The sequence below is a fragment of the Pseudomonas sp. GL-B-26 genome, assembly GCF_019947405.1.
Taxonomy (GTDB): Bacteria; Pseudomonadota; Gammaproteobacteria; order Pseudomonadales; family Pseudomonadaceae; genus Aquipseudomonas.
On record NZ_JAGYGJ010000023.1, the window covers coordinates 1 to 56270 of the forward strand.

A 56270-nucleotide genomic window follows, 5' to 3' on the forward strand; every position below is an offset into this window, starting at 1 on the left:
AGGCCACATTGATGCTGACTGACACACCGCTTTCGCGAGCAAGCCCGCTCCCACAGGTCCGTATTCTCAGGCGAGTTCGGGGGTGGTGGCGTAGGCCAGTTCCAGCAACACGGTGAAGCGGTTGAACGCGTCGATAGCGCCTTTATCCAACTCGGCTTCTTCCTGTGCGCTGAGTTCCAACCCGTCGAGGGTTTTGACGAAGCTCTTCCAGCCTTCAGCGCGGCCACCGGCCGGTTCACCGAGATGACGAGCACCGAAGGTTTCGCTTAACCCCAGACCGACAGCTCGCTTGATCAGGAACGCCGCGCCAAGTTTCGAACCTTCCGACACGAACAGCCAACCCAGCGCCTCGGCTTTGGTTGGATTCTTCACGGCACCGGCGACGGGCGCTGGAACTTCAGTTTCCAGGTCCGCCAGATCTGCCTTGGACGCTTCAGCACGGCAGCGAGCTGGCAGGTCCGGGACGATGGCGGTCAATTCAGCATCGTTGTACAGCGATGCCAGTTCCGACTGAAACACATACTGAGCCACCACGAAACGCGCGAAGTTGGCCTGGGTTTCGAACGGTGCGTGGGCTTTGACCAAGGCATCCAGCTTGGTATGAGGCTCGTTTGTGATCTGGTTCATACGTTGCGAACGCAGAGCTGGGCGTTGAGCAGTGTCCTGAGCGGTCATGAGAAGTCCTTGAGAAAAAGAGGCGCTTGGTAACGAGACGAACAAGCAGGCGCCAGACAGTAAAAAAACCTCATTGCGCCACTTCTATAAAGCAGCGCAGTGAGGTGGCAGGGTCAGATATCCCAGACCAGATTGATCGCGAAGTTGCGACCCGGTTGGGTCAGGCGGTCGAGGTTGGCCGGTTGAGTGACCGAGGCTTCGCCGACGCTGTCGTAACCGCGCACGTCATCCCACTGCCAGTACTTCTTGTTGGTCAGGTTGTACAAACCGGCGTTGACGGTTACGTCGTCGGTCACCTTGTAGAAGCCGGCCAGGTCGAGCACGCCATAGCCCGGGGTCTTGAACTGGGTGCTGGTGCCGTCAGGGGTTTTGAAGCTGGTGCTGTCGACGCGAGTTTTGCGCTTGACCAGTGTCCAGCTCAACAGGGCGCCGTAGTTGTCCTGGCCGTAACCCAGGCCGAACACGCCTGTCAGCGGGTTGATGCTGTTAAGCGGCTGGCCGCTGTCATCGTTTCGTCCGTACAGGTAAGCCACCGAACCTTGGGTGTAGAGACCGGTCGGGGCGCCGAAGCTGTCGAGGTTCAGGCGACCCTTGAGCTCCAGGCCCTTGATGGTGGCATGCGCGATGTTGTTGCTTTGGAAAGTGGTCTCGGTGTAGCCGGGCGTGATGGCGTTCTCGTCGATGAAGTCGCGGTATTTGTTGTAGAACACCGCCACATCGAAAGTACCTGCCTCGAACTGGCCGCGCAGGCCGGTTTCATAGCTCTTGCTCTTTTCCGGTTCCAGATCAGGATTCGGTGCGACCTGATAGCCGCCGGCCAGGTTTTCAAAGCGACCGTACAGCGCCTTGGCGGTCGGCGTGCGGAAGCCTTCGGCGTACTGGCCATACCAGGTGTAGTGGTCGTTGAAGCTATAGGTGGTGCCGAATTTTGGCGACAGACGATGCCAGGTCTTGGTGTCCTCGCTCACCACACCGTTGCCGCTCTGGTCGGCGGTGACCAGGAACTCGTCGGTGATGTGCGGCTTGAGTTCGGTGTAGTCGTAGCGTGCTCCGGGCAGGAAGGTCCAGTTGCCCCAGCTGATCTGATCCTGGGCGAACAGGCTGTAGCTGTTGATGGTCGGATCCGGGAAGTCGCTGGCGGGTTTCAGGGTATCGGCGGCGCTGGCGGCACCGATGACCCGGCAAGCGCCGGCCACGGTCAGGCAGGTGCCGCTACCGGTGCGCAGGCCGGTGACTTTGTCCTGTTTGAGGGTGGTGCCGTAGGTGACACGGTGGTCGGTGTCGGCGATGGCAAACGACTTGTCAGCCTGGGCATCGAACACCCATTGGCGATCCTTGTAGGTGGTATCACGGTTGCGCAGCACCGTGCGCGACGGCGCGTAGATTTCTTCGGTGCTCTGGTCGGTCTTGGCGATCTGGTAATTCAGCGTCCACTTGATGTTGTCAGCCAGGACGCTGTCCAGGCCGAAGCTGTGTTCCAGGCCGAAGCGTTCGCGGGTGACGGTGTCGTTGCCGGTACGGGATTTATAGAAGCCGAAACCGCGTCCTGCGTTGAACGGGCCGCCCACTGCGCTCAGCTGGTTGGTGTCGCGGTCATCCTTGTAGTGCTCGTAAGTCAGGCCGAAGCGCGCATCGTCGGCGTAGTCCCAGCCCAGTTTGGCCAGCACGTTGGTGGTGCGCACATCCTCGGGGTTGGCCTCGGTGCGGTTCAGGCCGGTTCCGCCGGTTTCACCGTAGGACTCTGTTTCATGACCATTGCGCTGACTCAAGTGCAACAGGCCGTCGAAGTCGCCGGTGCGGCCGGCCACGGTGCCGGAGGTCAACCAGCTGTCGTCGGCCGAGCTGTAGCCGGTTTTCAGGCGTGCGCCGACATCCTTGCCCGGTTTGATGATGTCGTCCGGGTCCAGCGTGTAGTAGCTGACCGCGCCGCCGATGGCGTTGCTGCCGTAAAGCACGGATGCCGGGCCGCGCAGAATCTCGACGCGCTTGACGATCTCGGGGTCGACGTAGTTGCGGTTGGTCTGGGCGTATGGGCCGTTGAAGAAGCTGTCGGGCACTTGCACACCGTCGATCTGGGTCAGTACGCGGTCGCCGTCGATACCGCGGATGTTGTAGCCCGTGAGACCGGCGCGTTGACCGGCGCCGCCCACCGAAACACCGGGCTCGTAGCGCACCAGATCCTTGATGTTATTCACGTTGTTGCGGTCCAGCTCTTCGCGGGTGTAGACGGTGACGGTGCTCGGCACGCTGTTCACGTCCTGTTCCTGGCGGGTGGCGCTGATGGTCACCTGGTCCAGGTTGAGCGCGTTGCTGTTGCTGCGCTTCTCCAGCACGATGTTGTTGGTGCCCAGTTTGCGATAGCTCAGGTTGGTCCCCACCAACAGGCGATCGAGGGCTTTCTCTGGCGGCAGCGAACCCCGTACGCCCGGCGAGGCCACGCCTTCAGCCAGTTCTGCCGGCAAGCCGACTTGCCAACCCGTCACGGCGGTAAAGGCATTGAGCGCCGAGACCAGCGACTGCTGAGGGATGGTGAACGCGTAATCGCCCATGTTGCGGGTCGGTTGCTCTGCCGCGGTGGCGGCGCAGAGCTGCGCGCTGCCGGCCATCAGGATGGCGGCGGTCAGCAGCGACAGCACGCGAGAAGGTGAAGAAGGTTGGCGGGTAAGGCGAGAGGACATCGATAGCGCTCCGTGTCGCACGAATCTTTATAGGTGCTGATCCGAATCCGTAGATAAGAATCAATTGCATTGGCTATAACGAGACGTACGGGATTTGGCTATCGAGTAAAAATAATTCTCATTTAGTTCAAAATCACCAGCGCCGGGAATTCCCGGAGCCGCGCCGAAGTGATGTGGGCCAGCGAGCGGACCACGTCCAATGGCTGGTCGAGGCGGTAGTTGCCGGTGACGGCGATGTCGGCCAACTGCTCGTTGTTGTTGATGATCCAGCCTGGGTAGTAACGACGCAGCTCTGCCAGCACCTGGCTCAGCGGGCAGTTTTCGAACACCAGTCGACCCTGGACCCATGCCAGGTCAGTCGCTGCATCGAGTCTGGCGGGGCGATCGAAACCGTTGGGGCCAATGCGGATACTTTCTCCGGCGGACAATCGAATTCGCGCGTCATCGCGGGTTGCTCGCAAGTCGACATCCCCACGCTGCACCCGGACCTGTGCCACACCGTCCAGATAACGCACCGCAAACGCGGTGTCCCGAACGCTGGCCTTGACCGGCCCTGCGTCGATTTCCAGCGGCTGGCCACGATTGGCCGCGACCTCGAAAAACGCCTCGCCCTGATACAAACGGGCCACGCGCTGTTGATCGTTGATGGTGCTGGAGAAGGCCGAATTGGTATTGAGCAGGACCTTCGAGCCGTCCTCCAGTTGCAGCCGCTGACGTTCACCGACCACGGTCAGGTGATCAGCCTGCAGGCGAATCGGCAGATTACTGAAGCTGAACAAACCGAGGATCAACACGGCGGCGGTGGCCAAGGGTTTCCAGTGCGGGCGCAGGCGCGACAGGACGGTCACTTTCGGCGGCCGGGCGGCCAGGCTTTGCGCGCATTGCACGACCTGCGGGCCTTCCCAGATCGCCTGAGCCTTGGCGAACGCCTCGGCATGCAACGGATCGGCGGCCAGCCATTCGTGAAACTGTCGGGTCTGTTCCTCGCTCGGACTGTCCAGCACGATCAGCCAGTCCAGGGCCTGGTCCATCGCACTTGCGGGGTCCCGCGCCGGGGAGGGCGGAAGGGAGCGGTGGGTGTCCGTCACGGTGTTTCCTCGGCAGTGTCTTGGCACCGCTGTTTTTTTAGTGAAGCTTGAAAGTGGGGCAAGGGTAGCAAAGCCCGATAGTCAGTGCAGGTCATCCTCACACATGGAGAATTAACCTAAAGATTCAGTCGCCGTTTAACCGTTCGGCCACGCCGATGCAGATCGCCATGATCAATTTCAGCTCCTTTTGCACGGTGCTCAATGACACGCCAAGCTTCTCGGCGATCTCCAGATAGCTGTGCCCGTGCAGACGGCTGAGGATGAAAATCTGCTGCTGACGGGCGCTGAGTTCATTGAGGCTCACGTTCAAGCGCTCGAGCAATTGTTCGGCATGGGCGGCGTCCTCGGCACTGCTGGCAGGGGCGGCGACGCTTTCCACCACGTCCAGTGGCACGTCGTCGAGCATCGTGCGCGACTGAATGCGCCGCGCACGCAAATGGTCCAGCGCCAGGTTGCGGGCGGTCTGGAAAACGAACGGTTCAAGGTGATCGATGGCCCGCTCACTGAGCGCCCGGGTCACTCGCAGGTAGGTCTCCTGCAGGAGGTCTTCGGCGGTGCTGTGATTGTTGACCATCCGCTCCAATGTGCGCAGCAGAGAGACTCGCTGGGCGATGAAGACGTGATTGAAGCGAGATTGACTCACGGGAGGACCTGATCCATTTCGAGCGAATGATAATGCTTATCATCCGCTCGAGTGGTCAAGTATTGATTTGTGAAGCTGATTTTCGAAGGGCTAGGCGCGGCCCAGCAGATAGGTCGCGTAATCGGGGATCCGATGTTCGTGCGCCTGCTCCATCATCGGGCTGCTCAGCAGGTAGTCGGCGCTGCATTCGTTGCAGGCGACGGGAATGTTCCAGACCGCCGCGACTCGCAATAACGCCTTGATGTCCGGGTCGTGCGGCTGTGGTTCGAACGGGTCCCAGAAGAACACCAGCATGTCGACCCGCTGCTCGGCGATTCGCGCACCGAGTTGCTGGTCGCCGCCCAATGGGCCGCTGATCATGCTCTCCACAGGCAAATCCAGGCGCTGTTGCAACAACAACCCGGTGGTGCCGGTGGCGACCAGTTCATGCTGTGCGAGCCTGTCTTTCTGCCGCTCGGCCCAGTCCAGCAAAAACACTTTGCAGTGGTCATGGGCGACCAAGGCAATACGCTTGCGCGCTGCCATGGTCTTTTGCGTAAAGCTGATACCGATCATCGGTTGCTGCTCCTACTCGTAAGCTTCGCTTACTCTGCGTTGCACAGCGCCAGGCAGTTATCGAGCATGCGGTTGGAGAAGCCCCATTCGTTGTCGTACCAGGCCAGTACCTTGAGCAGCTTGCCGCTGGACTTGGTGTGGTTGGCGTCAAAGATCGACGACAGCGGGTTGTGGTTGAAGTCGCTGGAGACCAGCGGCAGGGTGTTGTAACCGAGAATCTTCGAGTGCTGGCTGGCTTCTTTCAGCAGCGCGTTCACTTCATCGGCCGACGCTTCGCGTTTGAGTTGCACGGTCAGGTCCACCAGCGACACGTTGATTACCGGCACGCGCACCGACATACCGGTCAGTTTGCCCGCCAGTTCCGGCAGCACCAGACCGACCGCTTCAGCCGCGCCGGTTTTGCTCGGGATCATGTTCTGGGTGGCCGAACGGGCACGATACGGATCGACATGATAGACGTCGGTCAGGTGCTGATCGTTGGTGTAGGCGTGAATAGTGGTCATCAGACCGCTTTCGATTCCCAGCTCGCGGTGCAACACCTGGGCCACCGGGGCCAGGCAGTTGGTGGTGCACGACGCGTTGGAAATGATCTGGTGCGATTGGCGCAGTATGTCGTGGTTAACGCCATACACCACCGTGGCGTCGGCGCCTTTGGCCGGGGCCGAGATGATCACTTTGCGTGCGCCGGCCGTAATATGCGCGGCGGCTTTGGCGCGGTCGGTGAACAAACCGGTGCATTCGAATACGACGTCGATCTGCTCGGCAGCCCACGGCAGCTCGGCCGGGTTGCGAATGGCGCTGACAGAAATACGGTCACCGTTGACGGTCAGGGTTTCCAGATCGTGCTGGACATCGGCATCGAACGTGCCATGAACAGTGTCGTACTTGAGCAGATGAGCGTTCATCGCGCTATCGCCCAGGTCATTGATGGCAACGATCTGCAGATCCTGGCGATACCCTTGGGTATACAGTGCGCGCAGGACGTTGCGGCCAATTCGGCCAAAACCATTGATTGCGATTCGAAGAGTCATTTAACAGGGCCGCCGTCGTTTTGTTGTTGGAATTACAAGATTATTCGCATAAAAATAGAAAACAAGCCTTTTTAATGGCAATATTTTGTTCAATCTACAACGAGTGACCTGAATCAACTGGTCCGACCGATCAAGAAAGCCGTCTGTCATCCCATCGACAACGGCTCTTGTTCAGCATAGACAATCAGGTCGCCCACATCCGTTAGCCTGGAGTTCTAAACATGCATCCCCGCGTCCTTGAGGTCACCGAACGGCTTATCGCCCGTAGCCGCGCCACGCGTGAGGCTTACCTTGCACTGATTCGTGGTGCTGCCAGCGACGGTCCCATGCGCGGCAAGCTGCAATGCGCCAACTTCGCCCACGGCGTGGCCGGTTGCGGCACCGACGACAAGAACAGTCTGCGGATGATGAACTCCGCGAACATTGCGATTGTTTCGTCCTATAACGACATGCTCTCGGCGCACCAGCCGTACGAAGTCTTTCCTGAACAGATCAAAAAAGCCCTGCGCGAAATCGGCTCCGTCGGTCAGTTCGCCGGCGGTACCCCGGCCATGTGCGATGGCGTGACTCAGGGCGAACCGGGCATGGAACTGAGCCTGCCGAGCCGCGAAGTGATTGCGCTGTCCACTGCCGTGGCGCTGTCTCACAACATGTTCGACGGCGCGCTGATGCTCGGCATCTGCGACAAAATCGTGCCGGGTCTGATGATGGGCGCGCTGCGCTTCGGTCACTTGCCGACGATCTTCGTGCCGGGCGGTCCGATGGTCTCGGGTATTTCCAACAAGCAGAAAGCCGACGTCCGCCAGCGCTACGCCGAAGGCAAGGCCAGCCGCGAAGAGCTGCTGGAATCGGAGATGAAGTCCTACCACAGCCCGGGTACCTGCACCTTTTACGGCACCGCCAACACCAACCAGTTGCTGATGGAAGTCATGGGCCTGCACTTGCCGGGCGCCTCTTTCGTCAATCCGAACACCCCGTTGCGTGATGCCCTGACCCGCGAAGCGGCGCATCAGGTCACGCGTCTGACCAAGCAGAGCGGCGACTTCATGCCGATCGGCGAAATCGTCGACGAGCGTTCGCTGGTCAACTCGATTGTCGCGTTGCACGCCACCGGCGGCTCGACCAACCACACCTTGCACATGCCGGCGATCGCCATGGCGGCGGGCATTCAATTGACCTGGCAGGACATGGCCGACCTCTCCGAGGTGGTGCCGACCCTGAGCCACGTCTACCCGAACGGCAAAGCCGACATCAACCACTTCCAGGCGGCGGGCGGCATGTCGTTCCTGATCCGCGAACTGCTGGAAGCCGGGTTGCTGCACGAAAACGTCAACACGGTGCTGGGCCACGGCCTGAGCCGCTACACCATGGAACCGTTCCTTGAAAACGGCGAACTGGTCTGGCGCGAAGGCCCGATCGAAAGCCTCGACGAAACCATCCTGCGTCCGGTCGCGCGCGCGTTCTCGCCAGAGGGCGGCTTGCGGGTCATGGAAGGCAACCTCGGTCGCGGTGTGATGAAAGTGTCCGCCGTTGCTTTGGAAAACCAGGTCGTCGAAGCACCGGCCATGGTGTTCCAGGATCAACAGGACTTGGCCGATGCGTTCAAGGCCGGTTTGCTCGAGAAGGATTTCGTCGCCGTGATGCGCTTCCAGGGCCCGCGCTCCAACGGCATGCCGGAGCTGCACAAGATGACGCCGTTCCTCGGCGTGCTGCAGGATCGCGGCTTCAAAGTCGCGCTGGTCACCGACGGGCGCATGTCCGGTGCGTCGGGGAAAATCCCGGCGGCGATTCATGTCAGCCCCGAAGCCTATGTGGGCGGCGCTTTGGCGCGGGTGCAAGAGGGCGATATCATCCGCGTCGATGGCGTCAAAGGCACTCTGGAGCTTAAGGTGGACGCCGACGAATTCGCAGCGCGCGAACCTGCCAAGGGCCTGTTGGGCAATAACATTGGCAGCGGTCGCGAACTGTTTGGTTTCATGCGCATGGCCTTCAGCTCGGCGGAGCAGGGCGCCAGCGCCTTTACTTCTGCCCTGGAGACGCTTAATTGAAACTGGCTTTGGTCGGTGACATCGGTGGGACCAACGCACGTTTCGCGTTGTGGAAAAACCAGCAACTGGAATCGGTCCAGGTGCTGGCGACGGCCGACCACGCCAGCCCGGAAGAGGCGATCAGCCTCTACCTGAGCGGGCTTGGCCTGGCGCCGGGTTCGATCGGTTCGGTGTGCCTGTCGGTGGCCGGCCCCGTCAGCGGCGATGAATTCAAGTTCACCAATAATCACTGGCGACTGAGCCGCAAGGGGTTCTGCCAGACCTTGCAGGTGGATCAACTGTTGCTGGTCAACGACTTCTCGGCCATGGCGCTGGGCATGACTCGTTTGCAGCCGGACGAGTTTCGGGTGGTCTGCGAAGGCACGCCGGAACCGTTGCGGCCGGCGGTGGTGATCGGTCCGGGGACTGGCCTCGGTGTTGGCACGTTGCTGGATCTGGGCGAAGGTCGTTTCGCCGCGTTGCCGGGGGAGGGCGGTCACGTCGATTTGCCGCTGAGCAGTCCGCGGGAAACCCAGTTGTGGCAGCACATCTTCAATGAGATCGGCCATGTCAGCGCTGAAACGGCGTTGAGCGGTAGCGGTTTGCCGCGGGTCTATCGGGCGATTTGTGCGGTGGACGGTCATGAGCCTGTGCTCGAAACACCGGAAGCGATCACGGCTGCCGGGTTGGCCGGCGATCCGATTGCCCTGGAAGTGCTCGAGCAGTTCTGCTGCTGGCTGGGGCGTGTGGCCGGCAACAACGTGCTGACCACCGGTGCGCGTGGCGGCGTGTACATCGTGGGCGGGGTGATTCCGCGGTTCGCCGATTTCTTCATCGAAAGCGGTTTCGCCCGGTGCTTCGCCGACAAGGGCTGCATGAGCGATTACTTCAAAGGCATCCCGGTGTGGTTGGTGACGGCGCCGTATTCCGGCCTGGTTGGCGCGGGTGTTGCGCTCGAGCAGGCCTGAAATGCGATCAAAAATGTGGGAGCGGCGGTGCGACGATTCGACTTGCTCGCGAAAGCGGACTGACATTCAACATTGATGTCGACTGATACACCGCTTTCGCGAGCAAGCCCGCTCCCACATGGGTTTTGTGGTGTTTGTAGATTCCGCGCTTAAGGCATAATCCGCCCAATTCAAACAACAAGGACGCCGCCCCGTGAACTCAGTCAACAAGTCGATTTTGTTGGTCGATGACGATCAAGAGATACGCGAGTTGCTGGACACCTACCTGACCCGCGCCGGTTTCCAGGTTCGTACCACGCCTGATGGTGCGGGCTTTCGTCAGGCGTTGAACGAGGCGCCGAGCGATCTGGTGATCCTCGACGTGATGCTGCCGGACGAAGACGGCTTCAGCCTCTGCCGCTGGATCCGTCAGCACCCGCGTCAGGCGCAGGTGCCAATCATCATGCTCACGGCCAGTTCCGACGAGGCCGACCGCGTCATCGGTCTGGAATTGGGCGCCGACGATTACCTCGGCAAACCCTTCAGCCCGCGTGAATTGCAGGCGCGCATCAAAGCCTTGTTGCGTCGCGCGCAGTTCGGCCAGGAGCGTTCCGGCAGTGAAGTGCTGGCCTTCGATGACTGGCGACTGGACATGGTCAGCCATCGGCTGTTCCACATTGATGGCGAAGAAGTGATTCTCTCCGGCGCCGATTTCGCGCTGCTGAAACTGTTCCTCGATCACCCTCAGGAAATTCTCGATCGCGACACCATCGGCAACGCCACCCGTGGTCGTGATTTGATGCCGCTGGATCGCATCGTCGACATGGCCGTCAGCCGTTTGCGCCAGCGCCTGCGCGACACCGAAAAACCACCGCGGCTGATCCGTACCGTGCGCGGCAGCGGCTACCAACTGGCCGCCAATGTGGTTGCCAGCAATGGCCACTGAGTTTTTCCGCAAGCTCGCCGCACGGATTCCCGTGCCGCGTTCGCTGCTCGGGCGGATGTTGCTGCTGACGCTGTTGGCGGTGTTGTTCGCCCAGACGCTGTCGAGCGTGATCTGGGTCTCGCAACTGCGCGCCACCCAACTTGAAGGCCTGGTCACCAGCGCCCGTAGCCTCGCTCATTCGATGACCGCCAGCGTCAGTTACTTCCGCTCTCTGCCGGTCGCGTTTCGGCCATTGGTACTCGACCAGCTGCGCAGCATGGGCGGCACCCGTTTTGTGGTGACGCTCAACGACAAACCCTTGGGCATGGAAGTGCTGCCGATCACCCCGCGCAAGCAAGCGGTGCTCAAAGCGGTGGACGAAGTGCTGCGCCAGTCCCTGGGTCAGGACACGGATATCTCGGTGACGTTCGTCAGCCCCGAAGACCTGCGGATCTTCAACGGCGGTCTGAAACTCGATGAATTGCCGCGCTCCTGGGCGCATTACGCGTTGACCCTGGAACCGGTGAACCCGCCGGTATTGGTCACCCAAATCCAGATGGCACCGGGCGAGTGGCTGTACATCGCCTCACTGTTGCCCGAGCCCTACACCAGTCTTGAAGAACAAGGCCTGCCGGCGCAGCAAGTCTGGTTCATCGTGCTCACCAGCGGCTTTTTGCTGTTGTTCATTGGCCTGCTGGTGCACTGGCAGAGCCGGCCGCTCAAGCGTTTGGCGCGGGCAGCACGGGACATGTCTTTGGGCGCGGAAGTCGAGCCGGTGGCGGAGGGCGGCGGCAGTGAAGTGGTCGAGGTCGGCCGCGCCTTCAATGCGATGCGCGAGCGCATCAGCCGTTACCTGACCGAGCGCAGCCAGTTGTTCAGCGCGATATCCCATGACCTGCGCACGCCGATTACCCGCTTGCGGTTACGCGTTGAATTGCTCGAAGACGAAACGCTGCAAGCCAAGTTCGGCCGTGATCTGGATGAGCTGGAGCTGCTGGTCAAAGGCGCGCTGCAATGCGTGAAAGACACCGACATCCACGAAAACATCGAGCCGGTGGACCTCAACCATGTGCTTGATTGTCTGGTGGAACCGTATCTGGCGCCCAACGGCAATGGTCGCGTCACCCAGCAAGGGCGTGCGCTGGCGGCGTATCCGGGGAAGCCGCTGGCGCTCAAGCGTTGCATCGGCAACCTGATCGACAATGCCTTGAAGTATGGGCAGAAAGCGCATTTGCACATTGATGACGACCAGAGTGCGTTCATCCTGCATGTGGACGATGAAGGGCCAGGCGTGCCGGAACAGCGGATGGAGCAGGTGTTCGAGCCGCACTTCCGACTGGCCGGGCAGCAGCAGGGTTATGGGTTGGGGTTGGGGATTGCGCGAAATATTGCGCATAGCCATGGGGGGGAGGTCAGCCTGCAGAATTTGCGCGAGGGTGGGTTAAGGGTGACGTTGCATTTGCCTCGATCGATCGATTGACGCGGATCCTGTGGCGAGGGAGCTTGCTCCCGCTGGGGCGCGAAGCGGCCCCAAAAGAAGGACTGCTGCGCAGTCCAGCGGGAGCAAGCTCCCTCGCCACAAATAATCACCCACCACAAAATCTGTATGTCACAACCTGGTGACATAACTCACCCCCTTCGTTACAAGCCCGCCATCGTCCGTTGTTTAGACTCCCCCCAGTCATAACAACAAAAAAGGCACCCCATGGACACCTTCCAACCCGCGTTCAGCAGTTGGCTGAACGCACCCGCCCATCAGCAATGGCTCGCCGCCGAAGGCCTGCGCCTGCTGGCGTTTGCCAAGGCTTCAAAGCTTCCCGAAGGCTTCGGCAATCTCGATGAAAAGGGCTGCCTCCCGGCCAACGCCCACGCCGAAACCATGAACACCGCGCGCATGACCCACAGCTTCGCCATGGCCCACATTCAGGGTCTGCCAGGTTTTGCGGAACTGGTGGATCACGGCGTCAAAGCCCTCAGCGGTCCATTGCGTGACGCCGAACACGGTGGCTGGTTCGCTGCCCCCGAGCATCGCGACGGCAACACCGATAAAGCCGCTTACCTGCACGCCTTCGTCGCGCTGGCCGCCAGTTCTGCGGTCGTCGCTCAGCGTCCCGGCGCACAGGCCTTGCTCGACGATGCCATCCACATCATCGACACGCATTTCTGGAGCGAGGAGGAGGGCGCGATGCGCGAATCCTTCAACCGCGACTGGAGCGTCGAGGAAGCCTATCGCGGTGCCAACAGCAACATGCACGCCACGGAAGCCTTTCTCGCATTGGCCGATGTCACCGACGACAACCGCTGGCTGTGCCGCGCCCAGCGCATCGTCGAGCGCGTGATCCATGGTCACGCCGCCGCCAACGATTACCTGGTGGTCGAGCATTTCGACCGCGACTGGCAGCCGCTTCGCGACTACAACCACGACAACCCGGCCGATGGTTTTCGCCCCTACGGCACCACGCCGGGTCACGGTTTCGAATGGGCCCGGCTGATGCTGCATCTCGAAGCGGCGCGGGTTAAGGCCGGGATGCTGACGCCGGGCTGGCTCGCCACCGACGCGCAAAAACTCTTCGACCACAACTGCCGACACGGCTGGGATGTCGACGGGGCGCCGGGGATTGTCTACACCCTCGACTGGGACAATCGCGCCGTGGTTCGCCATCGTCTGCACTGGACCCATTGCGAAGCCAGCGCCGCCGCCAGTGCGCTGCTTAAACGCACAGGCGATGCGCAATACGAAAGCTGGTACCGACTGTTTTGGGAATTCTGCGACAGCCATTTCATCGATCGTGAAAGCGGCGGCTGGCGCCACGAACTCGATCCGCAGAACCGTCCGAGCGCCGATATCTGGGCTGGTAAGCCTGATCTTTATCACGCCTGGCAATCCGTATTGATTCCGCGATTGCCCCTGGCGCCGAGTATGGCGACTGCCCTGGCACAGTTATCCCAGAGCGCTCCTGTGTAACCATGTGGTGACATTCGAACGTCCCTTCGTTACCTGCGAAGGGATCACTCCTGTTTAAAATCCTATGCAGCGCAAGCACCAGACTTGCATGCATAACAACAAGAAAGGTACTACTAGATGAATGCGATTTCTCGCCTCGCTACTGTCATTTCTCTCGCCTCACTGCTTCCCCTGTCTGCATTCCCGCTGAGTACGCTTGCTGCCGATTCCAAAGGTTCGGTGGAAGTCGTTCACTGGTGGACCTCTGGTGGTGAAAAGGCCGCGGTCGATGTCCTGAAGGCTCAAGTCGAAAAAGACGGCTTCACCTGGAAGGATGGCGCAGTCGCCGGTGGCGGCGGTTCCACTGCCATGACCGTACTCAAAAGCCGCGCCGTCGCCGGTAACCCGCCGGGCGTTGCACAGATCAAAGGTCCGGACATCCAGGAGTGGGGCAGCACTGGCCTGCTCAGCACCGATACCCTGAAAGACGTTTCCAAATCCGAAGGCTGGGATGGCCTGCTGTCGAAGAAAGTCTCCGACACCGTCAAATACGAAGGTGACTACGTCGCCGTGCCGGTGAACATTCACCGCGTCAACTGGCTGTGGATCAACCCGGAAGTCTTCAAGAAAGCCGGGATCGAAAAAGCCCCGACCACCCTCGCCGAATTCTATGCCGCTGGCGACAAGCTGAAAGCCGCAGGCTTCATCGCGCTTGCCCACGGTGGCCAGCCTTGGCAGGACAGCACCGTGTTTGAAGACGTGGTGCTCTCGGTCATGGGCGCGGACGGTTACAAGAAAGCCCTGGTAGACCTGGATCAGAAAACTCTCTCGGGTGCCGAGATGACCAAGTCGTTCACCGAGCTGAAAAAACTCACCGGCTACATGGACCCGAACCGCGCCGGTCGTGACTGGAACATCGCGGCGGCCGACGTCATCAGCGGCAAGGCCGGTATGCAGATGATGGGCGACTGGGCCAAGAGCGAATGGACCGCTGCCAAGAAAGTAGCGGGCAAGGACTACCAATGCGTGCCATTCCCGGGCACCGAAAAAGCCTTCACCTACAACATCGATTCCCTGGCCGTGTTCAAGCTCAAAGCGGATCGGAAGGGTGACATCGCCGCTCAGCAAGACTTGGCCAAGGTCGCATTGGGCACTGACTTCCAGAAAGTCTTCAGCATGAACAAAGGGTCGATCCCGGTGCGTAACGACATGCTGAATGAAATGGACAAGCTTGGCTTCGACGAGTGCGCCCAGAAGTCGGCCAAGGATTTCCTTGCAGACGAGAAGACTGGCGGCCTGCAACCGAGCATGGCGCACAACATGGCCACTTCCCTGGCCGTGCAGGGCGCGATCTTCGATGTGGTGACCAACTTCATGAACGACAAGGATGCTGACCCGGCCAAGGCCAGCGCCCAACTGGCATCGGCCGTCAAAGCCGCCCAGTAATCCCTGACACCGCGTGACTCCTGTGGGAGCGGGCTTGCTCGCGAATGCGGTCTGACATTCAACACGGATGTCGACTGATACACCGCCTTCGCGAGCAAGCCCGCTCCCACAAGGGATCGCCGTGCGGATTTCATTTCTCTTCACCTGGATTATCCCGATGAGCTCTGTGGCGGTTTTCAGCAAAGCCTCACCGTTCGACGCACTGCAGCGCTGGCTCCCCAAACTGGTTTTGGCGCCAAGCATGCTGATCGTCCTGGTTGGTTTTTACGGTTACATCATCTGGACATTCGTTCTGTCCTTCACCAACTCCAGCTTCATGCCGAGCTACAAATGGGTCGGCCTGCAGCAATACATCCGCCTGATGGACAACGATCGCTGGTGGGTCGCGAGCAAAAACCTCGCGGTCTTCGGCGGCATGTTCATCGGCATCAGCCTGGTGCTGGGGGTGTTCCTGGCGGTGTTGCTGGATCAGCGCATTCGCAAGGAAGGCTTCATCCGCACCGTTTACCTGTACCCGATGGCGCTCTCGATGATCGTCACCGGTACCGCGTGGAAATGGCTGCTCAACCCAGGCCTGGGCCTGGACAAAATGCTGCGTGACTGGGGCTGGGAAGGCTTCCGTCTCGACTGGCTGGTGGATCAGGATCGCGTGGTGTATTGCCTGGTGATCGCCGCCGTATGGCAAGCCTCCGGGTTTGTAATGGCGATGTTCCTCGCCGGTCTTCGCGGTGTCGATCAATCGATCATCCGTGCCGCGCAAGTCGACGGTGCGAGCCTGCCGACCATCTATTTGAGAATCGTGTTGCCGAGCCTGCGCCCGGTGTTCTTCAGCGCCTTCATGATCCTCGCGCACATCGCGATCAAGAGCTTCGACCTGGTGGCGGCCATGACGGCTGGCGGCCCGGGCTACTCGTCCGACCTGCCCGCGATGTTCATGTATTCCTTCACCTTCAGCCGTGGCCAGATGGGCATTGGTTCGGCGAGCGCCATGATGATGCTCGGCGCGATCCTGGCGATTCTGGTGCCGTACCTGTACTCCGAATTGCGAGGCAAACGCCATGAGTAATCAACTCGGAAAACCGGCGATCAGCTTCAGTCGCATCGCGATCTACGCAACCTTGTTGCTGGCCGCCGCGATCTATTTGATCCCGCTGGTGGTGATGCTGCTGACCAGTTTCAAATCCCCGGAAGACATCCGCACCGGCAACCTGCTGAGCTGGCCGCAAGTGATTGATGGCATCGGCTGGATCAAAGCCTGGGACGTCGTCGGCGGCTACTTCTGGAACTCGGTGAAAATCACCGTGCCGGCAGTGCTGATCTCCACGTTCATCGGTGCCATGAACGGTTACGTGCTGTCGATGTGGCGTTTCCGTGGTTCGCAACTGTTCTTCGGTCTGTTGCTGTTCGGCTGCTTCCTGCCGTTCCAGACCGTGCTGCTGCCAGCCTCGTTCACCGTCGGCAAACTCGGCCTGGCCAACACCACCACCGGTTTGGTGTTGGTGCACATCGTCTACGGCCTGGCGTTCACGACGCTGTTCTTCCGCAACTACTACGTGAGCATTCCGGATGCGCTGGTCAAGGCTGCACGCCTTGATGGCGCGGGCTTCTTCACGATTTTCTGGAAGATCCTGCTGCCGATGTCGATCCCGATCGTGATGGTCTGCCTGATCTGGCAGTTCACCCAAATCTGGAATGACTTCCTGTTCGGCGTGGTTTTCGCCAGTGGTGATGCCCAGCCGATTACCGTGGCCCTGAACAACCTGGTCAACACCAGCACCGGGGCCAAGGAATACAACGTTGATATGGCCGCCGCGATGATCGCCGGGCTGCCGACACTGCTGGTCTACATATTCGCTGGCAAGTATTTCCTGCGTGGGCTGACGTCCGGCGCGGTCAAGGGGTAGAACAATGGCAACTCTCGAATTACGCAACGTCAACAAGACCTACGGCGCCGGTTTGCCGGACACTCTGAAAAACATCGAACTGAAGATCGATGACGGTGAGTTCCTGATTCTGGTCGGCCCGTCGGGCTGCGGTAAATCCACGCTGATGAATTGCATCGCCGGTCTGGAAAACATCAGCGGCGGCGCGATCCTGGTGGACGACGCCGACATCAGCGGCATGAGCCCGAAAGATCGCGACATCGCCATGGTGTTCCAGTCCTACGCGCTGTACCCGACCATGAGCGTGCGCGACAACATCGCGTTTGGCCTGAAGATTCGCAAAATGCCGGCGGCCGAAATCGACGAAGAAGTCGCTCGCGTGGCCAAGCTGTTGCAGATCGAACATTTGCTCGGCCGCAAACCCGGCCAGCTCTCCGGTGGCCAGCAACAGCGCGTGGCGATGGGCCGGGCCCTGGCGCGGCGGCCGAAGATTTACCTGTTCGACGAACCGCTGTCCAACCTCGACGCCAAGCTGCGCGTCGAGATGCGCACCGAAATGAAACTGATGCACCAACGCCTGAAAACCACCACGGTCTACGTGACCCACGACCAGATCGAAGCCATGACCCTGGGCGACAAAGTGGCGGTGATGAAGGACGGGATCATCCAGCAGTTCGGCACGCCGAAAGACATTTACAACAACCCGGCCAACCTGTTCGTGGCGAGCTTTATCGGTTCGCCACCGATGAACTTCATCCCGCTGCGTTTGCAACGCAAGGACGGTCGTCTGGTGGCGCTGCTCGACAGTGGTCAGGCGCGCTGCGAATTGCCATTGGGCATGCAGGACGCCGGTCTTGAAGACCGCGAAGTGATCCTCGGCATGCGCCCGGAGCAAATCGTGTTGGCGGGCAGCGAGCCGAATGGTTTGCCGATCATTCGCGCCGAAGTCCAGGTCACCGAGCCGACCGGTCCCGACACCCTGGTGTTCGTCAATCTCAACGAAACCAAAGTCTGCTGCCGTCTGGCACCGGACGTTGCACCGGCCGTGGGCGAGACCCTGACCCTGCAATTCGATCCATCGAAAGTGCTGCTGTTCGATGCCAAGACCGGTGAGCGCCTGGGGGTGGCCGGTCAGCCTAAAACCGAGACTCACAGCGCCAACGTAGCGCAATTCAAAGGTCGCTGAAGATCAAAAATGTGGGAGCGGGCTTTTGTGGTGAGGGGATTTATCCCCGTTGGACTGCGCAGCAGTCCCCTTTTTAGGGCCGCTTCGCGACCCAACGGGGATAAATCCCCTCACCACAAAGCTCGCTCCCACAGGGGATGTCACCGCGTTAAATAAAAACAGTTAATAACAATAAAACGAGGATGTAGGGATGAAGAAGAACAACAACGCTCAGCTTATCTGCCAGTTGTCAGCCGTTGCGGCAATGATGCTGGCCGGTAGTGTGCACGCGGCTGACGCGTTCAGCGCCGATTCCGAGTGGATGACCGGTGATTGGGGGGGCGAGCGGACCAGGCTGATCGAGCAGGGTATCGACATCAAGATGGACTACGTCGGTGAAGTGGGCGCCAACCTCCACGGCGGCTACAACGACGACAAGACTGCGCGTTACGCCGACCAGTTTGGTCTGGGCGTGGCGCTGGACCTGCAAAAACTGTGGGGCTGGGATAACACCCAGGCCAAGATCCAGTTCACCAACCGTAACGGTGAGAACATCTCCAATGACCGTGTTGGCGACCCGCGTGCCGGCACCTTGAGTTCGTCCCAGGAAGTCTACGGTCGTGGCCATATGGTCCGTCTGACTCAACTGTGGATCAAGCACCAGTTCCTCGACGGTAAACTGGACGTCAAGGCCGGTTACTTCGGCGAAGGCGAGGACTTCAACACCTTCCCGTGCGAGTTCCAGAACCTGGCGTTCTGCGGTTCCCAAGCGGGTAACTGGGCCACCAACATCTGGTACAACTGGCCGGTCATGCAGGCTGCGGTCCGCGTGAAGTACAACATCTCGCCAGAGTTCTATGCTCAGATCGGCGCGTACAACCAGAACCCGTCGCAACTGGAACACGGTAACGGCTTCAAGCTGAGTGGCAGTGGTACCGCAGGTACCGTGCTGCCGGTCGAGCTGGTCTGGTTGCCGAACCCTGGCAACCTGCCGGGCGAATACCGTGTCGGTTACTACAAAAGTACGGCCAATGCCGATGACGTCCTCAAGGATGAAAACGGCAATGATGCAGCAACCAGCGGTAACGCTTATCGCAGCCACGATAGCAAGCACGGTTACTGGTTCGTTGCACAGCAACAACTCACCAGCCACAACGGTGATGCGTCCCGCGGTCTGAACATCGCAGCCAACGCCACTTTCCACGACAAGGACACCAACTTCGTCGACAACTACCAGTCGCTGATGTTTGTGTACAAGGGCCCGTTCGATGCACGTCCAAAAGATGACATGGGAATCGGCTTCGCCCGTATCCATGTCAACGATGACGTGAAGAAAAACGCCGAGCTGGTCAACGCCTCCAATGGTGTCACCGAGTACGAGGATCCACTGTTCTCGCCGCTGCGTAGCACCGAGTACAACTACGAGATCAACTACGGCTTCCACGTTACCAACTGGCTGACCGTGCGTCCTAACCTGCAATACATCACTCACCCGGGTGGTGTTGATGAAGTCGACAACGCGCTGGTCGCCGGCCTGAAAATTCAGTCGGTGTTCTAACGTTGTTGCGATAAGCTCCTCTCCATGTGCGCATTTTTGCGGACAGCCCAGGCTGTCCGCTTTTTTTTGGGGGCTGCGCACCCCGGGTGATTTTCAGGACCGTGGCACATGCATGAGCATCCGCTACAACGCTTCTTCAAATCCTTGCGCGAACGTCCGGTGTTTGCGTGGGAGCGCTATCAGAAGCGCGATGTGCTGGTGATCGACCATCCGCTGTGTCAGGCGGTGTTCAGTCGGCAGGGTGCGCAGTTGCTGCACTTCCAGCCAAAGGGTCAGAAACCCTGGCTCTGGTGCGCGGCGAAGTGGCCGCAGGTCGGCGCGATTCGTGGTGGCGTTCCGGTGTGCTGGCCGTGGTATGGCCGTCATCCGAGCGAAAATGCGTGGCCGTCCCATGGCTGGGCGCGGTTGATCGACTGGAAGCTGCTGGACAGCAGCACTGATGACGATGGCGTGCGCTTGCACTGGCAACTTCAGTTGTGCGACTGGCAAGTGGACCTGCACGCGCACTTGGGCGAACGCATGGATTTACGCCTGAGTACCGAGCATCAGGACAGCCTGCCGTGCCAATTGAGTCAGGCGTTGCATGCGTATTGGCGTATTGGTGACGTCGGCGAGGTAGCGCTGTCTGGCCTCGACGGGGCGCAGGGTTACGACCAGTTGAACCGCCAGATTTGTCATCAGGAAGGCGAGTTGCGGGTAGAGGGTGGCTGTCAGCGGGTGTTCCAGCATGACGGCGAATTACAGATCAAGGACCACGCCTGGCAGCGCGAGTTGTGTATCGATACCGGTGACCATGCGGACACGGTGGTTTGGCATCCGGGCTCGCGACCGTTGCTGGGGGTGAGCTGGAACGAGATTTCGGAGTTTGTCTGTGTGGAAGCGGCGAGTGGCGGGACCGATAGCCTGAGCCTGGCACCGGGGGAGAGGGCGCATTTGAGTTTGCAGGCAAGGGTTGGGGCGTAGGATCAAAAGATCGCAGCCTCGCTTCGCTCGACAGCTCCTACAGCGAAGCGAGGCTGCGATCTTTTTAATTAAACTCATCCCCAATCGGATACCGACTGGCATTCAGACTTTCCTTGATCTTGCGCAAATGCGGCTGGAAATCCACGCCTCGGCGCAAGGTCATGCCGGTGGCGAGCACATCCAGCACGGTCAGCTGAATGATCCGCGACGTCATCGGCATATAGATGTCGGTGTCTTCCGGCAGCGGAATGTTCAGGCTCAACGTGCTGGCCTTGGCCAGTGGTGAGCCCTCGGCCGTCAGGCCCAGTACCGAAGCGCCATTTTCCCGGGCAATACGCGCCACCTCCACCAGTTCGCGGGTACGGCCGGTGTAGGAAATGATCACGAACAACTCGCCGGTGTGCGCCACCGACGCAATCATGCGCTGCATCAGCACGTCCGCGTGGGCGGTGACCGCCAGGTTGAAGCGGAAGAACTTGTGCTGCGCATCCAGCGCCACCGGGGCCGAGGCGCCGAGGCCGAAGAAGTGGATCTGCCGGGCCTGGATCAACAGGTCGACGGCGCGGCTGATCAGGTTCGGGTCAAGCGCCTGTAAAGCACTGTCTAAAGAGGCGATGGCGCTGCCGAAAATCTTTTTGGTATAGGCTTCCGGATTGTCGTCAGCCTCGACCGCACGGCTGACATACGCCGCACCGCTGGCCAGGCTCTGGGCCAATTGAAGCTTGAGTTCCGGGTAGCCGCTGACGCCGAACGAACGGCAGAAACGGTTGACCGTGGGCTCGCTGACCTTGGAGGCCTGGGCGAGGGCGGCGATGCTGAACCGGGTGGCCTGCTCTGGGTTGAGCAGGATTACTTCGGCGACTTTGCGTTCCGCCTTGTTCAGGTCTTCAAGGCGATTCTGGATCTGTTCCAGTAAATTACGCACGCGGTCCATATATGTTCCTTAGCTCCGCAAACATGAGAGCAATGCAAATAAGGGCCCCGGCTATGCAAATTGGGACTTTGATCGGGCCCGTAACGGTGGCCTATCCTACTGATGGCTCCGACCGACCACCACTCGGAATCTGTATTTTGCGAAAATGTTGTGGTTATTACTACATTTTCCCTTGAATGATGCCTTAAAAAAAGGTATTTGTAGCTTAACTTGATAAAAGAACAAACATCATGCCTTCGATTACGGTTGAACCGTGCACCTTTGCCTTGTTCGGCGCCCTCGGCGATCTGGCCCTGCGCAAGCTGTTTCCTGCCCTTTATCAGCTCGATGGCGCAGGCCTGTTGCACGAGGACACGCGAATTATCGCGCTGGCCCGTGAGCCTGGCAGCGAGCAGCAGCATTTGGCGTTCATCGCCTCCGAGCTGCGTCGCTACGTCGTCGCCAAAGAGCTGGACGAAGCAGTGGTCGAACGCTTCCTGTCCCGCCTGAGTTACCTGCACGTCGACTTCCTCAAGGCTGACGATTACGTCGCCCTGGCCGAAATGGCCGGCAGCGCCCAGCGAGTGATTGCCTACTTCGCGACACCGGCAGCCGTTTACGGCGCGATCTGCGAGAACCTGTCGAAAGTCGGTTTGACCGAAAACACCCGCGTGGTGCTGGAAAAACCCATCGGTTCGGACCTGGAATCCTCGCGCAAGGTGAACGACGCCGTGGCGCAGTTCTTCCCGGAGAACCGCACCTACCGCATCGACCACTACCTGGGCAAAGAAACCGTCCAGAACCTGATCGCCCTGCGTTTCGCCAACAGCCTGTTCGAAACCCAGTGGAACCAGAATTATATCTCCCACGTGGAAATCACCGTGGCCGAGAAAGTCGGGATCGAAGGTCGCTGGGGTTACTTCGACAAGGCCGGCCAGCTGCGGGACATGATCCAGAATCACCTGCTGCAACTGCTTTGCCTGATCGCCATGGACCCGCCGGCCGACCTGTCCGCCGACAGCATCCGTGACGAGAAAGTCAAAGTGCTCAAGGCGCTGGCGCCGATCAGCCCGGAAGGCCTGACCACTCAGGTCGTGCGCGGTCAGTACATCGCCGGTTACAGCGAAGGAAAATCGGTTCCCGGTTACCTGGAAGAGCCGAACTCCAACACCCAGAGCGACACCGAAACCTTCGTTGCGCTGCGTGCCGATATCCGCAACTGGCGTTGGGCCGGCGTGCCGTTTTACCTGCGTACCGGCAAGCGCATGCCGCAGAAGCTGTCGCAGATCGTCATCCACTTCAAGGAACCGTCCCACTACATCTTCGCTCCCGAGCAGCGCCTGCAAATCAGCAACAAGCTGATTATCCGCCTGCAACCGGACGAAGGCATTTCCTTACGCGTGATGACCAAAGAACAAGGCCTGGACAAGGGCATGCAGCTGCGCAGCGGTCCGTTGCAGCTGAACTTTTCCGACACTTATCGCAGCGCACGGATTCCCGATGCCTACGAGCGGTTGTTGCTGGAAGTGATGCGCGGCAATCAGAACCTGTTTGTCCGTAAAGATGAAATCGAAGCCGCGTGGAAGTGGTGTGACCAGTTGATCGCCGGGTGGAAGAAATCCGGTGATGCGCCCAAGCCGTACGCGGCCGGGTCCTGGGGGCCGATGAGCTCCATTGCATTGATCACGCGGGATGGGAGGTCGTGGTATGGCGATATCTGAATTCAAACTGCCTCAGGGTGTCAGCGCCCATGAGTTCAAAAGCCCGGTGCTGCTGGCCGAAGGCCTGGCGCTGAATGTGGCCAAGCAACTGAGTGACGCGATCGATGCGCGCGGCACCGCGACCTTGGTGGTTTCCGGTGGACGCAGCCCGGTGGCGTTTTTCCAGCACCTGGCCAAGCAGACGCTGGACTGGTCCAAGGTTGTCGTCACCCTGGCCGACGAGCGCTGGGTGCCGGTTGAACATGCCGACAGCAATGCCGGTCTGCTCAAGCGTTACCTGTTGCAAGGCCCGGCGGCCAAGGCTCAGTTCCTGAGTCTGTACAGCGCCACGGCCAACCTTGAACTGGCGGCCGAGCAGGCGGATCGCCTGCTCGCGGAATTGCCTTCGATCGACGTGCTGATACTCGGCATGGGCGACGACGGTCACACCGCCTCGCTGTTCCCCAACAGCCCGAACCTGAGCGATGCCTTGAAAGCCGACGGCACACGTCGTTGCTACCCGATGCTGGCGCCGACCGTGCCGCATCAGCGCCTGACCATGAGCCGCGCGCTTCTGGCCTCGGCCAAGACCACCGTTCTATCGATTTCCGGTCAGTCCAAGCTGACCACCCTGAGTGCCGCATTGGCCGGTGACGATGTCGCCGCCATGCCGATTCGCGCGTTTCTGCAACCTACGTTAGAGATTTACTGGTGCCCATGAACCAAGGATCAGCCGCTATGACAACCCCATCCCCGACCGTTTCCATGGCGGACAAAGTTGCCCTGATCGACAGCCTCTGCGCCAAGGCGCGGATCCTGCCGGTGATCACCATCGCTCGCGAGCAGGACATCCTGCCGCTGGCCGACGCCCTCGCGGCCGGTGGCCTGACAGCCCTGGAAGTGACCTTGCGTTCACAGTTCGGCCTCAAGGCTATCCAGATTCTGCGCGAGCAACGCCCGGAACTGGTGACCGGTGCCGGCACTGTGCTGGATCGCAACATGCTGTCGGCTGCCGAAGCGGCCGGTTCGCAGTTCATCGTCACGCCGGGCATCACCCGTGACCTGCTCGAAGCCAGCGTCAACAGCCCGATTCCGCTGTTGCCGGGCATCAGCAACGCCTCCGGCATCATGGAAGGCTACGGCCTGGGTTATCGCCGCTTCAAGCTGTTCCCGGCGGAAGTCAGCGGCGGCGTCGCGGCCATCAAGGCCCTGGGCGGCCCGTTCGGCGAAGTGAAATTCTGCCCGACTGGCGGCGTCAGCCCGGCCAACATCAAGAGCTACATGGCGTTGAAAAACGTGATGTGCGTGGGCGGTAGCTGGATGCTTGATCCCGAGTGGATCAAGAACGGCGACTGGGCCCGCATTCAGGAATGCACCGCCGAGGCACTGGCCTTGCTGGACTGATCGGCTTTTACCAAACACTTCGTTGTGTGTTCTACGGCTTTACGGTGCGCTTGGTCGGTGCACCGTTTTTTTTGCCCGGTGAAAACCGTGCGGTGCGATAAATAATTACCGCACATCGGGTTTCGTCCCGCCCTAACCTGCGTTCATCTTATGGAAGAGAGAACGTCATGGACGACAACATCCCGGTTTCACCCGCATCAGCGGTTTACCTGCTTTCACCCGAACAGATCGCCGGTCCTTATTTCCGAAATCCGAAATTGATCAGACGAAACATCAGCGAAGGGATGGATGGCATCCCTTTGGTGCTGAGGCTGGCGATTGTCGATGCCATGACCGGTCAACCGGTGACTGACGCGTTGGTGGATATCTGGCACTGCAACGCACGCGGTGCATATTCGGGCTGGAGCAAGATCAATCCGGACAAGGAAGTCGACGCCGACGACATAGGCTCGATCCCGCGCACTGACGACGACACTTACCTGCGAGGCGGGCAATTTACGGACAAGCACGGCATCGTGCGGTTTACCACGATCTATCCGGGGTTCTACGCCGGCCGTGCCCTGCACATTCACGTCGTCGTACGCATTGCAGCAGGCAATAACTATCTGGAAGAACGGCATGTCGCCTGGGTCGGTCAACTCTACTTTCCCGAGGTGGCCTCGCGCTCGGTACTCAACGCAAGGGAGTACCGGGGGCGGGCCGTTTCGCCACTGACCAACGATCAAGACTTTTTCTATGAAAGCATGGGCGGCGAAGCCTCGACCCTGAACGTTCACACCCTGGGTCGAGATTCGAAAGAAGACGGCTTTTTCGGGCACATGACCATCGCTATCGACACCTTCGCGGTGTCGACGCAGATCAAACCCGAGGACTTCGACAAATACACGGTGTGACGTCAGCGCAGTTCGGTGAGCGCCCGGGCCAGCAAATCCATGTCTGCAGCGGTGGTGGTGAGCCCCGGCGTTATGCGAATGCACGGACCACTCGCGGCACCACTGCGCGCCACCGTAAACAGGTTGTAGTCCTTGAGCAGCCGCTCGACCATCGCCTGTTGATCGGCATGCCGGGTAAAGCGCATCGAAGTGATGCCGCAATACAGTCGCGGGTCGTCCGGGGTCATGACTTCGATCCCCGGCAACTCGCGTACCGCGCTCACCCAGCGGTTGCGCAGGTAATTGAGCCGAGCGCCCTTGGCGGCGGAACCGCCCATGGCCTGATGTTCCTCGAACACCAGCGGCAGTGTCAGCAGCGCCGGGATGTTGGGCGTGCTGTACGGCGTGCGGGCGCGAATATCGGTAACCGGGAAATGCATCTCGCCCATGTCCGGGTCGATGTCGGCCAAGCGCTCGGGAGCGATATAAATGAAGCCCAGGGTCAGCGGCGCACCGATCCATTTGTGCAGGTTGTAGCCAGCAAAGGCGATGCCCAGTTCATCGAGATTGAACTCGAACTGGCCGAGCGCATGGGCACCGTCGAGGATCACGTCGATGCCATGTTCCCTGGCGGCTGCGGCAATGGCCTGCACCGGCATTACCAACCCGGAGCGATGGGTGACGTGGGTCAGGGCCATCAGTTTGAGTCGCGGATAACGCACGAAGGTTTCGCGGTAAGTGGCCAGCAAACTGTCGAAACTGGCGGGGTGCGAGTGTTCGATCTCGATCACCTCGACACCGCGATGACGTGCCAGCCAGCGCATGGCCCCTTTGACCGTGTCGTATTCCAGATCACAGATCAGCACCTGATCGCCCGGCGTCAGACGGTTGTAGTTGCGGATCAGCGATTGCAGACCGTCCGAGGCGTTGCGGGTGAGGGCGACGGTGTCGGCGGGTACGCCCACCAGATCGGCGAGCTGTTTGCGAATCTCCAGGCTTTCGCCCTGTTCGAAGCGTTGGCGCACGTGCACCGAGTTGCTGCGATTGATCAGTTCGATGTTGCGCTGATACTCCTCGACCACCGTGCGCGACATGCGCCCGAAGTATCCGTTTTCGAGGTTGACCGGGCCGGGTTCAACCGCGTATCGGTCGGCAAATGTTCGCCAGAAAGCTTCATCACGGGCACGGCGGGTGTTATCGGGCATAGGCTACTCAATCAGGGGCCAGGTCTGGGTGTCGGGTCAATGGCGAGGGGCGGGTTTGCCATGTTTGGCGCGTAGCGGTTCGAGCAGCTCCGACAGGCCGTTATGATCGATTTCCTGCATCAAGGCCAGCAAGCCGCCGAGTTCGCCATGGGGGAAACCTTCCCGAGCGAACCAGTTCAGGTATTGGCCGGGGAGGTCGGCAATGATTCGGCCCTTGTATTTGCCGAAGGGCATTTCACGGGTAATCAACAGTTCGAGTTTTTCAGGGTTCATCAATCAGTCGTCTTGATTCAAACAGTCTGGAAAATACAGGCATTCTGCATGCAGGCCAAATGACAGATCATGCAAAAAAAGCGGATACAGATTTCGCATTAAACAATAAGTGATTGAAATATAAGTAGTAAGTAGTCGGTTCAAAGCTGGCATGCAGGGTGCAATACCTATTGCATCTCTCATCAACCCGCGAGGAACTGAAAATGACCGACATGAATAAAGAAGCCATCTCTGTACTCAACGACCTGATTGAAACCAGCAAAGACGGTCAGGAAGGGTTCAAGACTTGCGCTGAAGACATCAAACACCCAGAACTGAAATCGCTGTTCATGCAGCGTTCGGCGGACTGCGCCACTGCGGCTTCCGAACTGCAAGCGCAGGTGCGTTCGCTGGGCGGTGATCCGGAAACCTCCACCAGCGTCAGCGGCGACATGCACCGTCGCTGGGTCGACGTGAAGGCGATGTTCACTGGCAAGGATGAAGAGGCAGTGCTGAACGAAGCCGAACGTGGTGAAGACCACGCGCTGAAGGCTTACAAGGACGCACTGGAAAAAATCAACAAGGACAACCTGGTGAGCATTCGTGACATTGTTGAACGCCAGTATCACGGCGTACAACGTAACCACGATCAGGTGAAAGCCCTGCGTAATCAGGCTCGCGCACGCTCATAAGCGTTCGTTATCTGTCAAAAACGCCAGCCAGCCTGGCGTTTTTTTGTGTTCGGCATTTAACGCTGGACGGAATATACGTGCCCATCACTTTGCAGGCCTTGTTCGCACCTGACCGCCGCGCCTTGCAGTTCGCGATCAAGACTTTGATCGGCGGAGAACTGGCGCTGCAGAGCGTCACTAGTGGGGGTGAATTCTGGACAGCGTAATGGCTACTTAGTAGCATTCGCCGCATACGGATCTTTCTCCTGCACGTCGATCGACGTGGGTCAATCAAGGAATCGAAATGCACGACTTCACCCATGGCGATAAAACCGTTTCTTTCACTGTCTTGAGCGGTGAAGTGGTGGGCAGCGAAAAACTCAGCGAGACCCGCGTGACATCCACGGGCGGCGTTCATGTGAACGGTAACGATGGTGATGTGACGCCTGTGCGCATCAGTTCTGTTTCGATCATCAATCATGAGTTCTGGGTCAGAACCCCGGACGGCGTCGAGCACGATGTAAAGCTGCGCGGCGTGGACATTCCTTTGCGCACAGGTCAGGAAATCTCTTTGATCAGTGCCTTGAAGAAGGATGGTTCGCCGCTGCACACCATTTTGCAAAACCACACGGCGTCCAAGCGCTGGGTGCTGCGTGACGCGAACGCGCTGAATACCGAGTTGGAGCTGTCGCCTTTTAACTGGAAGACGGTGCTGATCGTGCTTGGATTGTGCGTCGCCGGTCTTGCTACAGCCGGGCTAGGCTTCCTGGCGGCGACGGGATATTTTTGCTACGCGTGGTATCAGGGCTCCCAGCGCAAGAAACTGCTGATTAGCGATTTGAACGCCTACATCGAGAAGCTGGACAATCGGGTCGCCAGTCGCGGCCAGGCACCAAGCCCTGTTCAAATTGAAAGCCCGGTCCAGGCTGAAATCTCTTTCCAGGTCGAAAGTCCTGCACCGGCGCAACCCCCTGCCGAGACTGAAAGCCCTGCGCTGAACAGTGAGAGCGTGCGCAGGGCGTTATCGCGCAATCTCTGATTTGGCTCAGAGGCAGCAAGGGGGAGCAAGCTCCCCCTTCAGTTTTTCCCGGACACCAGTGACGCGGAGCCTGGGAACGATCAGCGGACTTGCAAATCAGCCGATGCTGATCGCCGGCAACGTAGGCAACGTCACTGTCTGCTGCTTGCGCGGCGCCAGAATCTCCGCCTCGCCATCCACTACCAATTCATCGCGCTGGTTAAACACGCGAGTGGCAATCCGCACACGAAACTTCGGCAGCTTCTCGAGAATCTCCAGACGCACGGTCAGCGTGTCGCCAATTTTCACCGGCTTCTGAAAGCTCATTTGCTGACCGATATAAATAGTCCCCGGCCCAGGCAACTCGCAGGCTACAGCAGCGCTGATCAGCGCACCGCTGAACATGCCGTGAGCAATGCGCTCCTTGAACATGGTGCCGGCGGCGAATTCAGCGTCCAGGTGCACCGGGTTGTGGTCGCCGGACATCGCAGCGAACAACTGAATGTCGCGCTCTTCGACCGTCTTGCTGTAGCTGGCGGTCTGGCCGACTTCAAGGGCCTCGTAAGGGGTGTTAGTAACCTGGGTCATCTGTTTCAATTCCTGTCACGAATAAATAAATTCAAAAAAACTATTCCGATCTGGGTGGTCGACGGTGGCTCAGCGCCTGGGCGATCCAGCTCAACACGTCATTGATCACTTCATCGCGGTTGCTCTCGTTGAACAGTTCATGCCGTGCCTGCGGGTAAATGGTCAGTTGCAGGCTCTGGCTGCCGGCAGCGCGTAGCGCATGGGCCAGATCTTTCAGACGCTTGCCATCGCTCACCGGATCACATTCGCCGCCGATGACCAGCAGCGGCAGGCCCGGATCAATCTGAGCGAGATTGGACGCTTTGCTGATTTGCTGCAACCCACCGAGCAAATCGATCCACAGCTGATTGGTGCAGCGAAAGCCGCAGAGCGGGTCATTGGCGTACAGGTCGACCTCCGCCGGGTCGCGGCTGAGCCAGTCGAACTTGGTGCGTACCGGTTTGAATTTTTTGTTGAACGAGCCGAACGACAGCCATTCGATCAGCGCACTGCGACCCTTCGGGCCCTGGCGCAAACGTTCTAACCGCGCAATCTGCCGCGCCGCGCGATAAAGCGCCACCGGTTGGAAGTTCGACCCGCTGAGAACGGCCCCGTGCAGGCTGGCGCTGTGGTGCAGCAGATAGGCTTGGGCGATGTAGCTGCCCATGCTGTGACCGAGCAGCACAATCGGCACTCCCGGATGTTGTTGGCCGATGTGCTGGTTGAGGCTCGCCAGGTCGCCGACCACCTTGCACCAACCGTCATCGTCGGCGAAATGGCCGAGTGTCCCGTTTTCGGCAGTTTTGCCATGTCCACGCAGGTCCGGCGCGTACACGCCGTAGCCCTGATCACAGAGTTTTTCCGCCAGACGCGCGTAGCGGCCACTGTGTTCCGCCATGCCGTGGGCCAGCAGGATCACTGCTTTTAATGGCGCGGCGGGCAGCCACTGGTTGACGAAGAGGCGGCTGCGGTCGCTCGCGGTCAGCCAGAAAGTGTCGTGGATCATGGCGGTTCCTTTGCATAGGGCTGCATGTGGCATGGACGTCGTTGCATTGTATAGCGCATCCAAAGCGTGCCGTCTGATCAGGCCACGCCGTGGCAGCAAGATTCACACGATCAATGTCGACCGTGCGCATGTTTGCCTGATTCGCCATAGCTGCTAGTGTCCGTGAAGCTCCGTTTTTCGCTTTTTCTGCTTTTTGAGGGATAAGAGAGGAAGGACAGAAAAACGGCCCCGGATAGGTTCAGGTAAAGAGGACAAGAATAATGCAACCTGATTTCTGGAATGACAAACGCCCGGCCGGCGTGCCCCTGGACATCGATCAAGGGGCCTATAAGTCGGTGATCGAGGTGTTCGAGCGTTCCTGCAAGAAATTTGCTGACCGCCCGGCATTCAGCAACATGGGCGTAACCCTGACCTACGCCGAACTGGAACGCTACAGCGCAGCGTTCGCCGGTTACCTGCAAGCCCACACCGACCTGGTGCCGGGGGATCGCATTGCGGTGCAGATGCCCAACGTCCTGCATTACCCGATTGCCGTGTTCGGTGCCTTGCGCGCCGGGCTGATCGTGGTCAACACCAACCCGCTGTACACCGCGCGGGAGATGCGTCATCAGTTCAAGGACTCCGGTGCCCGGGCGCTGGTCTACCTGAACATGTTCGGGGCCAAAGTCCAGGAAGTGCTGCCCGACACCGACATCCAGTACCTGATCGAAGCGAAGATGGGCGACCTGATGCCCACCGCCAAGGGTTGGCTGGTCAATACGATGGTGAGCAAGGTCAAGAAGATGGTCCCTGCGTACTCCTTGCCGCAGGCGACATCCTTCAAGAGCGCGCTGCGTCTGGGCCGGGGCCTGGGCATCAAGCCGCTGAAGATCGGGCTCGACGACATCGCCGTGCTGCAATACACCGGCGGCACCACCGGCCTGGCCAAGGGCGCGATGCTGACCCACGGCAACCTGGTGGCCAACATGCAGCAAGTGCGGGCGTGTCTGGAACAGTTCGGCAATGACGGCCAGCCGCTGTTGCGCGAAGGGCAAGAGGTCATGGTCGCGCCGCTGCCGCTGTACCACATCTATGCGTTCACGGCGAATTGCATGTGCATGATGGTGTCGGGTAACCACAACGTGCTGATCACCAATCCGCGAGACATCAAGGGCTTCATCAAGGAGCTGAAGAACTGGCGGTTCTCGGCGCTGCTGGGGCTCAACACTCTGTTCGTCGCGCTGATGGACCACCCGGATTTCAAGACCCTGGATTTCTCCAGACTCAAACTCACCAACTCCGGCGGCACCGCGCTGGTCAAGGCCACGGCCGAGCGTTGGGAACAGCTCACCGGTTGCCGCATCACCGAAGGTTACGGCCTGACCGAAACCTCGCCGGTGGCCTGCACCAACCCGTACGGCGACAAATCGCGGCTCGGTACGGTCGGCCTGCCGGTGCCGGGCACCACGCTGAAGGTCATCAACGATGAAGGCGTCGAGCAGGCGCTGGGCGAGCGCGGCGAGCTGTGCATCAAGGGCCCGCAGATCATGAAGGGTTACTGGCAGAAACCCGAAGCCACCGCCGAAGTGCTGGATGCCGAGGGCTGGTTCAAGTCGGGCGACATCGCGGTGATCGACCCGGACGGTTTTGTGCGCATCGTCGATCGCAAGAAAGACATGATCATCGTCTCGGGTTTCAACGTGTACCCGAACGAGATCGAAGACGTGGTCATGGCTCACCCGAAAGTCGCCAACTGTGCGGTGATCGGGGTGCCGGACGAGCGTTCGGGGGAGGCGGTGAAGCTGTTTGTGGTGGCCCGTGAAACGGGTGTCAGCCTTGAAGAGTTGAAGGCTTACTGCAAGGAAAACTTCACGGCGTACAAAGTGCCCAAGCACATCGTCTTGCGTGAGTCGTTGCCGATGACGCCGGTGGGCAAGATATTGCGGCGGGAGTTGCGCGATATCGCGTAATGAATTGTTAGCGACGCAGCATCAAAAAGGGGCGGCCAAATACGGACGCCCCTTTTTTTGTCTTCGGAATTTGGCTGTAAGCCCTGTTCTAGAGGGCTTTCTGTCTGTATAGAATTTTTGCTCTAAAAAAGACCATTGATTGGTCTTGAGTCACAAATGTGACTGTAGAGGCTGTTTTTGGCTCTAGTCGGCCTCTGGCAAAGCTGCTACTCTCGGCGCGCTTTGTGACTTCTCGGCCTATATAAAAAGCCAGACTCACCAACACAGACACCAATAAAAAACATACACCAATAATAATCGCATCAAATGCGGTGATGAATTCGCGTTGCTGAGGAGTGGGCTTCCATGATCGAAGACTTTTGGAAGGATAAGTACCCTGCCGGGATTGCTGCCGACATCAATCCGGACGAGTATCCGAATATTCAGGCGGTGTTGAAGCAGTCCTGCCAACGCTTTGCCGACAAACCGGCGTTCAGCAACCTGGGCAAGACAATCACCTACGGTGAACTGTACGAATTGTCCGGTGCCTTTGCCGCTTACCTGCAACAGCATACCGACTTGCAGCCGGGCGATCGAATCGCCGTGCAACTGCCCAACGTGTTGCAGTACCCGGTCGCCGTCTTCGGTGCCATCCGCGCCGGGCTGATCGTGGTCAACACCAACCCGCTGTACACCGCGCGGGAAATGGAACACCAATTCAACGACTCCGGCGCCAAAGCACTGGTCTGCCTGGCCAACATGGCGCACCTGGCCCAGATCGTCGTGCCGAAAACCGGCGTCAAGCACGTGATCGTCACCGAAGTGGCCGACCTGCTGCCGCCGCTCAAGCGCCTGTTGGTCAACAGCGTCATCAAGTACGTGAAGAAGATGGTCCCGGCGTATCACTTGCCCAAGGCCATCAAGTTCAACGACGTACTGCGCAAGGGCCACGGCCAGCCAGTGGCTGAAGCCAACCCGGCCAGCAGCGACGTTGCCGTGCTGCAATACACCGGCGGCACCACCGGCGTGGCCAAGGGCGCGATGCTGACCCACCGCAACCTGGTGGCGAACATGCTGCAGTGCAAGGCGCTGATGGGTTCCAACCTCAATGAAGGTTGCGAGGTCCTGATCACGCCGCTGCCGCTGTACCACATCTATGCCTTCACCTTTCATTGCATGGCGATGATGCTGATCGGCAACCACAACATCCTGATCAGCAACCCGCGCGATTTGACGGCGATGGTCAAGGAACTGTCAAAGTGGAAATTCAGCGGTTTCGTCGGCCTCAACACGCTGTTCGTGGCGCTGTGCAACAACGAAGGCTTCCGCAAGCTGGACTTCTCGGCACTGAAAGTCACCCTGTCCGGTGGCATGGCCCTGCAACTGGCTGCGGCCGAGCGCTGGAAAGCGGTCACCGGTTGCGCCATCTGTGAAGGTTACGGCATGACCGAAACCAGCCCGGTGGCCACCGTCAATCCAATCCAGAACATCCAGATCGGTACCATCGGGATTCCGGTGCCTTCGACCCTGTGCAAAGTCATCGACGATGCCGGCGTTGAACAGCCAATGGGCGAAATCGGCGAGCTGTGTGTGAAAGGTCCGCAAGTGATGAAGGGCTACTGGCAGCGTCAGGACGCCACCGATGAAATCCTCGACAGCGAAGGCTGGTTGAAGACCGGTGACATCGCGCTGATCCAGCCTGACGGTTACATGCGCATCGTCGATCGCAAGAAAGACATGATCCTGGTCTCCGGTTTCAACGTGTACCCGAACGAACTGGAAGACGTGCTGGCGACCCTGCCGGGCGTGCTGCAATGCGCAGCCATCGGCGTGCCGGACGAGAAGTCGGGCGAGGCGATCAAGATCTTCATCGTCGCCAAACCGGGCGTGACGCTGACCAAGGAACAGGTGATGGAGCACATGCGCGCCAACGTCACCGGCTACAAGGTTCCGCGCTCCGTGGAGTTCCGCGACGCGCTGCCGACCACCAACGTCGGCAAGATCCTGCGCCGCGAGTTGCGCGACGAAGAGCTGAAGAAGCTCGGCGTCAAAAAGGTAAGCGCGTAACAAACAAAAAGCCCCGCAGAAGCGGGGCTTTTTGTTGGTGCTCTTGTGGCGAGGGAGCTTGCTCCCGCTGGGTTGCGAAGCGGCCCCAGATCAGACACCGCGATACTTCTGATGTATCTCCATCGCCTGGATGGCGACTGCTTCGCAGTCGAGCGGGAGCAAGCTCCCTCGCCACAGGGGATCGCTGTTACAGGCGGAACTGCGCGAAATTGACGTTGGTACCCGCCGGGCGCATGTCCTGGAGGTACGAGTCCTTGTCGGCGCTCAGTTCCAGGCTCAAGGCTGCTTTACGCTTGCCTTCGTTGCGCACCACCAGACCTTCCAGCTTCTCGCGCAGGAATACCGTCGGCACTTTCAGGTGCAACAGTTCGTCGGTATCCGGGGTGTGCATCAGCAGGTGAACCCACTCGTACTGACCAATGGCCAGACGCGCGACCGGAATATCGAACCACCAGATGTTGCGGTTGCGGTTCAATTCGGTGAAATGGCAGTTGTTGACGCCAAGCACAGCACCGCCAAGTTCCTGGTTTCTGCGGGCAATGGCCTGCTTTTTATCGAGTTTCATAACATTCCTACGGGATTGGATCTTCAGCGCCATGGCCTGAATACGTTGCGCATTCTCGGGGGTTGGTCGGCAAACATAAAGCCCAACCTGCACTGAACGATGAAATGTCGCCCTGAAAATAAATGAAACTCCGCGCAAACGCCTTCGGTCAACCTTGTGTAACGACTTTCCCGTTGAATTGTTCACAGGAGAACTGTCATGGGCAGCACTGGCGATAAAGTAAAAGGCATGGCCAACGAAGCCGCCGGCAACGTCAAGCAAGGCGTCGGCAAGGCCACCGGTAACGAAAAAATGCGCACCGAAGGCGTCGCTCAGGAAAGGAAAGGCGAAGACCAGCAAGCGGTCGGCAAAATCAAGGATGCGCTCAAAAAAGGCATCGACAAGGCATGATCAGACCTTCGATGAGCAACAGAAACGGTCATCCGCAGATGGCCGTTTTTGTGTCAGCCTGAACTTGCACAAGGAAATTGTTTCAAACTCGCCAAGTAGGCTACTTTGATGTAGAAAACGGCCCCTGAGTCGCCACGACTTCGACCAAATTTGCGGCGAAAGGAGACGCTAATGTTTTTCCCACACATGAAAGGTCAGCGCCTGCACCGTGTCATGGTGCGCACGATCACCGAGTTCGTCGACGACGAGATGTCGACCTATGCCTCGGCGTTGGCCTATCAGATGCTGTTCTCGCTGTTCCCCTTCATTCTGTTCCTGATCGCCCTGATCGGTTTCCTGCACCTGCCGGACTTCTTCTCTTGGTTGCGCCTGCAATCGGAACTGGTCCTGCCGCCCCAGGCGCTGGAACAGGTGAACCCGGTCATCGACCAGCTCCAGCAATCCAAGGGTGGCTTGCTGTCCGTCGGTATCGTGATTGCTCTGTGGACCGCCTCCGCCGGTGTGCGGCTGATGATGAGCGCGATGAACGCCGCCTACGACGTGGTCGAAGGCCGTCCGGCGTGGAAGCGTTTCCCGCTGTCGATCATCTACACCATCGGCATCGCTGGCATGCTGCTGGTGGCCGCCGCGCTGATGGTGCTCGGGCCGCAGGTGATGGAATGGATCGCCTCGCAAGTCGGCCTTGAAGAATTCATCGTGACTGTCTGGACCATCGTGCGCTGGCCGGTGGTGGTGATTCTGTTGATGATGGCGGTGGCGTTGATTTACTACGTCATGCCCGACGTCAAACAAGAGTTTCGCTTCATCACCCCGGGTGCAGTGTTGTCTGTGGTGGTCTGGATCATCGCGTCGCTGGGGTTCGGTCTGTACGTCAAGATGTTTGCCAACTACAACGCCATGTATGGCAGTATCGGCGCGATCATCGTGTTGCTGCTGTACTTCTATATTTCCGCGGCAGTGCTGTTGCTCGGCGCGGAAATGAACGCGGTGATCGAGCACATGTCGAGCGAGGGAAAAGACCCTGGCGAGAAGGTCCCTGGCGAACACGGCCCCGGCCATGAAGAAAAACACCACGTGTCGGGACTGGGTCGGGACCACTCGATCAAGCCGACCACTGACGAAGTCATCAAATGATCCGTGAAATCCTGAAAATGGGCGACGAGCGTCTGTTGCGCATCGCCCCGCCGGTGCCGGCCGAAATGTTCGACAGCCCCGAGCTGTGGCAACTGATCGACGACATGTTCCAGACCATGGAAAGCGTTGGCGGGGTTGGCCTGGCCGCACCGCAGATCGGCGTCGACCTGCAACTGGTGATCTTCGGTTTCGAGCACAGCGAACGCTATCCGGATGCCGAAGCCGTACCGCAGACGATTCTGATCAACCCGCTGATCACACCGTTGACCCCGACGCTGGAAGAGGGTTTCGAAGGCTGCCTGTCGGTGCCCGGCCTGCGCGGCGCGGTGGATCGCTATCAGCACATTCGGTACGAAGGTTTCGATCCCAAAGGGCAACCGATCGTACGCATCGCTTCAGGCTTCCACGCACGGGTAGTGCAGCATGAATGCGATCACCTGATCGGCCGGTTGTACCCGTCGCGCATCAGTGACTTCAGCAAGTTCGGGTTTACCGAAGTGATGTTCCCAGATCTCGACCCGAACGCAGACGATTGATTCGAAAACACCACAAAACCCTGTGGGAGTGAGCCTGCTCGCGATGAGGCCCTGACAGTCAAATTATTGGTGACTGACACGCCGCCATCGCGAGCAGGCTCGCTCCCACATTTTGATCTTCATATGGCTTTAGAGCGTTATCTCGACGGTTCCAGGCCCATGGCGATCATCGGTTTGCTCCGCGCATAACGGCTCAAGCGTTCCGCCATGGAGTAGGGCAGTGGCGGGTCGAAGGTAAAACCGCGACGTTCATAAAACCCGCGCAAGTCCGGATGACAAAACAGCCACACCGGGCCTTCAAGCTCCTTGAGTGCCTCGGCGATCAACGCCGCAGCGATGCCCTGTTCACGGCAGGTCGGATCGACAAACAAACCCGTCAACCAATGCCCGTCCGCCACCGGTCGCAAACACAGTGCGCCAATGATCTCCTCGCGCCTGGCCACCCACAGTTGAGCGTCGCGGACGGCTTTCATCGACGATTGGTGAGCGCGATAAAACTTGTTCATCAAGGGCCACAAAGGCTCGGCGAGCAAGGTGTACTGGGTGCTGGGCATGGTCTTCGACTGTCGGTGCGCAAAGCGGGCGATTATAAAAGAACGTGCGCGCAGCGATAGGTGTATACCTGATCCCACACCCCGTATGAGTGGAGTACGTATCATGGCCAAAGGCATGGATTCAAAAAAAGCAGCGAAGAAGAAACCGGCAAAAACCGCCGATGAAAAGCGCGCGGACAAGAAGGCCAAGAAGGTGGATGTGTTCGGGCATTGATCCCGCCGCTGGTAAATGATCGTTCCCACGCAGACGGTTCGACGCCTCGACGTGGGAACGATCCTTAAAATAATCTGCAAGAAAACCCTGCGCCATTGCACAGAAGGGGACTGGCCCCCGATCTGAGCAACGCCATGCCCCATTACTTCGATACCGCCCACCGTGAAGAAATCGAAACACTGCGCCAACGCCTGACCGCTCGCACCGAGTGGCCGACCTGGCTGCTGCTGATCGGCGTGTACGCTGGTTGGTTCAGCATTGTTTTGGGGAGCCATCGGCTGGGGCTCTGGTGGAGCACGGTGTTGCTGATTCCGCTGGTGGTGCTCTGGTTATCGGTGCAGCACGAATTGCTTCACGGTCACCCCACTCGCTGGACATCGCTGAACAAGATCCTCGGCTACGCGCCGTTCGCCGTCTGGTATCCCTACACCCTGTATCGCGACAGCCATTTGCTGCATCACCGCGATGAAGACCTGACCCTGCCGGGTCGCGATCCGGAAAGCCGTTACCTCAGCGCCGAGCAATGGCAGGACAGCTCACTGTACGAACAAGGCCTGCACTGGCTGAACAAAACCGTGCTCGGCCGCTTTGCCCTCGGAGCACCGCTGGCCTTGCTGGCGCTGGCCCGGGAGGAACAGCAACGTCTAAAAGCAGGTGAGCGGCAGGCCTGGTTGATGTGGTTGAGCCACGGCACGTTGACCCTGCTGATGTTGCTGTTTATCGCCCGCTACAGCGTGTTGCCGGTGTGGCATTACCTGTTGCTGATCAGTGTGCCGGCGCTATCGATTGCGATGATTCGCTCCTACTATGAACACCGTCCCCACGCCGAGCCCGAGCAAAGGACGGTCATCAATGAAGCCGCCTGGCCGTGGCGCTGGCTGTTCCTCAACCTCAATCTGCATTTGGTGCATCACGACTTGCCGGGGCTGCCCTGGTACGACTTGCCCCGCGCCTACCACGCGCGTCGCGAGCAATGGCTGGCGCGCAGCGGCGGGTTTCTGGTGCAGGGTTATGGCCAGTTGTGGCGTCAGCATGGGGTGAAGGCTATCGACAGTCCTCGGCATCCGTTCAGTTGAGAAATCCAATGACTTCAGCCTACGCAGAACTTTTGATGTACGTCGCCCCCGAGCCGATCCGCGAGGCCAACGAGCGCTGGCTGACACGAATGCTCGAGCGACTGGGTGCCAGCCGCCGCAACGCCGAGGGCCTTTCGCTGATGGACCTCTGGCTGTCCCCGCACTTGCTGCTGACCCAAACCTGCGGCTACCCGCTGATGACCGCGTTGCGCGGTCGGGTCCGGGTCATCGGTCGTCCTCGTTATGAACTGCCGGACGCCAACGGTGGCAACCATTGCAGCCTGTTGTTGAGTCGCGTCGATGATCCACGGCGCAGCCTGCCGGCCTTTCGCGACAGTCGTGGGGTGATCAATGGCGAAGACTCCAACAGCGGCATGAACCTGCTGCGTCACCGACTGGCGCCGTTGCATCGAGACGGGCAGTTCTTCGCCAGTGTCGGTATCAGTGGCAGCCACCGCGAAAGCCTGCGCGGGTTGCGTGAAGGGACAGCGGACCTGGCGGCCATCGACAGCGTCACCTTCGCCTATCTCGCGCGGCACGCCGAAGAAGAAGTGGCTGGCCTACGGGTCATTGCACGAAGTGCGTTCAGTCCGACTTTACCGTTCATCACCGCCGCGACCGTCACCGATGAACAGGTCGAGGCGCTGCGGCAGGTGATGAATACGGCGTTGCAGGAATTGCCCGAAGTCAGCGAAATCCTCGGTCTGCAAGAGGTGTTGCCGGCCGGCGAAAGCGACTATCAGATTGTGCTCGACTATCAGCAGGAGGCCGAAGCGCTGGGGTATGGGCGATTGCGGTAGGCGGTGTGACAAGATCGCAGCCTCGTTTCACTCGACAGCTGCTACAGGAAATCGGTGTGCATCTGTAGCAGCTGTCGAGTGAAACGAGGCTGCGATCCTTTGATCTTTAATTCAAAAATAGAATATAAAAATGCTTTTTAAATATTATTAATGAATAAGGCTCCTTGCTAGGATCGCGTCACCGGATCACCGGACATTCAGCGACCCCTAACCCTTGGAGCCTCTATGTCCGGCACCGACCTTTCCCATCGCAACGACGTGGGCGGATTGTTCCACGCGCATTACCTTTGGCTGTGCACACGGTTGCGCCGGCATCTGGGCGCCAGTTCCAGCGTCGAAGACATCGCTGCCGAAACCTTTCTACAGCTGCTCGAAGCGCCGGGGCTGACCCCGATCCGCGAGCCTCGCGCCTTGCTCACCACCATTGCCCAGCGGTTGATCTATCAGCTCTGGCGCCGCCGCGATCTGGAACGCCAACACCTCGATCAGCTGCAACACCTCGATCAGCCTCAAGCGATCTCGCCCGAAGAACGGGTGCAAATGAGCCAGGCCTTGCATGGCCTCAATCGCACGCTGGAGCGCTTGCCGGGCAAGGTTCGCGCAACTTTCCTGTTGTCGCGAGTCGACGGTCTGACCTATCCGCAAATCGCCGCCGAACTGGGCATTTCCCAACGCTCGGTCAGCGTTTACATGACGCGTACCCAAGCCCTGTGCGCTCGGCACAGTGCCAACCAATCCTTGAATTCCCTGACCCGGAGGTCCGCTTGAGATCGATCAAAACCCTGCTCGGCAGTTCACTGCTGGCCCTGAGCCTTGTGGCAACCCACGTTCCCGCGGCAGAAAAAACCGCGCCGATCCACTTCGGTGACATCACCTGGGAAAGTGGCAGCCTGATCACCGAAATCCTGCGCTTGATTGTCGAGAAAGGTTACGGCTACCCGACAGATACCTTGCCGGGCAGCACCGTCAGCCTCGAAGCGGCGTTGGCCAAGAACGATATTCAAGTGATCGGCGAAGAGTGGGCAGGGCGCAGTCCGGCGTGGGTCAAAGCCGCCTCGGAAGGCAAAGTGTTTGGGCTGGGCGACACGGTCAAAGGCGCCACCGAAGGCTGGTGGGTGCCGGAATACGTGATCAAGGGCGATCCCGAACGCGGCATCAAACCCCTCGCTCCGGAACTGAAATCCGTCGCCGACCTGGCGCGCTACAAGGACGTGTTTCGCGACCCGGAAGACCCAAGCCGTGGGCGCTTCCTCAACAGCCCGACCGGCTGGACCTCGGAGATCGTCAACAGTCAGAAACTCAAGGCCTATGACCTGACCGACAGCTTCGTCAATTTCCGCACGGGTTCGGGCGCCGCACTGGATGCCGAGGTGGCTTCGTCGATCCGTCGTGGCAAACCGGTGTTGTTCTACTACTGGTCGCCGACGCCGCTGTTGGGGCGTTTCAAACTGGTGAAACTCGACGAGCCGGCGTTCGACGCCGAAGCCTGGAAGACCCTGGCCGACGCCAACAACCCGAATCCAAAGGGCACGCGCTCGATGCCGGCAAGCCTGGCGATTGGGGTGTCCGCGCCGTTCAAGGCGCAGTACCCGGACCTGGTGGCGTTCTTCGAAAAGGTCGACCTGCCGATCGATTTGCTGAACCACACGCTTGGTCAGATGAGCGAAAAGCGCCTGCAACCGCGTCAGGTGGCGGAAGCGTTTTTGCGTGATCAGCCGCAGGTGTGGAAGGGCTGGGTTCCCGGTGAAGTGGCCACTAAGGTGAGTGCGAGTTTGTAAATTTGTAGTGCCTGGTCTTGAGGCCTATACCAACTCTGCGGCCAATGCAGCCTTCACGGCTGGCCGCTGATCAACCCGCACCTGAAACCGCGCCAACGCCGGCCACTCATTCAACTCGATGGCAAACAGGTGCGCCCAGCGCAACACCGTAAACAAATACGCATCGGCAATGCTGAACCCGTCAGCCATCAAATAATCCTGGCGCTCCAGCGTCTGACACAACACCGCAAATCGCTTGAACAGTTTCTCCTTGATCAGCGCTTTGCCCTCATCCGGGAACTGCGAACTGAACAGCCAGCCCAGCCCGCCATGAATCTCGGTCGAAATGAAATTCAGCCATTCCTGCAACCGTACCCGTTCGAACGTTCCGCTCGCGGCTGCCAGGTTCACTTCGGGTCGCAGGTCTGCCAGGTATTGCAGGATCGCCGGACCTTCGGTCAATACTTGGCCATTGTCCAATTGCAGTGCCGCGACGTAACCCTTGGGGTTGATGGCGAGGAAGTTGCCGCCGCTGGCGGTTCGCTTGGTGGTGTTGTCGACGCGGATCAACTCGAACGGCAAATCCAGTTCGCGCAGCACGATGTGCGGCGCGAGCGAGCAGGCGTGTGGGGCGTAATACAACTTCATCGGCAGGGCTCTGGCTGGGGATTTGCGCCAGTGTCATAGTGCGCGGCACCCTCGGTAAAATTAATCTTTCAGAAAGCCGCCATAAGGAAAGCTACTGCCATGATGAATCTGATGCACTGGCGAATGGTGGTGGCGGTGGCTGACACGGGCAACATTACCCGGGCTGCCGAGCGGGTCGGCATGACCCAGTCCGGTGCCAGCCAGGCCTTGGCATTGATCGAAGAAACCCTGGGCGTTCAACTGTTCAGTCGGGAGAACCGCCAGACCTTGCCGACGGCAATCGGCCTGTCTGTGATCGAACATGCGAGAACCATGCTCGGTGCTCTGGAAACCATTCGCAGTACTGTCGATTCCACCAAAGACATTCAGCGCGGGACGATTCGCCTGGCCAGTTTCCCCATGGTGTTGGCGACTTTCCTGCCGCCGCTGTTGCGTCAGTTCAATCGGCTTTATCCCGGCATTCAAGTGGTCGCGCTGGAGGTCAGCGACGATGAAGTGGAAACACTGCTCGGCGCCGGACTGGTGGATGTCGGCGTGGTGTTGAACCCGGCGCCCGAGCGCAATGCCGGTCGCCTGGGACGTGATGCCTGGATGGCCGTGGTGCCCGGCGGTCATCCTTTGGCCCGTCGTTCAAATGAAGAAGGGGTCTCCCTGGCGGAGTTGGCGGAGCAACCTTTTGTACTGGCCACGGGCGGTTGTTCGACCAACGCTCGCAGTTTGGCGGAGGATGCAGGGCTGCAACTGCTTGATGTGCGGGTCGAGGTCCGTGAATGGAGCAGTGCGTTCACCCTGGTGCGGGAAAACATCGGCGTGACGCTGGTGCCGGAGATGACGCTGCCGAGCCATCTTCAGGGTTTGCGCGTGGTGCCGGTGAAGCCGCGTATCGATCGAGAGTTTGCTTTGGTGGCCGCTGCGAATAAGCAACCTTCGGCGGCGGTGCAGGCGTTGATGGGCATGCTCGCTGAGAAATGACGCATACCGAAGCTGAACCGATTTTGTCCTCAATACTGGCCGACTAGTGGCCTTGCTTACCTGCCTCGCCTGTCTATGCTGACTCGTAACTAACTATGTCGGCCGCATCTGAAGGCCGTCATACAGGTTAAAAGTGTGCGCAACCCAAGGCACCGACGCTGAACAACACGGAGCTGTCCGGTCAATGGAATGTCTTATCAGAACGTTAGGGCTGGCCCGATTCCGGGCTATCAAGAGAAGGATGTCTTGATAAGAGCGTTGCTGCATGGACTCTCCGATTAAACATCATTGATCACCTGACCAAGTCCTTCCTGTGGAGGGATGCGTGTGCCTGTTCCCTGGAACGTAGTGGTGGAGCTGTTGAAAGATCAAAGAACTTTCATCAAACAAAAGACCGCGCTGAAGGTGATACGACTATGTTTAACCGACGTCACAAGACTGACCTGCTGGAAATCGAACGATTCAGTTGCGCGCTGACCGAGGCTAACGCGAAGTTGGCCGCAGTCAGCTGCTCGATGGCGATGATTGAGTTCACCCCCGAAGGGATCGTGCTCGATGCCAACGACAACTTTTGCAGTGCCATGGGATACAGCGCCGAAGAAGTGCGCGGAAAACATCACCGGATATTCTGCGAAGAAGCGTTTTATCGAAGTGAAGCCTACGCCAGGTTGTGGCGTGACCTGGCCCGTGGTGAACCGGTGAGCGGGACCTTTTTACGCCTGAACAGGAGCGGCAAGGAGATCTGGCTCGAAGCCAGCTATATGCCGGTGTTCGGCGCTGATCGTCAGGTCAGGAGTGTGATCAAAGTCGCCACTGACATCTCAGCCAGGACCTACAAGGAACACGAAAACGAGAGCATGCTTGAGGCGATCGGTCGCTCCATGGCCGTGATCGAATTCACCCCGGATGGCAAAGTCATCACGGCCAACGACAACTTCTTGAAGACGATGCATTACTCGCTCAACGAAGTGGTTGGCCAGCACCACAGTCTGTTTTGTCATCGAGCCGAAGCCGAATCTCAGGCCTACAAAGCGTTCTGGGCCTCGCTCAATCGCGGCGAATATCACTCGCACCGTTTCGAGCGCAAAGACAAGCACGGTCATACGGTTTTCCTGGAGGCCTCCTACAACCCGCTGTTCGACACCAAGGGCCGATTGTACAAAGTGGTCAAGTTCGCCAGCGACATAACCCAGCAAGTCACCACCCTGCAAACCGCCGCGGAATCGGCCCACAGCACTTCGGTACAAAACGACGCCTGCGCGCAGAAAGGTTCCCAGGTGGTGCAGCAAACGGTGCAGACCATCCAGGACATTTCCAAAGACTTGAACGAAGCGGCGCTGAGCATTGATGCCGTCAGCAAACAGTCCGACATCATCGGCACCATCGTCCAGACCATTCGTGGCATTGCCGATCAAACCAACCTGCTGGCGCTCAACGCCGCGATCGAAGCGGCCCGTGCCGGGGAGCATGGACGCGGGTTTGCGGTAGTCGCCGATGAAGTTCGCAGCCTTGCGGCACGAACGAGCCAGGCTACGGTGGAGATCGTTGAAGTGGTGCGCAAGAATCACGATTTGTCATTGAGTGCGGTGTCGAGCATGCAATCGAGTTTGAGTCGCACCGGGTTAGGCGTGGAACTGGCGAACGAAGCGGGGGAGGTGATCCTGGAGATTCAGCAAGGGTCGCGGCATGTGGTGGATGCGATCAGTCAGTTTAATTCGACGTTGCAGATAAGTTGATAGCGGCACATTAAAAAGGGTCCCTCGAAGGGTAATGCCGATCAGTTAAGCCATTTCAGCCGCAACGCAAACCTTGTAGCAGCTGGCGAAGCCTGCGTTCGGCTGCGCAGCAGTCGTAAACCCTATGTACCCGGTGGGTCTGACGCAACGCAGTGTCTGACTTTACGACTGCTTCGCAGCCGAACGCAGGCTTCGCCAGCTGCTACGGATTGTGTCGTTCCATAACTGATCGGCATTACCCTCGAAGGGACCCTTTTTTGACTTCCGCACTGTTAAAGCGAAGCGAGAAACTTGTCGACCACCTGGCTGCTGCCATTTTCGCTGCTGCTGTTTTCTTTCTCGACCTGCGCCATTTTGGTCTTGTCTTGCATGCGCTCGGCAATCTCTTTACCGATCGCCAGTTGTTTTTCCGGCGGCATGGTTTTAGGTCATTTTCCGTCAGACCCATCTCTTGCAAAATACTGTCGCGCAACCGCTGTTCCGGTGTTTTGCTCATGTACTCCTTGAATGCTTCTACGGCTCGACGATAACGAAGGATTGAGGTCAACATTTGCCGCCGGACGGCAGAGGTCGACCGCACGGTGGACTCAGGCGGCCTGATCGGAGGGCTTATGGCGCAATCGGGATATCGAAGGTCTGAAACGCATCATCCACCGGACTGTAACCCAACACCCGCGTGGTTTCGCTGAGATCCAGGCGCTTGAAGCGGTTGTTGGAAATGCCGTGGGCGATCAGGTGTTGCACGCCTTCGACCTCCACCGAACGTTGCAGCAATTGCACTGCATCGCGCGGGCTCAGCCAGGCGCTCAGGTCTCGGGCATTGGTCAGTTCATGACGGTCCGGGAATTCGAAAGCACCGATCCGTATCGCGATGGTCGAAAGGTTGCGTTTGGCAGCATAGAACGCACACAACGCTTCGCCATAACACTTGCTGACGCCATACAGATTGGCCGGCATGACCTGCATGCCCGGGGTGATCTGCCGGTCCACCGGATAGCCTTCGATGGTTTGCGCACTGCTGGCGAACACCACTCGTTTGCAGCCAGCCGCTGCCGCAGCTTCGAACAGGTAAGTGGTGGCCAGAATGTTATTGGGCAGCAGCTCATTGAAAGCGGCAGTGGCGTGAGGAATGCCGGCCAAGTGCACGATGACGTCGATCCCTTTCAATACTTCGCCCATGGCCGCGAGGTCGGACAGGTCCAGGCTGACAAAACGGTGAGGCGCATCGACCGCAAAGTCGGGCTCGATGCGATCCGTCAGGACGAAGGTGTAGCGGTCTTTTGAGGCTTCGAAAAAGGTTTTGCCGATTCTGCCGCAGGCACCGGTCAGCAGTACGTTGAGTCCGTTCATGAGTCTCTCTTTTCAGGGTAGGAGTGTTGCGGGTTTGGCGTTATGGCAGGCCGTTGCAGCCGTGTTTCAGGAATCCCGGGCGTTGTGCCAACCGTTGGAAATACTCGTCGATGGCCGGGTAGTCGGGGCGCTCCATCGGTGTCATCAGCCAGCGATTGACCGACAGCCCGATGACGATGTCCGCCAGCGTGAAGTGTGGCCCGGCGACATACGCCTTGGTGGCCGCGAGCTGATGTTCGAGGATGCCCATTTTCTGATTCCAGCCGTGTACACCGGCGGCAATGTGATGCGGGTCCCGAAATTCCGGATCTTTGCGTACCAACGCCGTGAACGCGTAGCTCCAGGAGGCATTGAGTTCGGTCGCTTGCCAATCCATCCACTGTTCCACCCGAGCGCGGGCCGCCGGTTCGTGGGGCAGCAGATCGGTGTTGTGGTGTTTACCGGCCAGATAGCGGCAGATGGTGTTGGACTCCCACAGCACGCCGGCCTCATCGATGATCACGGGCACCAGTGCGTTGGGATTGAGCCTGAGAAACTCCGGCGTGTGGGTCGACGCATAACCGCCGCCCCAGTCTTCACGTTCGTAGGCAACACCCAGTTCCTCACAGGTCCACAGGACTTTTCTGACGTTGATGGACGAGGCTTTTCCCAGAATCTTCAGTGCATGTTCCATTGAGCTACTCCGTTAGCGATTCGACGCTTCAGGAATCTAACAGACATTCAGCGTTTTCGAACCGGGTCCGGCAGCGCCGAAGTTGGCAAACCAAACGTGCGATCAAACAGCCAGTTGAAGGCGAAGGTGTAGCACGGGATGAAAATGATCAGCGCCGCGTCCAGCAGGAAGGCTTGCACCAGGCTGATGTTCATCCACCAGGCGATCAACGGGATGAGGAACACTATCAAGGTTAGTTGAAAACCCACGGCATGGGCGATGTGCCGTTTAACGGTGCGGGTTCGCGAAGGCTGACGGCTTTCCCAGCGCTCAAACAGCGTGCAGAGCGGGGGAACGATCAAAGCGTCAGGTACTCTCGCGCACCTTCAACTCAAACCCCATGTCCTGCACCGGTTTCGCAACCGTATTACCAGCCATCAACGTCAACATCTGCTCCGCCGCGCGGCGTCCGATGGCTTCTCGCGGGGTGCTGATGCTGCTCAGACGCGGCACCATGTGCGCCGAGGCCGGCAGGTCGTTGAAGCCGAGGATCGCCACTTGTTCGGGGATCTTGATCCCGCAGCGCATGGCTTCGAGCAGTGCGCCCTGGGCCAGGTCGTCGTTGCCGAAGAAGATCGCATCGACATCGGGATGAGTGGCGAGCAGTTGCAGGAACAGTTCGCCACCAAGGCCGACGGAGGAGGAGCGAGGTGTCAGCACTTCCAGGTCCGGGTCATACAAACCGGCCTTTTGCAGGGCTTTGCGGAAACCTTCGCCTCGCAGCAACGTGCGTTGATCCAGTTGCGCGCCGATGTAGGCCAGACGCTTACGACCGCGTGACAGCAAATGCCCGGCCGCTGTCTCGCCAGCCGCGAGTTGCGAAAAGCCCACGCAATTGAGCCCGGCGGCGCTGTCCAGTTCCATCATGTACACGCAGGGAATGTTGCTGGCCTCGATCATCCGGCGCGAACTTTCGGTGCGGTCGAAACCGGTCAGCAGCAATCCGCGAGGCTGATACGCCATGTAGTTGCGCAGCAGGTTTTCTTCTTCATCACGTGAGTAATGGAAGTTGCCGATCAGCACTTCGAAGCCCTTCGGGCGCAAAACCTGATGAATGGCTTCCAGTGTGTCGATGAACAATAAGTTGGACAGCGACGGCACCAAAACCACCACCGAATGGCTCTGGGCCGAGGCTAACGCGCGGGCGGCAGGATTGACCACGTAGTTGAGTTCAAGCGCTGCTTTCTGCACTTTTTCCACCAGTTCGGTGGCCACCGTGCTGACCCCGCGCAGGGCGCGAGAGGCGGTGATCGGGCTGACACCGGCCAGGCGTGCGACTTCGTTCAAAGTGGGGCGGCCAGTGGTGCGCGTATTTTTATCGTTTTTAGGAGAGATCATCGGACGGCTTGCCAAACAAAATTCGAGGCACTAAGGTAGCGCTGTCTCGACGCAGCTGCAAATGCGTGAGCGGGGTTTGCCTGATCCCCGTTTTTTGGCGTCGGGAACGAACATGCTGCAACCCACAAAAATGACAAGAAGGCGTCGGCAACTTCTGCTTTTGCTCTAGAGTCATAACTGGCAAAGGTAGCGCTGTCTGCGCGCTGAGGTGTTACATGAATCATCCCATCACCGCCCTGGTCATCATGGGTGTTGCCGGTTGCGGCAAGACTTGCGTCAGCGAGGCCTTGTGCCAACTCAGCGGCGCGACCGCCATTGAAGGCGACACTTTCCACCCTGCCGCCAATATCGAAAAGATGAGCGCGGGTATCCCCCTGAACGACGACGACCGTGCCGGCTGGCTCGACAGCCTGTGCGATGAATTGCGCCGCATTGACGCCAAGGGCGAACGCCCGGTGCTGACCTGTTCGGCCCTCAAACACATTTACCGTGAACGTCTGCGCAGCGCCTTGCCGGGCCTGGGCTTCGTGTTCCTGGAACTGACCCCTGAAGTCGCCGCCGATCGTGTCTCCCATCGACCAGGCCACTTCATGCCGTCGACGCTGATCGACAGCCAGTTCGCCACCCTTGAATCGCCCGTTGGCGAGCCCCTGACCCTGGCTCTGGACGCTTCGAACCACAGCGTCGACCAATTGGCGAAGCAAGCTCACGACTGGTGGCAGGCTCATGGCCTGAAACACGCCGTATGAGTTTTGCTCGAAGAGATAGCGCTGTCCTGATGGCTTGCGAATTCCCCGCTTTAATAACAACAACAACCAGGAGACACCCCTAATGTTTGGCATGTCCCACGAGACGTTCCTGCTGCTCGATGCAGTGGTCACGGTGATCGGGCTTATCGTCCTGATTACCAAGTTCAAGTTTCACCCGTTCATTGCCCTGATCATCGCCGCAGCCTTTCTCGGGCTGACCTCCGGCATGCCGATCGGCACCATCATCAAGGCGTTCCAGGACGGCTTCGGTGGGGTGCTCGGGTTCGTCGGGATCATCCTCGCGCTGGGCACGATGCTCGGTAAAATGATGGCCGAGTCGGGCGGGGCGGATCAGATTGCCCAAACGCTGATTCGTGCGTTCGGCAAGGACAAGGTGCAGTGGGCGATGATGTTCGCGGCCTTCCTGGTCGGCATTCCGCTGTTCTTCGAAATCGGCTTCGTGCTGCTGATCCCGCTGGTGTTCATCGTGGCGAGGCGTACCGGCGTGTCGATCATCAAGATCGGTATCCCGCTGCTGGCCGGTCTGTCCGCCGTGCACGGTCTGGTTCCGCCGCACCCGGGTCCGTTGCTGGCCATCGGCGTGTTCGGTGCCGACATTGGTAAAACCATTCTCTACGGCCTGATCGTTGCGTTGCCGACGGCCATCATCGCCGGCCCGATCTACGGCACGTTCATTGCCAAGTACATTCCGGGCCATCCTAACCAGGAACTGGTCGATCAACTGGCGCGTGATGACGATTCTGCCGATCTCCCGAGCTTCGCCATCACCTTGATCACCGTGCTGTCGCCGGTGTTCCTGATGCTGCTCAAGACCTTTGCCGATGTGGTGCTGCCGGACGGCAACTTCTTCCGCACTTTCATGGACCTGATCGGTCATCCGATCTCGGCACTGCTGCTGGCGTTGCTGCTGTCGCTGTACACCTTCGGTTACAAGCAGGGCATTGGCTCCAACCAGATGCTCAAATGGCTGGATGCCAGCCTTGCGCCAACCGCCGCAATCATCCTGATCATCGGTGCCGGTGGTGGCTTCAAGCAGATGCTGGTGACCAGCGGCGTTGGTAATGTCATCGGCAACATGGCGGTGGCCGCGCAGATCTCGCCAATCCTTCTGGCGTGGCTGGTGGCGGCGGTGATCCGTATCGCGACCGGTTCTGCAACCGTGGCGACTATTACCGGCGCGGGCATTGTGGTGCCGGTGGTGGGGATGATTCCGGGTGTGAACCGTGAGCTGCTGGTGTTGGCCACGGGTGCCGGTTCGTTGATCCTGTCTCACGTCAACGACGCGGGTTTCTGGCTGGTGAAGCAGTACTTCAACATGACCGTAGCGGAAACCTTCAAGACCTGGACCGCGATGGAAACCATCCTGTCCGTGGTGGGCCTGGGCTTTATCCTGCTGTTGTCGCTGTTCGTCTGACACAAACGCCAAACACAAAAAAACCGCAGCGATGCGGTTTTTTTGTGGGTGATGAATCGAAATCCCTGTAGGAGCTGTCGAGTGAAACGAGGCTGCGATCTTTTGATTTTGTTTTTTCAGATCAAGATCAAAAGATCGCAGCCTCGTTTCACTCGACAGCTCCTACAGTGTCAGGTGTCAGGCGTTGGTTTTGCTGATCAGACCATCCGCCCGGAACATCCCGCGAATCCCGCGTATGGCCTGACGAGTCCGGTCCTGGTTTTCGATCAGCGCGAAGCGCACGTGATCATCCCCATACTCACCAAACCCTACGCCCGGCGACACACAAACCTTGGCCTCGGCCAGCAGCTTTTTGGCGAACTCCAGCGAGCCCAAGTGCGCATACGCCTCGGGAATCTTCGCCCAGACATACATCGACGCTTTCGGGTTCTCGACCATCCAGCCCAGTTCATGCAGGCCTTTGACCAGTACGTTGCGACGCTGACGATACTGCTCGGCAATGTCTTTGACGCACTGCTGATCACCTTCCAGCGCCGCAATCGCCGCGACCTGCAGCGGGGTAAACGTGCCGTAGTCGTGATAACTCTTGATCCGCGCCAGGGCATTGACCAGTTCGGCATTGCCGACCATGAAACCGATGCGCCAGCCCGCCATGTTGTAGCTCTTGGACAGGGTGAAAAACTCCACTGCAATGTCCTTGGCGCCCGGCACTTGCATGATCGACGGGGCTTTCCAGCCGTCATAGACGATGTCGGCGTAAGCCAGGTCGTGCACCACCAAAACGTCGTACTGCTTGGCGAGGGCGATCACTCGCTCGAAGAAGTCCAGCTCCACGCACTGGGCGGTAGGGTTGGACGGGAAGCCGAGGATCATCATTTTCGGTTTCGGGATCGAGCCGCGAATGGCGCTTTCCAGTTCGGCGAAGAAGTCCACGCCTGGAATCAACGGCACCGAACGCACCTGGGCGCCGGCAATCACCGCGCCGTAGATGTGAATCGGGTAGCTCGGGTTCGGCACCAGAACGGTGTCGCCCTGGTCGAGGGTGGCCAGCATCAAATGCGCCAGGCCTTCCTTGGAACCGATGGTGACGATGGCTTCGCTTTCCGGGTCGATGTCGACCTCGTAGCGATCCTTGTACCAATTGGAAATTGCCCGGCGCAGACGCGGAATGCCCTTGGACGTCGAATAACCGTGGGTGTCTTCGCGCTGGGCGACGGTGACCAGTTTTTCGACGATGTGCGGCGGAGTAGGGCCATCAGGGTTGCCCATGCTGAAGTCGATGATGTCTTCGCCACGACGACGGGCGGCCATCTTCAGCTCGGCAGTGATGTTGAATACGTAAGGGGGGAGTCGATCTATGCGCGCAAAGCGGCGCGGCGAACCTGGGTTAGCCATTATTGCCTCGGATAACGTGAGCGCCCGGAACCGTCCGAGCGACGCTGGTCACTGCGGTGACCTGTGGCGGAATGTAAGGGCTGATGTGGCAAACTGTCCAGCGACTATGTAAACAAATTTATCCGAAGGAAATCGGTTGATGGAATTTACCAGTGGCTTCTTGCTGAGCCTTTCGCTGTGCCTGGACATCGGCGTGGCCAACATCGCGATGATCACGTTGGCGATGCAACGTGGCTATTTTCAAGGCTTTGCGCTGGGTTTGGGGACCTGTGTCGGCGACCTGATCTACGCCGTGCTGGCCTTGGCCGGGATGACCGTTTTGCTGCAATACGAAAGCGTGCGCTGGGTGCTGTGGATCGGAGGTTCGGCGCTGTTGTTCTACTTCGCGGCGAAGATGATCTATTCGGCGATCCACCATGAAGCGGTACTGGCGCAGGCCGAAGACGTGGGTCAGAACTCCCATCGGCGAGAGTTTTTTCGCGGGATCTTCCTCGCCATGTCGTCTCCCAGCGCCATTCTCTGGTTCGCGGCGGTGGGCGGCACATTGATCGCTCGATCCGGCGGCGGTGGCGCCCTCAGCTCGGCGCTGTTTCTTGGCGGATTTCTGTGCGCCGGGGTGCTCTGGTGCGTGGCTTTGTGCTTCGCGGCGAGTCACGGCGGCAAGTTGCTGGGCGACAAACTGCTGCGTTACTCCTATATGGCATCGGCGGCGATCTTCTGCTATTTCGCGGTCTACGTGATCCTATCGGGTTATAACGAGTTTGTCGGCGCAGTTGCTGTCCAGCAGTTGCATGCACTGTAACTGGGCGAATTCGGTTTGGGTTCTATACTCCCAGCCGAACCCACTTTTTTGTTCCAGGAGTTGAGTCATGGATGAGCAAACAGGCGACGACACCGCCAAGCCACGCTTCGAGTACGGGCACTTCCTGCTCATTGCAGGACTTGGCGGACGATTTACCGCAGACACCACTAAAGGCATTCCCGATCTCTGGGAGAAATTCATTCCCGAGATTGGCAAAATCCCCGGTCAAAAAAGCGAAGTGACCTACGGCATCTGCTGCAATCCGGATGGCAAGGGCGGCTTTGAATACATTGCCGGCGTTGAAATCAGCAAGCTCGACGACCTGCCGGATAAATACCGTTGGGTCGAGGTCCAGCCTCAGCACTACGCCGTGTTCGAGCACAAGGGCTCGCTCGATCAGTTGCCCCAGACCTTCCAATACATCTGGAAAACCTGGCTGCCGCAGTCCGGTTATCAGGCGGCGGACGCGCCGGAATTCGAACGCTACAGCGAAGACTTCAACCCGAAGCTCAACACCGGTGTGCTGGAAATCTGGCTGCCGCTCAAAGCGTAATGAGCGGGTCGAGCGGCGGATCGGCGGTCCGCCTCTCTGATCGATATGAACACCTTATTAATTTATGATCCCCAGCCTTTCCATCGCTGATCCCGAGCTGCCATGAACACCGTCATCCGTCACGTCACACCTGCTGATCTGGACCGCTGCTACGCCATCGAAACCGTTGCCTACGAAGGCGACGAAGCCGCCACCCGCGAAAAAATCGCCACGCGCATTGCCACCTGGCCCGAAGGTTTCATCGTGGCCGAAGTCGACGGCGTCGTAGCCGGTTTCATCAATTCCGGTGCGGCGTTTCAGGTCGAGATGTCGGACGAGGCGTTCAAGGAGCTGATCGGCCACGACCCGGCCGGCCCGCACGTGGTCATCATGTCGGTGGTGGTGCACCCGGATTTTCAAGGGCAGGGGCTAGCGAAACAGTTGATGGGCGAATTCATCGAGCGGATGCGCGCGCTGGGCAAGACCCACATCCATCTGATGTGCAAGGAGCGGCACATTCCGCTGTATGCCGGGTTTGGCTTTGCCTACATCAAGCCTTCAGCGTCTGACCATGGCGGGATGGCGTGGCATGAGATGATTCTGGAGCTGTAAACACAGCTCCTACAAGGGGGGGCGTTGTATCAGTAGAGGCTGTTGCGCACTCTGGCCGGCGCTTCCCGGTCATACGTCTCGGCATCGAACTGCCCATCGTTCAACCGCTTGTGAAACGCACCCGCCGTCGGCAGGGCAGAGCGTTCGAGGTGCTTTTGCGGGTTCCATAAATCCGAACGAACGATGGCCTTGGAGCAGTGGAAATACGCCGCTTCCACCGTCACCAGCATCACCGTGCGCGCCGGTTTGCCGTTCACCGCAAAGCTCTCCAGCAACCCAGGTTCGGCGCTGATCTTTGCCGTGCCGTTAACCCGCAATGTTTCGCCAATTCCGGGAATGATGAACAACAGCGACACCCGCGAATCGAGCACGACGTTGCGTAGGGTGTCGATGCGGTTGTTGCCCGGCCGATCCGGGATCGCCAGGGTGCGTTCATCAATGATCCGCACGAAACCCGGCGTGTCGCCTCGTGGCGAACCGTCCATCCCGTCAGGCCCCACCGAGCTGACGATCACCAGCGGCGAGGCGCGGACCATTGCCTGATAGTCCTCGTTCAGAAAGGGGATCTGCTTGCGCACGGCGCGGTCGTGGGGTTGGCCGTAGAGGGCTTCCAGTTCTTCGATGCTGTTGAGCATAACCACCTCAGAAAATCAGACCCATGCGCCGTTCGTAACCGATCCGGCCCTTGTAAGCTTCGCCGCTGTCGACCCAGCCGAATTTTGCGTAGAGCGCGATGGCCGATTCGTTGTCCGCATCCACCGACAACTCCAGCCCCTTTATTTCCGGAAACGCCTGACGCGCCACGTCGGGCAGGGCTTGCAGACAGGCCTTGCCATAACCTTTGCCCTGAGCCCGTTGATCGACTTGCAGTGCGTGAAGGGTGGCGCTGTGTTCATCGGCCCAGGCCGGCAATACGGGCGGGCGCTTGAGCAGCAGAAAGGCCACGGGAACATCCTCGACCAGAAGCGCGAATCCTTTGACGCCGGGGCCGGGTTTGGACAGCAAGGTGTGCAACGCACCGTGAATATCGCCGGAGAACCTGATTTGTTCTTTGTGAACTTCAATGGCCTCGACCTGCTGGCGCTGGAGCGCGTTCAGGCTGTCGTAAGGCACGAGTCTGGCTGTCACTGGAGTGTCCTTTTTCCAACAAAATGTGTTTCGGATTCTAACGAGTTTGTGTCCATGGATTATTTTTATTTCTACTGTCGATTTGGCTTTTCGCCAGACGACTAAGGGTGTCTTCACAACAAAAACCACGGAGAACCACCATGAACGCTACCCACGAAATCCAGACCCTGATCGACACCTATCGTCAGGCGGTCATCGCCAAGGATGTCGAGAAACTCATGCCCCTGTATGCCGACGACATCGTCTCCTACGACGCGGTCAAGGCCCTGCAATTCCGCGGGAAGGCAGCCTACCGCGCGCATTGGCAGGAATGCATGGAAATGTGCCAGGGCGCGCACACGTTTGATTTCGACCATATGAACATCGTCGCGGACGAGCACATCGCCTTCGCCCATTGGCTGGCCCATTGCGGTGGCACCAACGAGAAGGGCGAAACCCAGGCCTGCTGGATGCGCGTGACCGCCTGCTATCGGCGCGACGAAGGGCAATGGCGCATCGTCCACGAGCACTGGTCGGCTCCGTTCGACATGATGAGCGGCACGGTGCTGTTCAACCTGGAACCCTGAGCATCAGGCCGATTCGTCGGGAATGTCGCGAAAGCGTCAATCTGCAGCCATAGTTGATCCGTTCGATTCAGGAGAGCCCCATGAAGTACTTATGCCTGGTCTACAGCGACGAACATACGTTGCACTCGCTGCCCGAGAGCCCGAACGACGCTGAATGCATGGCCTACGGCGAGGCGATCCAGGGCAGCGGCCGAATGGTCGCCGCCGAGGCGCTGGAGTCGGTGCAGACCGCGACCACCGTGCGCATGCGCAACGGGAAGATGTCGATCACCGATGGCCCGTTCGCCGAAACCAAGGAGCAGTTGGCCGGCTTCTACCTGATCGATGCCAAGGACCTCAATGAAGCCATCCAGGTCGCCGGCAACATCCCGGCGGCCCGGGTTGGCTGTGTCGAGGTTCGTCCCGTTCGCCAGTTGAATCCCGGCGCCTGATGTCGGCCGAGTCGGTACGGGCGCAGGTCGAGCAGGTTTACCGCGACGACTCACGGCGGATTCTGGCGACCCTGATCCGTTTGCTTGGCGATTTCGATCTCGCCGAAGAAGCCTTGCACGAGGCGTTTTTCGTCGCGGTCGAGCGCTGGCAGCGTGACGGCGTGCCGGACAATCCGCGCACCTGGCTCGTGTCCACGGGGCGCTTCAAGGCCATCGATGTGTTGCGTCGGCGCGCACGCTTCATCGCGTCGCAACCGATGTTGATCGCTCAACTGGAGGCGCTGGAGCAGGCCGACTGGAGTGACGAAGACGTGGAAGACGATCGCCTGCGCCTGATCTTCACCTGTTGTCACCCGGCACTCGCGGCGGACGCCCAGGTGCCGCTGACGCTACGCGAAGTCTGCGATCTGACCACGGAAGAAATCGCCCGGGCGTTTCTGTCGGCGCCAGCGACCATCGCCCAGCGCATCGTGCGGGCTAAAGCAAAAATCCGTGACGCAAAAATTCCTTATCAAGTGCCGACCCTGGCGGAATTGCCCGAGCGCCTGGACAGCGTGCTGCGAGTGATTTACCTGGTGTTCAACGAAGGCTATTCCGCGTCCATGGGCGCGGAACTGACCCGTGAGGATTTGACCCGCGAGGCGATTCGGCTCGGTCGTTTGTTGATGGAACTGTTGCCCGAACCCGAGGTGATGGGGCTACTGGCG

56 protein-coding genes and 4 pseudogenes (1 of these 60 running past the window's edge) are annotated in these 56270 nt (G+C 59.2%); 38 read left to right on the forward strand and 22 right to left on the reverse strand.

Annotated features, from left to right (window positions below):
• Positions 1-66: 66 nt before the first annotated feature.
• The 6 genes from KGB23_RS16275 to gap all read right to left on the reverse strand — a co-directional run bounded on the left by KGB23_RS16275 (position 67) and on the right by gap (position 6670).
• Complete coding sequence (locus KGB23_RS16275) at positions 67-675, reverse strand: biliverdin-producing heme oxygenase (protein WP_223431806.1); 609 nt, start codon at positions 673-675, stop codon at positions 67-69.
• 113 nt (positions 676-788) lie between these two features.
• Positions 789-3353 carry a TonB-dependent receptor gene (locus KGB23_RS16280; protein WP_223431807.1) on the reverse strand — a complete coding sequence of 855 codons (2565 nt, stop codon included), beginning with the start codon at positions 3351-3353 and terminating at the stop codon, positions 789-791.
• 122 nt (positions 3354-3475) lie between these two features.
• Positions 3476-4441, reverse strand: a complete 966-nt coding sequence (locus KGB23_RS16285) for a FecR family protein (RefSeq protein WP_223431808.1) — start codon at positions 4439-4441, stop codon at positions 3476-3478.
• Positions 4442-4565: 124 nt separating this feature from the next.
• Positions 4566-5084, reverse strand: a complete 519-nt coding sequence (locus KGB23_RS16290; protein WP_033056830.1) for an RNA polymerase sigma factor — start codon at positions 5082-5084, stop codon at positions 4566-4568.
• 90 nt (positions 5085-5174) lie between these two features.
• Entirely contained in the window at positions 5175-5639 is a 465-nt protein-coding gene (locus KGB23_RS16295) for a methylglyoxal synthase (protein ID WP_008155845.1), read from the reverse strand.
• A gap of 29 nt (positions 5640-5668) precedes the next feature.
• Positions 5669-6670, reverse strand: coding sequence for a type I glyceraldehyde-3-phosphate dehydrogenase (gene gap / locus KGB23_RS16300; protein ID WP_046049477.1), 1002 nt, complete (start codon positions 6668-6670; stop codon positions 5669-5671).
• A gap of 221 nt (positions 6671-6891) precedes the next feature.
• Between gap and edd the strand changes: the two genes are divergently transcribed.
• The 11 genes from edd (at position 6892) to KGB23_RS16355 (ending at position 20528) form a co-directional block, all read left to right on the forward strand.
• On the forward strand, positions 6892-8718 hold the full coding sequence (gene edd / locus KGB23_RS16305) for a phosphogluconate dehydratase (protein ID WP_046049478.1): 1827 nt from the start codon (positions 6892-6894) through the stop codon (positions 8716-8718).
• Positions 8715-9665, forward strand: coding sequence for a glucokinase (locus tag KGB23_RS16310; RefSeq protein ID WP_223431809.1), 951 nt, complete (start codon positions 8715-8717; stop codon positions 9663-9665). Before edd ends, KGB23_RS16310 begins: the two co-directional genes overlap by 4 nt.
• A gap of 193 nt (positions 9666-9858) precedes the next feature.
• The gene (locus KGB23_RS16315; protein WP_223431810.1) at positions 9859-10590 is read left to right on the forward strand and encodes a response regulator; all 732 of its coding nucleotides are present in this window, start codon (positions 9859-9861) and stop codon (positions 10588-10590) included.
• Positions 10580-12049, forward strand: a complete 1470-nt coding sequence (locus KGB23_RS16320) for an ATP-binding protein (RefSeq protein ID WP_223431811.1) — start codon at positions 10580-10582, stop codon at positions 12047-12049. Before KGB23_RS16315 ends, KGB23_RS16320 begins: the two co-directional genes overlap by 11 nt.
• 225 nt (positions 12050-12274) lie before the next feature.
• Positions 12275-13534 (forward strand): AGE family epimerase/isomerase, encoded by a 1260-nt coding sequence (locus KGB23_RS16325; RefSeq protein ID WP_223431812.1) that lies wholly within the window; start codon positions 12275-12277, stop codon positions 13532-13534.
• Between the two features lie 117 nt (positions 13535-13651).
• Positions 13652-14959, forward strand: a complete 1308-nt coding sequence (locus tag KGB23_RS16330) for an ABC transporter substrate-binding protein (RefSeq protein ID WP_223431813.1) — start codon at positions 13652-13654, stop codon at positions 14957-14959.
• Positions 14960-15116: 157 nt separating this feature from the next.
• Positions 15117-16025, forward strand: a complete 909-nt coding sequence (locus tag KGB23_RS16335; protein ID WP_008155860.1) for a carbohydrate ABC transporter permease — start codon at positions 15117-15119, stop codon at positions 16023-16025.
• A complete protein-coding gene (locus tag KGB23_RS16340; protein WP_150657234.1) occupies positions 16018-16863 on the forward strand; it encodes a carbohydrate ABC transporter permease in 846 nt (281 codons plus the stop codon). Before KGB23_RS16335 ends, KGB23_RS16340 begins: the two co-directional genes overlap by 8 nt.
• A 4-nt stretch (positions 16864-16867) precedes the next feature.
• Entirely contained in the window at positions 16868-18028 is a 1161-nt protein-coding gene (locus KGB23_RS16345; protein ID WP_046049484.1) for an ABC transporter ATP-binding protein, read from the forward strand.
• A 190-nt stretch (positions 18029-18218) separates the two neighbouring features.
• Positions 18219-19565, forward strand: a complete 1347-nt coding sequence (locus KGB23_RS16350; protein ID WP_150657232.1) for a carbohydrate porin — start codon at positions 18219-18221, stop codon at positions 19563-19565.
• A gap of 108 nt (positions 19566-19673) precedes the next feature.
• Positions 19674-20528, forward strand: coding sequence for a D-hexose-6-phosphate mutarotase (locus KGB23_RS16355; protein WP_223431814.1), 855 nt, complete (start codon positions 19674-19676; stop codon positions 20526-20528).
• A 64-nt stretch (positions 20529-20592) separates the two neighbouring features.
• Here KGB23_RS16355 and KGB23_RS16360 read toward each other — a convergent pair whose 3' ends face one another.
• Positions 20593-21453: a MurR/RpiR family transcriptional regulator gene (locus KGB23_RS16360; protein WP_173667542.1), complete on the reverse strand. Its 861-nt coding sequence runs from the start codon at positions 21451-21453 to the stop codon at positions 20593-20595.
• 239 nt (positions 21454-21692) lie between these two features.
• Between KGB23_RS16360 and zwf the strand changes: the two genes are divergently transcribed.
• The 4 genes from zwf (at position 21693) to KGB23_RS16380 (ending at position 25438) form a co-directional block, all read left to right on the forward strand.
• Positions 21693-23162, forward strand: coding sequence for a glucose-6-phosphate dehydrogenase (gene zwf / locus KGB23_RS16365; RefSeq protein WP_223431815.1), 1470 nt, complete (start codon positions 21693-21695; stop codon positions 23160-23162).
• Positions 23149-23862, forward strand: a complete 714-nt coding sequence (pgl, locus tag KGB23_RS16370) for a 6-phosphogluconolactonase (RefSeq protein ID WP_223431816.1) — start codon at positions 23149-23151, stop codon at positions 23860-23862. Before zwf ends, pgl begins: the two co-directional genes overlap by 14 nt.
• Positions 23863-23879: 17 nt before the next feature.
• A complete protein-coding gene (locus tag KGB23_RS16375; protein WP_223431817.1) occupies positions 23880-24545 on the forward strand; it encodes a bifunctional 4-hydroxy-2-oxoglutarate aldolase/2-dehydro-3-deoxy-phosphogluconate aldolase in 666 nt (221 codons plus the stop codon).
• A 167-nt stretch (positions 24546-24712) separates the two neighbouring features.
• Positions 24713-25438 carry an intradiol ring-cleavage dioxygenase gene (locus KGB23_RS16380; protein ID WP_223431818.1) on the forward strand — a complete coding sequence of 242 codons (726 nt, stop codon included), beginning with the start codon at positions 24713-24715 and terminating at the stop codon, positions 25436-25438.
• Between the two features lie 2 nt (positions 25439-25440).
• Here the strand turns inward: KGB23_RS16380 and KGB23_RS16385 are convergent, their stop codons facing one another.
• Positions 25441-26622, reverse strand: coding sequence for an aminotransferase class V-fold PLP-dependent enzyme (locus KGB23_RS16385; RefSeq protein WP_223431819.1), 1182 nt, complete (start codon positions 26620-26622; stop codon positions 25441-25443).
• 36 nt (positions 26623-26658) lie between these two features.
• A complete protein-coding gene (locus KGB23_RS16390) occupies positions 26659-26895 on the reverse strand; it encodes a DUF3820 family protein (RefSeq protein ID WP_007949456.1) in 237 nt (78 codons plus the stop codon).
• Positions 26896-27098: 203 nt separating this feature from the next.
• Here KGB23_RS16390 and KGB23_RS16395 point away from each other — a divergent pair, with 203 nt between their 5' ends.
• The 3 genes from KGB23_RS16395 (at position 27099) to KGB23_RS30450 (ending at position 28202) form a co-directional block, all read left to right on the forward strand.
• The gene (locus tag KGB23_RS16395; protein ID WP_150657226.1) at positions 27099-27566 is read left to right on the forward strand and encodes a PA2169 family four-helix-bundle protein; all 468 of its coding nucleotides are present in this window, start codon (positions 27099-27101) and stop codon (positions 27564-27566) included.
• A 77-nt stretch (positions 27567-27643) separates the two neighbouring features.
• The gene (locus tag KGB23_RS30160; protein ID WP_256580538.1) at positions 27644-27772 is read left to right on the forward strand and encodes a hypothetical protein; all 129 of its coding nucleotides are present in this window, start codon (positions 27644-27646) and stop codon (positions 27770-27772) included.
• A 259-nt stretch (positions 27773-28031) separates the two neighbouring features.
• Positions 28032-28202: a hypothetical protein gene (locus KGB23_RS30450; protein WP_371918048.1), complete on the forward strand. Its 171-nt coding sequence runs from the start codon at positions 28032-28034 to the stop codon at positions 28200-28202.
• Between the two features lie 478 nt (positions 28203-28680).
• Here the strand turns inward: KGB23_RS30450 and KGB23_RS16405 are convergent, their stop codons facing one another.
• Both KGB23_RS16405 and KGB23_RS16410 read right to left on the reverse strand, forming a co-directional pair.
• The gene (locus KGB23_RS16405; RefSeq protein ID WP_008151121.1) at positions 28681-29151 is read right to left on the reverse strand and encodes a MaoC family dehydratase; all 471 of its coding nucleotides are present in this window, start codon (positions 29149-29151) and stop codon (positions 28681-28683) included.
• 40 nt (positions 29152-29191) lie between these two features.
• Entirely contained in the window at positions 29192-30136 is a 945-nt protein-coding gene (locus tag KGB23_RS16410) for an alpha/beta hydrolase (RefSeq protein WP_223431820.1), read from the reverse strand.
• 260 nt (positions 30137-30396) lie between these two features.
• Here KGB23_RS16410 and fadD2 point away from each other — a divergent pair, with 260 nt between their 5' ends.
• Positions 30397-32085 (forward strand): long-chain-fatty-acid--CoA ligase FadD2, encoded by a 1689-nt coding sequence (fadD2, locus tag KGB23_RS16415; protein ID WP_223431821.1) that lies wholly within the window; start codon positions 30397-30399, stop codon positions 32083-32085.
• Positions 32086-32430: 345 nt separating this feature from the next.
• The gene (gene fadD1, locus KGB23_RS16420; protein WP_223431822.1) at positions 32431-34131 is read left to right on the forward strand and encodes a long-chain-fatty-acid--CoA ligase FadD1; all 1701 of its coding nucleotides are present in this window, start codon (positions 32431-32433) and stop codon (positions 34129-34131) included.
• A 187-nt stretch (positions 34132-34318) separates the two neighbouring features.
• On the opposite strand, the gene KGB23_RS16425 is transcribed toward fadD1, so the two are convergent.
• Complete coding sequence (locus KGB23_RS16425) at positions 34319-34696, reverse strand: hypothetical protein (RefSeq protein ID WP_033056806.1); 378 nt, start codon at positions 34694-34696, stop codon at positions 34319-34321.
• Positions 34697-34894: 198 nt separating this feature from the next.
• Here KGB23_RS16425 and KGB23_RS16430 point away from each other — a divergent pair, with 198 nt between their 5' ends.
• The 3 genes from KGB23_RS16430 to def all read left to right on the forward strand — a co-directional run bounded on the left by KGB23_RS16430 (position 34895) and on the right by def (position 36756).
• Complete coding sequence (locus tag KGB23_RS16430) at positions 34895-35086, forward strand: CsbD family protein (protein WP_223431823.1); 192 nt, start codon at positions 34895-34897, stop codon at positions 35084-35086.
• Positions 35087-35257: 171 nt separating this feature from the next.
• A complete protein-coding gene (locus KGB23_RS16435) occupies positions 35258-36220 on the forward strand; it encodes a YihY/virulence factor BrkB family protein (RefSeq protein WP_223431824.1) in 963 nt (320 codons plus the stop codon).
• On the forward strand, positions 36217-36756 hold the full coding sequence (gene def / locus KGB23_RS16440) for a peptide deformylase (protein WP_223431825.1): 540 nt from the start codon (positions 36217-36219) through the stop codon (positions 36754-36756). The genes KGB23_RS16435 and def overlap by 4 nt, the downstream gene beginning before the upstream one ends.
• 137 nt (positions 36757-36893) lie before the next feature.
• Here the strand turns inward: def and KGB23_RS16445 are convergent, their stop codons facing one another.
• Positions 36894-37310: a GNAT family N-acetyltransferase gene (locus tag KGB23_RS16445; RefSeq protein ID WP_223431826.1), complete on the reverse strand. Its 417-nt coding sequence runs from the start codon at positions 37308-37310 to the stop codon at positions 36894-36896.
• A 348-nt stretch (positions 37311-37658) separates the two neighbouring features.
• Between KGB23_RS16445 and KGB23_RS16450 the strand changes: the two genes are divergently transcribed.
• From KGB23_RS16450 to KGB23_RS16465, 4 genes are all read left to right on the forward strand, one after another.
• Positions 37659-38600: a fatty acid desaturase gene (locus KGB23_RS16450; protein WP_223431827.1), complete on the forward strand. Its 942-nt coding sequence runs from the start codon at positions 37659-37661 to the stop codon at positions 38598-38600.
• A gap of 8 nt (positions 38601-38608) precedes the next feature.
• The gene (locus KGB23_RS16455) at positions 38609-39400 is read left to right on the forward strand and encodes a phosphate/phosphite/phosphonate ABC transporter substrate-binding protein (RefSeq protein WP_223431828.1); all 792 of its coding nucleotides are present in this window, start codon (positions 38609-38611) and stop codon (positions 39398-39400) included.
• A gap of 225 nt (positions 39401-39625) precedes the next feature.
• Positions 39626-40168 (forward strand): sigma-70 family RNA polymerase sigma factor, encoded by a 543-nt coding sequence (locus KGB23_RS16460; RefSeq protein ID WP_223431829.1) that lies wholly within the window; start codon positions 39626-39628, stop codon positions 40166-40168.
• Entirely contained in the window at positions 40165-41178 is a 1014-nt protein-coding gene (locus KGB23_RS16465; protein ID WP_095130886.1) for an ABC transporter substrate-binding protein, read from the forward strand. Before KGB23_RS16460 ends, KGB23_RS16465 begins: the two co-directional genes overlap by 4 nt.
• A gap of 24 nt (positions 41179-41202) precedes the next feature.
• Here the strand turns inward: KGB23_RS16465 and gstA are convergent, their stop codons facing one another.
• Entirely contained in the window at positions 41203-41805 is a 603-nt protein-coding gene (gstA, locus tag KGB23_RS16470; protein WP_223431830.1) for a glutathione transferase GstA, read from the reverse strand.
• 99 nt (positions 41806-41904) lie between these two features.
• Between gstA and KGB23_RS16475 the strand changes: the two genes are divergently transcribed.
• The 3 genes and pseudogenes from KGB23_RS16475 to KGB23_RS30460 form a co-directional block, all read left to right on the forward strand.
• Positions 41905-42777 carry a LysR family transcriptional regulator gene (locus tag KGB23_RS16475; protein ID WP_223431831.1) on the forward strand — a complete coding sequence of 291 codons (873 nt, stop codon included), beginning with the start codon at positions 41905-41907 and terminating at the stop codon, positions 42775-42777.
• Positions 42778-43298: 521 nt separating this feature from the next.
• A pseudogene (locus KGB23_RS30455) lies at positions 43299-43970 on the forward strand (PAS domain-containing protein); the annotation flags it as partial.
• Positions 43971-44081: 111 nt separating this feature from the next.
• Positions 44082-44513: pseudogene (locus tag KGB23_RS30460) on the forward strand (methyl-accepting chemotaxis protein); the annotation flags it as partial.
• A 272-nt stretch (positions 44514-44785) separates the two neighbouring features.
• On the opposite strand, the pseudogene KGB23_RS16485 reads toward KGB23_RS30460, so the two are convergent.
• The 5 genes and pseudogenes from KGB23_RS16485 to KGB23_RS16505 all read right to left on the reverse strand — a co-directional run.
• Positions 44786-45033: pseudogene (locus tag KGB23_RS16485) on the reverse strand (hypothetical protein); the annotation flags it as partial.
• A gap of 89 nt (positions 45034-45122) precedes the next feature.
• Complete coding sequence (locus tag KGB23_RS16490; RefSeq protein WP_223431833.1) at positions 45123-45863, reverse strand: NAD-dependent epimerase/dehydratase family protein; 741 nt, start codon at positions 45861-45863, stop codon at positions 45123-45125.
• A 40-nt stretch (positions 45864-45903) separates the two neighbouring features.
• Complete coding sequence (locus KGB23_RS16495) at positions 45904-46536, reverse strand: glutathione S-transferase family protein (RefSeq protein WP_046049512.1); 633 nt, start codon at positions 46534-46536, stop codon at positions 45904-45906.
• Between the two features lie 47 nt (positions 46537-46583).
• Positions 46584-46856: pseudogene (locus KGB23_RS16500) on the reverse strand (PACE efflux transporter); the annotation flags it as partial.
• Between the two features lie 25 nt (positions 46857-46881).
• Positions 46882-47913: a LacI family DNA-binding transcriptional regulator gene (locus tag KGB23_RS16505; RefSeq protein WP_223431834.1), complete on the reverse strand. Its 1032-nt coding sequence runs from the start codon at positions 47911-47913 to the stop codon at positions 46882-46884.
• Between the two features lie 215 nt (positions 47914-48128).
• Between KGB23_RS16505 and KGB23_RS16510 the strand changes: the two genes are divergently transcribed.
• Positions 48129-48662: a gluconokinase gene (locus KGB23_RS16510; protein WP_046049516.1), complete on the forward strand. Its 534-nt coding sequence runs from the start codon at positions 48129-48131 to the stop codon at positions 48660-48662.
• A gap of 82 nt (positions 48663-48744) precedes the next feature.
• Positions 48745-50097 (forward strand): GntP family permease, encoded by a 1353-nt coding sequence (locus tag KGB23_RS16515; RefSeq protein ID WP_223431835.1) that lies wholly within the window; start codon positions 48745-48747, stop codon positions 50095-50097.
• Between the two features lie 177 nt (positions 50098-50274).
• Here the strand turns inward: KGB23_RS16515 and alaC are convergent, their stop codons facing one another.
• Positions 50275-51492: an alanine transaminase gene (gene alaC / locus KGB23_RS16520; protein ID WP_223431836.1), complete on the reverse strand. Its 1218-nt coding sequence runs from the start codon at positions 51490-51492 to the stop codon at positions 50275-50277.
• 139 nt (positions 51493-51631) lie between these two features.
• On the opposite strand from alaC, the gene KGB23_RS16525 reads away from it, so the two are divergent.
• The 3 genes from KGB23_RS16525 (at position 51632) to KGB23_RS16535 (ending at position 53438) form a co-directional block, all read left to right on the forward strand.
• A complete protein-coding gene (locus KGB23_RS16525; protein WP_223431837.1) occupies positions 51632-52294 on the forward strand; it encodes a LysE family translocator in 663 nt (220 codons plus the stop codon).
• A gap of 67 nt (positions 52295-52361) precedes the next feature.
• Positions 52362-52847, forward strand: coding sequence for a GyrI-like domain-containing protein (locus KGB23_RS16530; RefSeq protein ID WP_223431838.1), 486 nt, complete (start codon positions 52362-52364; stop codon positions 52845-52847).
• A 102-nt stretch (positions 52848-52949) separates the two neighbouring features.
• Positions 52950-53438 (forward strand): GNAT family N-acetyltransferase, encoded by a 489-nt coding sequence (locus KGB23_RS16535; protein ID WP_223431839.1) that lies wholly within the window; start codon positions 52950-52952, stop codon positions 53436-53438.
• 29 nt (positions 53439-53467) lie between these two features.
• Here the strand turns inward: KGB23_RS16535 and KGB23_RS16540 are convergent, their stop codons facing one another.
• Positions 53468-54073 carry a pyridoxamine 5'-phosphate oxidase family protein gene (locus tag KGB23_RS16540; RefSeq protein ID WP_223431840.1) on the reverse strand — a complete coding sequence of 202 codons (606 nt, stop codon included), beginning with the start codon at positions 54071-54073 and terminating at the stop codon, positions 53468-53470.
• A 7-nt stretch (positions 54074-54080) separates the two neighbouring features.
• On the reverse strand, positions 54081-54566 hold the full coding sequence (locus KGB23_RS16545; RefSeq protein ID WP_223431841.1) for a GNAT family N-acetyltransferase: 486 nt from the start codon (positions 54564-54566) through the stop codon (positions 54081-54083).
• A gap of 140 nt (positions 54567-54706) precedes the next feature.
• On the opposite strand from KGB23_RS16545, the gene KGB23_RS16550 reads away from it, so the two are divergent.
• The 3 genes from KGB23_RS16550 to KGB23_RS16560 all read left to right on the forward strand — a co-directional run.
• Positions 54707-55132 (forward strand): YybH family protein, encoded by a 426-nt coding sequence (locus KGB23_RS16550; RefSeq protein ID WP_223431842.1) that lies wholly within the window; start codon positions 54707-54709, stop codon positions 55130-55132.
• A gap of 80 nt (positions 55133-55212) precedes the next feature.
• Positions 55213-55563, forward strand: coding sequence for a YciI family protein (locus KGB23_RS16555; RefSeq protein WP_223431843.1), 351 nt, complete (start codon positions 55213-55215; stop codon positions 55561-55563).
• On the forward strand, positions 55563-56270 hold the 5' portion of the coding sequence (locus tag KGB23_RS16560; protein WP_223431844.1) for an RNA polymerase sigma factor. Its footprint extends 570 nt past the window's final position; only the first 708 of its 1278 coding nucleotides appear in the window; its start codon is at positions 55563-55565; the stop codon falls past the right edge of the window. The genes KGB23_RS16555 and KGB23_RS16560 overlap by 1 nt, the downstream gene beginning before the upstream one ends.

Bases quoted from the DNA above. Each gene is read 5' to 3' on its own strand.
- KGB23_RS16540 (WP_223431840.1), bottom strand. From the start codon at position 54,073: ATGCTCAACAGCATCGAAGAACTGGAAGCCCTCTACGGCCAACCCCAC.
- KGB23_RS16325 (WP_223431812.1), top strand. From the start codon at position 12,275: ATGGACACCTTCCAACCCGCGTTCAGCAGTTGGCTGAACGCACCCGCC.
- KGB23_RS16460 (WP_223431829.1), top strand. From the start codon at position 39,626: ATGTCCGGCACCGACCTTTCCCATCGCAACGACGTGGGCGGATTGTTC.
- KGB23_RS16495 (WP_046049512.1), bottom strand. From the start codon at position 46,536: ATGGAACATGCACTGAAGATTCTGGGAAAAGCCTCGTCCATCAACGTC.
- KGB23_RS16350 (WP_150657232.1), top strand. From the start codon at position 18,219: ATGAAGAAGAACAACAACGCTCAGCTTATCTGCCAGTTGTCAGCCGTT.
- KGB23_RS16280 (WP_223431807.1), bottom strand. From the start codon at position 3,353: ATGTCCTCTCGCCTTACCCGCCAACCTTCTTCACCTTCTCGCGTGCTG.
- pgl (WP_223431816.1), top strand. From the start codon at position 23,149: ATGGCGATATCTGAATTCAAACTGCCTCAGGGTGTCAGCGCCCATGAG.
- def (WP_223431825.1), top strand. From the start codon at position 36,217: ATGATCCGTGAAATCCTGAAAATGGGCGACGAGCGTCTGTTGCGCATC.
- fadD1 (WP_223431822.1), top strand. From the start codon at position 32,431: ATGATCGAAGACTTTTGGAAGGATAAGTACCCTGCCGGGATTGCTGCC.
- KGB23_RS16475 (WP_223431831.1), top strand. From the start codon at position 41,905: ATGATGAATCTGATGCACTGGCGAATGGTGGTGGCGGTGGCTGACACG.
- gstA (WP_223431830.1), bottom strand. From the start codon at position 41,805: ATGAAGTTGTATTACGCCCCACACGCCTGCTCGCTCGCGCCGCACATC.
- KGB23_RS16295 (WP_008155845.1), bottom strand. From the start codon at position 5,639: ATGATCGGTATCAGCTTTACGCAAAAGACCATGGCAGCGCGCAAGCGT.
- KGB23_RS16455 (WP_223431828.1), top strand. From the start codon at position 38,609: ATGACTTCAGCCTACGCAGAACTTTTGATGTACGTCGCCCCCGAGCCG.
- KGB23_RS16375 (WP_223431817.1), top strand. From the start codon at position 23,880: ATGACAACCCCATCCCCGACCGTTTCCATGGCGGACAAAGTTGCCCTG.
- KGB23_RS16445 (WP_223431826.1), bottom strand. From the start codon at position 37,310: ATGCCCAGCACCCAGTACACCTTGCTCGCCGAGCCTTTGTGGCCCTTG.
- KGB23_RS16275 (WP_223431806.1), bottom strand. From the start codon at position 675: ATGACCGCTCAGGACACTGCTCAACGCCCAGCTCTGCGTTCGCAACGT.
- KGB23_RS16530 (WP_223431838.1), top strand. From the start codon at position 52,362: ATGGATGAGCAAACAGGCGACGACACCGCCAAGCCACGCTTCGAGTAC.
- edd (WP_046049478.1), top strand. From the start codon at position 6,892: ATGCATCCCCGCGTCCTTGAGGTCACCGAACGGCTTATCGCCCGTAGC.
- KGB23_RS16410 (WP_223431820.1), bottom strand. From the start codon at position 30,136: ATGATCCACGACACTTTCTGGCTGACCGCGAGCGACCGCAGCCGCCTC.
- KGB23_RS16525 (WP_223431837.1), top strand. From the start codon at position 51,632: ATGGAATTTACCAGTGGCTTCTTGCTGAGCCTTTCGCTGTGCCTGGAC.
- fadD2 (WP_223431821.1), top strand. From the start codon at position 30,397: ATGCAACCTGATTTCTGGAATGACAAACGCCCGGCCGGCGTGCCCCTG.
- KGB23_RS16355 (WP_223431814.1), top strand. From the start codon at position 19,674: ATGCATGAGCATCCGCTACAACGCTTCTTCAAATCCTTGCGCGAACGT.
- alaC (WP_223431836.1), bottom strand. From the start codon at position 51,492: ATGGCTAACCCAGGTTCGCCGCGCCGCTTTGCGCGCATAGATCGACTC.
- KGB23_RS16535 (WP_223431839.1), top strand. From the start codon at position 52,950: ATGAACACCGTCATCCGTCACGTCACACCTGCTGATCTGGACCGCTGC.
- KGB23_RS16345 (WP_046049484.1), top strand. From the start codon at position 16,868: ATGGCAACTCTCGAATTACGCAACGTCAACAAGACCTACGGCGCCGGT.
- KGB23_RS16405 (WP_008151121.1), bottom strand. From the start codon at position 29,151: ATGACCCAGGTTACTAACACCCCTTACGAGGCCCTTGAAGTCGGCCAG.
- KGB23_RS16435 (WP_223431824.1), top strand. From the start codon at position 35,258: ATGTTTTTCCCACACATGAAAGGTCAGCGCCTGCACCGTGTCATGGTG.
- KGB23_RS16555 (WP_223431843.1), top strand. From the start codon at position 55,213: ATGAAGTACTTATGCCTGGTCTACAGCGACGAACATACGTTGCACTCG.
- KGB23_RS16425 (WP_033056806.1), bottom strand. From the start codon at position 34,696: ATGAAACTCGATAAAAAGCAGGCCATTGCCCGCAGAAACCAGGAACTT.
- KGB23_RS16335 (WP_008155860.1), top strand. From the start codon at position 15,117: ATGAGCTCTGTGGCGGTTTTCAGCAAAGCCTCACCGTTCGACGCACTG.
- KGB23_RS16385 (WP_223431819.1), bottom strand. From the start codon at position 26,622: ATGCCCGATAACACCCGCCGTGCCCGTGATGAAGCTTTCTGGCGAACA.
- KGB23_RS16340 (WP_150657234.1), top strand. From the start codon at position 16,018: ATGAGTAATCAACTCGGAAAACCGGCGATCAGCTTCAGTCGCATCGCG.
- KGB23_RS16490 (WP_223431833.1), bottom strand. From the start codon at position 45,863: ATGAACGGACTCAACGTACTGCTGACCGGTGCCTGCGGCAGAATCGGC.
- KGB23_RS16550 (WP_223431842.1), top strand. From the start codon at position 54,707: ATGAACGCTACCCACGAAATCCAGACCCTGATCGACACCTATCGTCAG.
- KGB23_RS16395 (WP_150657226.1), top strand. From the start codon at position 27,099: ATGACCGACATGAATAAAGAAGCCATCTCTGTACTCAACGACCTGATT.
- KGB23_RS16330 (WP_223431813.1), top strand. From the start codon at position 13,652: ATGAATGCGATTTCTCGCCTCGCTACTGTCATTTCTCTCGCCTCACTG.
- gap (WP_046049477.1), bottom strand. From the start codon at position 6,670: ATGACTCTTCGAATCGCAATCAATGGTTTTGGCCGAATTGGCCGCAAC.
- zwf (WP_223431815.1), top strand. From the start codon at position 21,693: ATGCCTTCGATTACGGTTGAACCGTGCACCTTTGCCTTGTTCGGCGCC.
- KGB23_RS16390 (WP_007949456.1), bottom strand. From the start codon at position 26,895: ATGAACCCTGAAAAACTCGAACTGTTGATTACCCGTGAAATGCCCTTC.
- KGB23_RS16505 (WP_223431834.1), bottom strand. From the start codon at position 47,913: ATGATCTCTCCTAAAAACGATAAAAATACGCGCACCACTGGCCGCCCC.
- KGB23_RS16450 (WP_223431827.1), top strand. From the start codon at position 37,659: ATGCCCCATTACTTCGATACCGCCCACCGTGAAGAAATCGAAACACTG.
- KGB23_RS16510 (WP_046049516.1), top strand. From the start codon at position 48,129: ATGAATCATCCCATCACCGCCCTGGTCATCATGGGTGTTGCCGGTTGC.
- KGB23_RS16515 (WP_223431835.1), top strand. From the start codon at position 48,745: ATGTTTGGCATGTCCCACGAGACGTTCCTGCTGCTCGATGCAGTGGTC.
- KGB23_RS16380 (WP_223431818.1), top strand. From the start codon at position 24,713: ATGGACGACAACATCCCGGTTTCACCCGCATCAGCGGTTTACCTGCTT.
- KGB23_RS16430 (WP_223431823.1), top strand. From the start codon at position 34,895: ATGGGCAGCACTGGCGATAAAGTAAAAGGCATGGCCAACGAAGCCGCC.
- KGB23_RS16320 (WP_223431811.1), top strand. From the start codon at position 10,580: ATGGCCACTGAGTTTTTCCGCAAGCTCGCCGCACGGATTCCCGTGCCG.